The organism is Bacillus cereus group sp. BfR-BA-01492, assembly GCF_022662815.1.
In the GTDB taxonomy this organism is placed as follows: domain Bacteria; phylum Bacillota; class Bacilli; order Bacillales; family Bacillaceae_G; genus Bacillus_A; species Bacillus_A cereus_BD.
On sequence record NZ_JAKUEH010000005.1, the window covers coordinates 1 to 57,671 of the forward strand.

The window sequence follows — 57,671 nt, forward strand, 5'->3', positions numbered from 1 at the left end:
TGTAAGATTCATTAAAGACATAAAAACAGCCATCCTTTCATGGATATTCCATGAAAGGATGGCTGTTTTTGTTGAAAATTATACATACGTAACCTTAACTTGATGGCTATGATTTAAGAGGGTAGAAATATGGTAAAATAAAGGTATAACTGTATATGGTGCGAAGGTGGGTTTGTTATTATCCCTTCTTTCCATTCGGAAGGAAAGGGGGTGATATAACATGGAATTTTTGTTTGAACTTTTAAAAGAGATTGCCAGAGCGGTTGTTCGTGAAGCTTCAGCATACTTCTTGAAAAAACAACTGCAAAAAAAGGACAACAAAAAACCCACACTTCGCCGTCGCAAGCCTAAGCGTGGGTTTAGAAGAAACTAACTAATAATAACAACCACCTTAGCAGTAGCAGTTATTAAGACGGGATGTTGGTCGCATCCTGTCTTTTTAGTTTATGCAATTGAATTAAGTGCTATACTATATAGTATAATGTAAACATACCACATTTTTATTTTTTGGTCAATGCTTAGCAAAATCAGCGATTAAGTACTACTAGCAAAAAACACACTCCTCTAAATGGTAATTAATTTTAGTCGATCTTCTTCATGTAAACTGCTCCTATAGCTTAACATCTTTATTTTTGTAGTTATTTTTTTACTATAAACCTACTTGTACCACATGCCCCTCAAGATAAACTAATATGAATCGGACTTCACTTAGGATTTTCCCCTACAAGTATAAAATTTCTTTAATCATCAGCACAAGTGTTATGACAGTGATGAAGGATGTCCTTTTTATAAGAATCCAGTTCGAATCGATCGATTATCCCGTAAACGAGGACTTCATTTGACTTTAGATGGTATTCATTTAAATAGTGATGGTGCTTTGTGTGTAGCAGAGGAATATGCATTTATGATAGATCAGCTTTTATTCGATAAAAAATATTACAATCATAAAAATAGTGTTACATTTTTAAATGAAAAGGTGTAATTAATAATATTAAAAGACAAAATGTTGAAAGTTTAATTAAAAATCACTTTGAGTTGATTACCAAATATTATAATGATAGGGAAAAAGAACTAATTCATAGTTTACAATTTGAAAAACTGTGAATTAGTTTGGATTAATTTATTAGGGGGAAGGTATGTATGAAATCAACTGGAATTATCCGAAAAGTGGATGAACTTGGAAGAATTGTTATCCCAAAAGAATTAAGAGACATGTTAGATATTGGCATTAAATCACCGTTGGAAATATTTGTGGAAAATGAAAGAATCGTTTTAAAGAAATATGTGCCTTACAACACTTGTCAAATAACAGGGGAAGTATCGAATGATAATATTTCACTTGCAAATGGTAAAATTATTTTAAGTCCTGAAGGGGCGAAATATTTAATTCAAGAGTTAGAGAATTATTTAGTAAAATAATGCTTTGATTTCCATTGATTCATAGATAAGTATTGTATTTTTAGAAATAAAGTGAGATTATTTTATTATCTCTACATAATAATTAGTATTAAAAGCACCAAAAGTATATATAGATTTCATGATTATCATTTTACATTTTGGTATGCTGTAACTAAATTAGTTTACTGTTTTATACGCTAATAAAACATGGTTTCACTATTTTTAGGAGGTTTTTTCGAATGAAGTTACGTAAGGTGCAAAGTCTGCTACCAATATCTGCAGCAATGATTACATTAATCTCAAATCCAGTAGAAGCAGATGCTTCAACTTATACTGTCAAAAAAAATGATACTCTAAGTGATATAAGTATGCAATATGGAGTATCCGTTCAATCTCTGAAACAAGCTAACAATAAAACAACGTCCCAAATTCATATTGGGGAACGTTTAACGATTCCAGATTCATCAACACAATATCATGCAGCTGAGTCTCATTCAACATATCAAGTAATTTATCAAGTAAAAAGAGGCGATACATTGGCATCTATCGCGCAACAATACAATGTTTCCATCCAATTTCTCAAACAAAATAATCACATAAACGGTGATGAAATTTATGTAGGTCAGCACTTAAAAATTGATACAGGTCTTTCACTACAAGAAGTCGATTTAATGGCCCGTTTAGTAAATGCTGAAGCTGGGGGAGAAGCGCATAAAGGGAAAGTTGCGGTAGCCAAGGTCGTTTTAAATCGTGTTCATGCAAAGGATTTTCCAAACACAATTACAGATGTTATTTATCAACCTATTAAAAATGGTTATGCGTTTACACCAGTTACGGACGGAAGAATTAACCAACCTGCTACACATGAAGCAAAAATGGCAGTGGAAGAAGCACTCACTTCAAAAGGTGAAAATGCTGATTGGTTATATTTTTATAATCCACAAACAGCGACTGATAAATGGATAACAACACGTCAAATCGTTACGCAAATTGGAAATCATGTGTTTGCTAAGTAAAAAATTCATATTGATTTTACCTATATCATACACGATATAAAAGTAATGATACATAACAAAACGCCTACGAATGGTTCATTTCAATCGTAGGCGTTTTGTATGCCTAGTTATATAAAAGGAAGAATCTTGTAAGTAGGATTCATTTTTTATGTTACAATGTAGATAATCAAATAATTCAGAAAAACAGAAAAGTAAGGAGGGCTATTTATGGCTGATAATCAAAACACCGGGAATAAAAAAATTTTTAAAAAGCGTTTTTATAATGTGTTAACCTCTATACCTTTTGTAGTGATTGCTTTAATAACAATATACTCATTAGATTTTGGATTTACTAATTTTCTATTATTAACAGGCATTACAACTATTATTTTAATGATTCAATGTATTTACTATTATGTAGCATGGAAAAATTATAAAAGTGATTTTTAAATATGAAATAGATCTGACTGTGTTGATTTTTTCCAAAAGACATTTAAAGGAAAGCGATATTGTAGCACTACAGATTGATAAGTAATTAACCGCAAATATATGAAAAAAGTAAAGGTTATAGCTTTTACTTTTATACTCCTTCCAACAATTCAAGTTCATTTTCTACAAATAACATCAAATTTTTTATTGTGTCCTCAGAAAAATCAAAGCGGATTCCAGCTGCTTCATACACTTCTTTTAAAGACTTTGAACTACCTAAAGATAAAGCTTTTTTATAGTTTTGTAGTGCTTGCTTTGGATTTTCTTTATATTGTTTATACATGTTTAGTGCACCAAGTTGTGCAATCGCATATTCGATATAATAGAATGGCGATTCAAAAATATGTAGTATAGGCAGCCATTCAGTTGAGATCCAATGTTCGTAGCCATTTATATTTACTACACTTGACTGATGAGTTTTATATAATTTCAAGTACTTGTCATTTCTCTCTTGAATAGTGTGGTTGGGATTTTCATACATCCAGTGTTGAAATTGATCAACGATAACCATTGCTGGTAAATACTTAATAATACTTTCAAAGAAATCTATTTTTGCTTGCTTTAAATCATCTTCATTTGTATAAAGTATATCCCAATAGTTCAATGAAAATAATTCCATTGTCATACTAGCTAATTCAGCAGCTTCCATTGAAATCGTTTGATATTGATTTAACTCTAAATGTTTCATGCATTCATTATGAATACTATGGCCCATTTCATGCAGAAAAGTAAGTGCATCATATTGCGTGTAATTCAAATTCATAAAAATAAAAGATAATTGAGAAACAGGTAAATACTCGCAAAAGCCACCAGCTGCTTTTCCTTTTCGACTTTCCACATCTAATAAATTATTTTTATGCATTCGCTTTAACAAATTCGAAAATGCAGGGTCTAAATCATGCAAAATAAAAGAACTTTTTTCAATTAATTGCTCTTTATTTTTAATAGGTTTTAAAGGCTTTTTATTTGGTGCTACCGCTGCTATATCCCATGGACGAAGGGGATTTACTTCAAGGGCCGCTTTTTGTTTATGAAGTATTTTATCTAGAAGCGGTACAGCATATTTACGGATAGATTCTGCAAGTTTATAGCAATCCTCATGTGTATAATCAAAGCGTTCATATTTTTTAAACATATAATCACGATAATTATTTAATTGAACATTCTTTGCTTTTTGATGCCGAATTGTAATTAGTCCATTAAAAATATTTTGTAATTCCTTTTCGACAGATAAAAACTTTTCTGAAATGAGGTTTTTTGCTCTTTTACGCACAGTTCGATTTGGGTCTTGTAAATAAGACTGTAATTCCGTAATTGTTTTTTCTTTCCCGTTCCATATTTCAGTTAGGCTTCCTGTAATTTCATTGTATTGCGTTACTAATTTATCTTCCTTTACTTCTAGCTCAATGTTTTTTTCGCTAAATAAGGATTGTGCATTTTGAATCTTTTTATCTAGTAGTTCATAAGTATCGGGATTAAGTTGCATCCGAAAAGGTGATGCTAAATATTTCTGATCAAACAAGCTTTGATAACGTTTTAAAAGAGGGCGTACATGTTGCTGGTCATGTTCAAACACATTTTTAATTTCATGATTGTCAGTATTACACTGAAAATCGATATAATGAACTCTTAATTGTTCTTCCATTTCCCATATTAATTTTGACTGCTCTTTTAACCAATTTCTAAGATCTTTCTCTGAAGAAATGGGAGTATCTAATAAAGTAGACAACTCCTGTTCTAATTTTTTTATATTACTTATGTCCATCGTATGAGAATGTGGCATTTATATCCCTCGCTTTTATTTATTCATAGAGATATTCTTCTTTTTTATTTTAATCCCTTTTTTATCCAAACTTTTTTAGTCAAATGCACCGAGAATGATTCCAATTGTGATAGTATGTTAGAAAGAAAATTCCTACAACATAATTGTTAAAAATACTTAAATAGACAAGTCTTTATTGAACTAGCGATGTATTGCTATAACTAGCAGGGAATATCCTCTCGATGTAACATTCGAAAAAGGACAAGCATATACTGTTGATACCCATTAACTTTAGTAACCTTATCTTTCGTTAATAGGGCATCTCACAATCCCTGAAAAAGAGCACTTGCGGAAACAAGTGCTCTTTTCTAAATTTCATTAAAAATGAGGCAGTCAAGATATCCTTTTCGTTTAACATTGAATAACTAATTCACAAATAATTATATTTTGAATCATGAAGTAACAGATAAGCTATACCTGATAAAAAGAAGCATCTACTTCGTTTGTTTTTAAACGAATCAATGAGAAGGTTAATTTACATATGAAGTTGTTAAAAGAAGGATTGGGACAAATTAGCATTCGATAATAAAACGGAAATCTTTTACAATATAGGAGGAGTAGAAAATTTTTATTATATGATTATACATAGTGATGGGAGTGTTATTAGTTGCGAACAAGGAAAGTTTATCTTTATGTATTTAATACAATGTCAGACTGGGAATATGGATATTTAATTGCTGAACTAAACTCAGGAAGGTATTTTAAAAAAGGTTTAGCACCTTTAAAAGTAATCACAGTAGGAGTTAATAAAGAAATAATTACTACAATGGGAGGATTGAGCATAAAACCAGATATTCTTCTTGATAAATGTACTCTTGAGAGTAAAGATCTTTTCATTTTACCTGGGGGGAATACTTGGAGAGAAGAAATTCATCAACCTATCTTAAAAAAAGTTGGCGAAGCTTTAAAGCTTGGTACTATTGTTGCTGCGATTTGTGGTGCAACTGAGGCCCTTGCGAATATGGGATATTTAGATTCTAGAAAGCACACAAGTAATGACTTAGAGTATCTTAAAATGGTTTGTCCTAATTATAAAGGAGAACCATTTTATGAGAAGCGACCTGCGGTATCCGGTGAGAATTTGGTTACTGCATCAGGAGTAGTACCTCTGGAATTTACAATCGAAGTACTGAAAAAATTAGATGTATTTGCACCCGATACGTTACATGCATGGTATAATCTAAATAAGACTCATAACCTTGAATACTTTTTCCAATTAATGAATTCAATAAATAGATAAGTTAAAAAATAGCTAGATTTACATGTAGTGTTTTCAAAATAAACTATTATTAAATAAACATAGAGAATGTGAGAATACAGCGGAAGTTAGGAGTTTAAAAATGTAATTCGACAAATTGTCAATCATATGCTGTAGTCGCAAATAAATCTATTTATAGCACAAAAAGGATAGATCATACAGAACGATTCTCTGTGATCTATCCTTTTCTTTATATAATAAAAGAATTTTAATTCACTTTTTTATGAATCCTCTATAATGACGCTTTACAAGCTGGCTCTCTAATGTTTTCATTGTTTCTAATGCGACACCTACGATAATGAGCAAGCTTGTCCCACCGATTTGTGCAGAAGGTGGTAATGTCGCAATTTTTGAGAAAATGACTGGTAGAATCGAGATAGCACCTAAAAAGATTGCGCCAATGAAAGTTAAGCGGTATAAAATGTTTGTGACATATTGCTCGGTTGCCTTACCAGGACGAATGCCGGGAACATATCCATTTTGTTTTTTTAAGTTCTCTGCCATTTGCTCAGGATTGACTTGAACGAATGCATAGAAATATGTAAATGCAATAATGAGCCCTATGTAAAGAGACATCCCAATTGGATGGGCAGAGTTTAAATTTTCACCTAGCCATTTTGAAACACTTAAATTTGGAAACAACTGCGCGACTGTTTGGGGCATCATTAAAAAGGCAGAAGCAAAGATGACTGGGATGACGCCAGCACTATTTACTTTAAGCGGTAAATGCGTGTTTTTTGCTCCTTGATATTGATTATTGTTTGAAACTGCTTTTGCATATTGAATAGGTATTTTTCGAATTGCTTGCTGGATGTAAATAACGCCGACAACGATTACTAATACAACGAAAGCAATTAATGCTATTTTGACAATATGCATAAAGAGTTGATCGCCAGCATTTTGAAATTGCTGTAAATAAATTTGGTTTACAACGTTTGGAATTGCCGCAACAAGTCCTGCAAAAATCAGTATCGAAATCCCATTTCCAACGCCTTTTGCAGTAATTCGTTCCCCTAACCAAAGTAAAAAAGCGGTACCAGCAGTTAGCACGATTGCGATAAATAGATAAGTCGTCCAACTCGTATTTGTAATTAATTGTCCGCCTGCTATATTGTTAAAGCCAATTGACATGATAATAGCTTGAATAAATGCGAGAATGATTGTAAAGTATCGAGTAAATTGAGCTAGTTTTTTACGGCCCATTTCTCCTTGTTTTGCCCATTCTGTAAATTTAGGTATAATGTCCATCTGTAATAACTGAATGATGATGGATGCTGTAATATACGGTGTAATACCAACAGCGAAGATTGAAAAGTGCTGCAAAGCTCCTCCGCCAAATACATTCAGCATACCTAGTACATTAGCTTGATCTTGTATTTTTAAAACTTCTGCGTTTGTATGAGGAACTGGAATAAACGTACCAATTCGAAAAACAATTAGCATCGCAAGTGTAAAAAAGATTTTTCGCCTTATCTCAGCTACTCTCATGAAATTTGAAATTGTACGAAACATTATGTCGCCTCCTGTATTGTTATCAGCTTTATCAAACTGATTATGATATCCCGGTAAATAAAACCACAAACCTCCTTCCGTTTCATATTCAATTGACAAATGTTGTAGTTTTCCTGGATATAAAAATACAAGGTTTTATATGCGAAACATTTTATTTCGTAGCCATTCAATATTCATAATATACCTAATAAATAAAAAAATGTACATATATTTACAGTAAAAGAATGAAACTTTACATGATTTTAACTTTCCAACGAATCGTTCCATACGATAAGGTGTCTGTTTTATGTTAATATAAGCATGATAAATATCACTGCGAATAAAAAAAGGAGTTTACTATGTCAATTATCGATAAATTAAAGCTTAATAAATACAATAATATGGCGGTTATAAACCAACCAACTGATTATGATGTTTTTACACATCAATCGACTATTTTAAATAAAGCGCATGATGCGATCTTTATTTTCGTAGAAACACTTGATGAAATGGTGGAACAAACCAAGTTTATTATCCATAATGAAGATCTTTTACTTGAGAAGGGGTATTTATTTTTTGCCTATCCGAAAAAGGGGAATACTCGTTATCCGACATTCATTCATCGTGATGAGATGTTTCCTGCATTAAAAGTTGGAGAAGATGGCTATGTCGACAATAGTGATATGAAATTTTCACGTATGGTAAGCATGGATGATGTTTTTACAGTGGTCGGTTTAAAACGTGAAAAGAGAAAGGAAAAGAAAATAGCTGCTTCTAGTCAATGTGTAGATGATTATGTAACTCATATAAAGGATGTTGAAGCGTTATTAGCTGCGTATCCAGAGGAGCTTCGGTTTTATCAAAGTTTAACACCTGGCTATCAAAAAGATTGGGCGCGTTACATCTTTTCTGCTAAGCAACAAAAAACACGTGATAAACGTCAACAACAGATGATAGAAGTTCTTTCACAAGGATATAAAACAATGGATTTATATCGCAGAAAGAAAAAATAAGCTGCTTGTATATAAGAATCATCTCCCTTTAAATCCCCTGTATAATTAGGTTTTAAAAGGAATTTTCATTTCTAGCATATAAGGTTTTGTTAACATTTCAACTCTTTCCTACGAACAAGTTGTTTAGCTTGTACATATTATGAAGTAATTGTATTTAGGAAGGAGATGAAAAGTATGAGTTGGGATAGCTGTAGAGAGCTTTGTAAAGAGTTTGGACGGATTTTAGACGGAAGTACCACGTTTCAAAATGGTGTTTGCGTAGTTCAAAAACAACGGCAGCTCAGTTTCGAGATTTTAGGACGTGAAACTCTTTCCCCTTTAGTTACACCTCAATTTTTTTCTTTTGAGAATATTGATTCAAGAGGAAATGCATTAAATTTAGGTGAAACTGTTGTTTTAGAAAGAGAAATTAATCCTTTATTAACGGAGCTTCGCAAAAGAGATATTATTGTTACAGCGATTCATAACCACTGGTTATTTGACGAACCACGTGCAATGTATATGCATTTTGAGTCTATCGAACCACCATTAGACTTCGCTAGAAAAGTAAGAGCTGCGTTTAGAGTATTAAGAGATGAATGTTAATCTGTTATGAGCTTTAAATAGTATCTTTCATTACCAAAAAGGCAATCGATACAAAATCGGTTGCCTTTTTTATTTCTCGAGGAAAGAAACATAAAAGATTACAACGTAAAGCCGACGCTTTCATCATTTTTATCTGAATCATCTACATTGGTTACGCTAACACCATTAAAGATTGTACATGTATTTCCTACGCTTGAGGAACCAGAACCATGATAACCTTTATCCATTGCTATTGGTTGTATATTGTACTTATCACCTAAATTAAATGTTCCGTTACAATTTTCAATAATGACTCCATCAATCACGGAAGGCATATGATTCACTCCTTTGTATTTTGATATATAAACCACTTTCATGAAACAAATCAAAAGAGTTTTAGTGTATTAGTATGTAAGTAATGTTCATAAATTGCATGATTTTTTATTAGATCCGCCATAAGTTAAAGTATATTCAGTATGTTTTTTTTTGAAATGATGAACTGGACGCAAATAATGAATACCATTCAAGAATGATCAATAGTATACTAAATACAGTTCTAAAAAACGCAGAAATATATTTAGAACTTGTGTATAAACAATAGAACAGAAAAGGTGTTTGAAATGAAATCATATATTGTAGTTGGAGCTGGGATTCTAGGATCATCTACAGCTTATCATCTTGCTAAGGCAGGAGCCCGCGTTACATTAATTGATCGTCAAGATCTAGGACGAGCTACGGATGCGGGAGCGGGGATTGTATGTCCATGGCTTTCACAGCGCCGCAATAAGGCTTGGTATAAAATTGCTAAAGGCGGTGCAAAATACTACACTTCTTTAATTCAGCAATTAGAAGAGGACGGCGAAACAGATACAGGCTATAACCGAGTAGGAGCAATTAGTCTTCATACAGATGCTAAAAAGTTAGATCAAATGGAAGAGCGAGCATATAAACGTCGTGAAGATGCTCCTGAAATTGGAGAAATTACTCGTTTATCAAAAGAAGAAACAAAACAATTATTTCCACTATTATCAGAAGAATATAGCGCTGTACATATAAGCGGGGCTGCAAGAGTGAACGGAAGAGCATTGCGACAGGCCCTTATAAATGCTGGAAAGAAACATGGTGTCACTTTTATCCAAGGAGATGCCGCGTTAATTCATGAAGGGAGTAAAATAAAAGGTGTTACAGTAAATGGCGAGATAATGCTAGCAGATCAAGTCATTATCACTGCAGGTGCATGGGCAAATGAGATTTTAAAACCGTTAGGCGTGAATTTCTTAGTTACATTCCAAAAGGGGCAAATCGTTCATTTACATATGCCAAATACAGATACTGAAAATTGGCCTGTTGTTATGCCGCCAAATGATCAATATATCTTAACGTTTGAGGACGGTCGTATTGTCATTGGTGCAACACATGAAAACGATACAGGGTTTGACTGCCGAGTAACTGCAGGTGGTTTACACGAAGTATTTGATAAAGCTTTATCTGTTGCTCCGGGGTTAGAAAATAGTACAATGATTGAAACGCGCGTTGGATTTAGACCGTTTACACCAGGCTTCTTACCTGTTATTGGCCCGTTACCTAATTTTGAAGGAATTCTTGTTGCAAATGGTTTAGGTGCCTCAGGACTAACCGCTGGACCATATCTCGGTTCCGAACTGGCAAAACTTGCTTTAGGGAAAGAAATAGAATTAGATTTAAGTGATTATGATATAGCGGGAGCGATTGAATCATTATAAAGTAAAAAGATTAGGCATATACACCTAATCTTTTTACTTTTATATAGGAACTATTAAAACAAAATAGCTTTTCTTATATATTTATGCTATTATTTACCTTTATCATAAAAGAGGACGTGAACCAATTTGATTAAAATTGATATACCTGCAGTTGATGTTTCTATTACAGAAAGAAAACAGATTATAAAAGGCGATGAACCAAGAATTACTCCAATGCATGGATTTATTGATTTTCATCTATTCCCAAGGGATAAAGGTGGCATTTTTATGTTTTATAACATTAATGATGAACTTTTGTTTGTTGGGAAAGCAAGAAAAATTAGACAACGTATTAAAAAACATTTTGAAGACAACGTTTCTCCAATGAAAGCACATCGTGATGAAGTATACCGCATTGATGTATGCCTTGTTGAAGATCCAATGGAAAGAGAGATTTACGAAACGTATATCATTAACACACTTCAAGCGAAATATAATGTTGATAAAGTATTTTATAAATAAAATAGCAAACCAAAACATGACCTTAATAAGTACTAGGTCATGTTTTTTATATTGAAATGATTAATAACAAGTAAATCTGAACATATACTGGTACAAGCAAACGAGAAAGGAGACAATCATGAATTGATTAGAAGCTTTTTTTCAATATTTAAAAAAGCATTCTCTTAAATATGTTTTAGGTGGGAAAGGCTTTGGGAGAATAGGAGTGTAAAAATCGATATCGATAAGTTGGAAAAAGGGAATGGAACAGGAAATGAAGCAGGAATCTATTATTAAAAAAAGAATTTATTATATTTGAGTATTTTTGTACATATTCCAGTCGAAAAACATATTTAACACGATAAAGGGGAAATACATAGTGAAAGATTTACGTTATCCAATTGGAGAATTTCATTACGAAGAAACGATTACTAAGGAACAAGTGAAACAATGGATTCAAGAAATCGAAAATTTACCTGCACAGTTAGAAAAAGCAGTTGCAGGTTTACATGCAGATCAGCTAGATACACCATATCGTACAGAAGGATGGACAGTACGACAAGTTGTTCATCATGTTGCTGACAGTCATATGAATGGCTATATGCGATTTAAATTAGCGCTAACTGAACATAATCCAGCAATCAAAACGTATAAAGAAGAGAAATGGGCAGAACTCTCAGATTCAACATTATCAGTTGAGGTCTCTCTCACATTATTAAATGCATTGCACCAAAGATGGGTACATGTATTATATTCGTTATAAACTTCTGATTTAGAAAAAACTTTTCATCATCCAGAGTCTGGAGAGATAAAGCTTGCAGTTGCAATTGGATTATATGCTTGGCATGGCCGACATCATACTGCACACATTACTTCATTAAGAAATCGGTTAGAGTGGTAAGGAAATGATAGCAGTTGAATTTGTTATATCACTTATTTCATACAAAAAGGAGAGTTAAAAATAAGTTCTAACCATCCTTTTTGTATTTTTATAACATTTTGATGTATGTTGTTCCAAAAAATACGGGTTTATACTTTTTGTTTTGCATAAACATACAAATTATCGAGTTGTATATTCTGCTAAGGCCTTTTGAATACTTAAAACACTATCATCATTTTTAAATTCTTTTGTAATAGGTGATTCCATGCTAGATACCCAAATTTTTAGTTCAGCATCTAAATCAAAATGACCGGAAGTTTCAACACTGAATTGTGTAATGCTTTTATACAGGATAGAATGATATTCTGTTTTTTTACCCGTTATACCTTGTTTATCAATTAAAATCATTCGTCGATTTGTAAAGACGATTAAATCACGAATTAATTTATACGCGTGTTCAACGTGCTCATCATGTAGCATAATGTTTTGTAAATCACGCTCTACGTTTTCTATATTTGTATCAGATGCATTTCCTAAAATACCGCTAAATAAACCCATGTAGGATTCCTCCTTTATAATCTATATGTATATTGTACCATGTTATAGATTAGGAGAAACTTACAAAGAAGAACGAGGTCGAATCAAGTTTGCAAAGAAAAGTTAACACTTCATACTAAAACCTTATGTTAAAATAAAGACAAGAAATGAAAATAGAGGTAGGGAAAATGAAAAATATTGGTTTAGTATTAGAAGGCGGAGGAATGAAAGGTTTATATACTGCAGGTGTGCTTGAATATTTTATGGAGAATGCTTTATTTTTTCCCTATGTAGTAGGAGTTTCTGCAGGAGCGTGCATGGGGGCAACATATTTATCAAGGCAAAAAGGGAGAAATAAAAAAGTAAATACAGAATTAGTATGCGACCATCGTTATATATCATATCGAAATTTTATTAAAAAGCGGGAGTTATTTGGTATGGATTTTCTTTTTGATGAAGTACCAAATAAACTTGTACCATTTGATTTTCAAACCTTTATGAATGCAAATGAGCAGTTTGTAATTGGAACGACAGACTGTGAATCCGGACAAGCACTGTATTACAATAAACATGAGCATGGGAATGATATATTAAAAATCATTCGCGCTTCAAGTTCTGTGCCATTTATTGCACCTGCTGTAGATTATGACGGAAAAAAATTGTTAGATGGGGGAATGATCGATCCTATTCCTGTTCGCAAAGCGCAGGAGGATGGATTTCGAAAAAATGTTGTCATCATGACAAAACCAGCAGGATATCGAAAACATCCAAATCTGTTTTCGAAAATGGCGAAATTTTTATATAGAAGCTATCCAAAAGTCGCAAATCTTCTAGCAGAACATTATCAATTATATAATGATACAATTTCTTATATGAATTCTCCTCAACAGAACGTTAACTTTTTTATCATTCAACCAAGCCTTCATCTTCCTGTGAGCGGAATTGAAAGAAATAAAGAAAAGTTGATTCATTTATATAATCTTGGATATGAAGACGCAAAGAGTCATTATAAGCAGTTATTAAACTGGATAGAGAAATGATGATAGAATTGCTACGTATCGATTATTTGATAACAACTTTACCAAGTAAAACAAAAGCCACACAGACAACTCGTTTGCGTGGCTTTTGTTCATAAAATATACAATATTATTAACTTGTTTATATAGGAATTTGTCTATAAATACAAGAAATACCTAGTTAACCTTAAAAAAGAGGACTGCGTTCAATAATATGTCATATCCTTTTTTAAAGGGTGCTAGGAGTTTATTTAAGGTGTGTAAAGATAAAGGGGAACTCAAAACATTATGATGCACGGGATTTGTTTACAATTTGAAGGAGATGCCTAAAACGGATTGGGAATATGATTAAAAAGAAGGGAAGAGGGTAACGATGAGTCAAAAAGACATAGAAAAGGAGTTAAGAAAACAAGAAATTTTGGCAAAGGACGAAAAAGTTTCAGATTTTATTTATGAAGATCATATTAGTTCAATTGTGAAACGAGCGGAAAAGTCAGGAGTTTTTGATGATTTACCTGGAAAAGGAAAGCCGCTTCAAATTGATAAAAGTCTTTCGTATAATCCTGAAAAACAGCTTTATAAAACATTAAAAGACAATCATGTTTTACCTAGATGGATTGAACTTTCAAAGGAAATTGATCATTTAAAAGAAAAGCTAGAAACAATTATGGATTCCAAAGAAGCAGCTAAACTCGTCCGAAAGATTAATAAGAAAATTTTAGAGTATAATTTAATTTGTCCGCCGTCAGCTCAAAAAATGAGAGTGAAATTAGATTTCTAGTTATAACCATATCAATACGATCCATTATTTATTATTCGTTTTAAGAGAATTATTTTTCAAAAAATATAAATTGAATTAAAGGAAATGTATGTTGAGGAAAAATAATTCGTTACAAATGGATTTAAAGCAGAGGAGGAGTGTATAATGAATTTATAGATATAAAGAAAGGAAGTGAGACGAATGAATTTACAGTACGTTATCCAAAATATGAATCAGTATATCGAAAGTGAAGGATTAAAAAGAAGACGTTTGGCCAAGCGTTTAGGGATGTCTGAATCAAATTTTTCAGATTATCTAAACGGAAAAAGAATGAATGGAATTTATGATTTTGCTGCACACTTGGCTGAAGCATTAGGACATGAACATACATTTTTTATGGAAGAGGATTTTCATTATGTTGCTGAAGAGCAAGAAGAACATGCCTTTTTATTTTCAGCAGGAGAAATGCTATCAGAAAGTGGGGAAGAGGGGCTACATCAATTAACAAAGCTTTGTGATCTTATTGAAATTTACAGCAGAGGTGAATCACATGCCTGAGCTTCATTTCACAGATCTCCCTAAAATTATTGAAGAAAATAACATCACGTGAAAGAAATGCGGCTAATTGAGGATGTAGAGCAGCGATATATGAAATATTTACAGCATTTCAAAACGATTTTATATGTCGAAGAACAGCAATTATATGAGTTGCTTAAAGTTGATTTTGATGTTACAGGTGCAAAGCGAGAGTTTTTAGGAGCAAGTGAGCAAGCATTTACTTGTATACAGCCGCTGCGAGACACGGTACGAAAGGCTAGAAGATCATTCCAAAACGCTGAAAATATCATTTTAGATGACTACATTAATTTTTTTGTAAACAAGCATGATAAAAATCGCGGAGAAATCTCTTTACTATGGACCGCATGTGTACTAAATCGTTTACCTGGTACATTTTCGATTACATTTATCGGTATCGATCATGATTTATTCTCCTATGTAGAGCAATCTTGTTTTCAAGTTCAAATTGTGTATTAAAAACTTCCTAATAAGCGGAAGTTTTTTTATGTACCAAACAGGCATTATGTTAACTAGGATAAAATTCACAACAATTAACATATAGAAGACCGAATCAAACAGATTGAATAACAAATATAAATCGACTGAAATACATACAAGTTTCACGATCTTACACATCACTTATAAATAATGTTACGTGTCATTTCTGAAATGCTTTTTTGCAATTGATTCTACGCGGTTTATTTTTATGGACTCAGCCATTTGAAATTTGTACAGAAAATCTTTAAGTGTTTAAACGAAACGTTTCAATATATAAATCAGCATAAAAAGACAATCTCATCGAAAAATCTCTCTTTCGTCTCATTTTGTATAGTTTACTTGTATTTAGAGACATGGAAATACTTTATTTCTATAACTGCCTATAATATATATTATGTCTACTAGAAAAAAGTAATAAACTTATTTATAACAATTATCTTTTCCCCTCGTAATCTAAATTTTTTATTTTCAATCACCGTTAGTTTTGGATGCTTCAATTATTTTTTGAGTAAGCAGATATAATGTACAAATAAAAAATCAGTACGTACGCTAAATAATTAGTCGTGCATACGTACTGATCGAGTTTGTTTTAGTATAAGTTCACAAAAACTATTTTTTTAGTTGGAAAATTTCGTGTTTTCGTTGTAAAAATAATTCTTTGTCGGTATAAATCCATTCCGAGAATTTTTTAATGGTATTTTTACCACTTAAATATATACGATATTGTTTTTCTTTATTAATGAATTTTGGTTGATAATTGTATTCCATAAGAATTTGTTTTAAAGAATTCATAAAGTGATATGAACCACCAACAAAACTTACGAAATGTCTTTGCGGATTTACGTGGCCATCTCCATCAAAATATCCTCTAACGAAATGATGCAGATGCTGTTGTGGGACAAATGGGAATTGTACGTCGTATGATTTACAAGGCGTTATTCCATGTAAGTTCATTAGATCATTTTTCATTATTTTACTATTTAAATTTAACATGTAAACGCCAGTGTTTTTATTTTGGTACAACGGCTGATTTGAATTGAGTTCGATTTTTATATCCTCTAAAATTCTCGATTCTTTTTGAGAAATACTTACGGTTTGATTATCTTTTGTAATGACACCATCTGCAATGAAAAATCCTAATATATACGCCATATTATTAGACCAATTCTTAAAATAATCTTCATTTAAATGATATTTTCGTTTCCAGCTCCCTCTTGCTCTCTTTTCAACATTGTTATCTGTTAAAACCATCCGAACATATCTAGCTGAGACATTAGCTAATTTCGCTATATTTGACGTGCTCTCCCCTTCTAAATATAGCTTAATCATTTCGTCCTTTTCCAGTGTACATTTAGACTTCTTTTTGCTCCTGTCAACCACTTGATTCTCTCCTTTCAATAGATATAACTTAAGTGTGTATCTTCTTCTATATCATATAAAAGAACTGATGTTCTGTCTATTCCAACTATTTAAATTTGAGTGACATTTTTATTCCCTGTAGATCTTTATATCTTCCCTTTTTTCTGCTGCTATCTACTCTTCCTGTGCTGTACATCTGTTCTATTTTTACAGCAACTATGTAGCGTATTTCCTTGAGTTATCTTCTGAGAATTACTTTTAAACTGTTTCATTTATAGAATTTTTAAATTTAACAGAATTATCATCCTTTTCTTCTTGATTTGTATAAATTATATCCTTTAGTATAGATGTATAAATCTTATAAAAAATTAGGAGGGGTATGTGTGTTTTCAAAATAAAAAAGGATTAGTAACTACTTTATTTGCACTAACAATGTTTTCGACAGTAGCATCTGCGGAAGAATTACCTGAGGATCAACAAAAGTGGCAGAAATGGGTTGGTAAACATGCAGTCAAATTACAGGAACCGACTGCTAGTACCACTGAGAATTTGTCATTTTTAAAACAAACTTTACAAGACAAACGTATTGTCTTATTAGGTGAATCTACTCATGGTTCAACCAAAATGAATCAATCTAAGGTTCGGATAATTAAGTATTTGCATGAAGAAATGGGATATGATGTGATTGCGTTTGAATCAGGCTTTACAGAAGTAAATGCTGTGTATCAAAATATAGATGATTTAACAGCTGAGCAGGCGGCTATGAAAAAAGCCATTAATGGAGTATGGCATACAGAAGATCTAGAAGAATTATTTCAATACATAAAAGAACAAAAAGAAAAAGGGCCGCCTCTTATTTTAACGGGATTCGATATAAATATCCCGCGGAGTGCTGCTACTGCTACATTTGCAACTTCTGCAAAGTTATTTGCTTTAGTGCCTATGTATGGCTAAAATTACTCCTTTTCTTCCGCATTTATATTCCCGTTAGCAAATACTCCCCAAATTACTTCTTGCATTTTCTTTTCCCCTATCTTGCAATAGGTTTTATTTTAAGTATATACAAGAAGGATAGTAGTGTCCTATTCAAAAAGGACATCCCCCAAAATGCATCCGTGTATTTATTTAAATTCTCTTATGTTTTTTGTTTTAAATGTTTTTTACAACCTTTCAAAATGATTAATACTATAAAAAATAGTCATACAAGAGGTATGGATAATATAATCCCTATAGTTGCAGCTAAACCGATTTGCCATATTTCTAATTTCATTGGTATGGAATATAGAGATATACCTAGTATTAAAAAGAATATCGGAAATAATATACGTCTACCCTTTCGCTTAATCGGTCGATTCATGGTACCACCTGATATTGATAATAAACCTATAATTTTGCAAAACAAACAATTTGATCACTGGAATACTGTATGCCGCAATGTGTTATTTAGATGCATAACAAAACTATCTAATAAAATATGAGAAATTTCCGCTTTACGATTTTTTTAGAATATTAAAGTTGTTTAATTTCGGAAAGCGAATAGTTACACATTGCCGTCTTTTTTAATTATTTATTTTAGCCAATATAAATTTAACAAAGTTTGTTTTATCATCTGCATATTTATGTTTGTCATTGGGATTAGCCTGTGAAAGTTGAATCTTTAACTGTTCATACTCAATCCGAGAAGTTTTATTATTTTTTAAGTAATCTCTAAAACACAATTGTTCCATTAAATACTTATTACCCTCTTCATACATATGAATTTGATGTGTTCTCGGTTCTCCCTTATTAAAGTAATATCTTTCAGGTAATACATCTTTTCTATACTTATAATTTAACTGTTCTAACTTAGCAATACATTTCACGCTATTTTTACTCAAGTTCTCAAGCAGGAAAAAAAGTTTTTGAAAAGGAGGTATTAAAATGAAAAAATATTCTTTGGTTTAGTCGGTGTAATTACTGTTTTGACTTTAATGTTTGGTGCTCAATCCCCTGTGGAAACGCAAAAAGCTATTGATGCTGTTCAATACGCACATGGGAATCATGGTGGTTAAAATCTTATGTTGTTTAATCCAGAATAACTACTGTTTTATACAAAGAGAAGAAATTTTTCTTCTCTTTGTATCTTTAGAATAAAAAATGATAGACTACAAGTTTTCTGAAGGATCATTTTTTCAGATTATCCCCTCCTCCCTCAACTTTAAATAACCAATCCACGTTCCAACATGAGAATGTAAGAAGGAACTCATTTTGAAGTTTGATTTCAAAAAAACTCAGCGCTATATTGTAACACTGAGTTTTAACGTATGAATGTAGTTAAACTTTCACGAGTGATGTTCAATTCAAGTTATAATATTTTCTTTTTATATGTAATATCATAGTTGTTCTTTTTCTTTCTCCCCTTGTTCTGCATTCCCATAAGTGAAAACTTCAGCAACAAATTCGCATAAACCAATGACTACTTCTCCGATTACTTCATCCATATGTATCTCCCCTTTTTGTAAATTATAATTTCATTATATGAAGGATGATTTATTTATACGATCGAAGAAGATGACATAAACATGACAAATTTGTAAGGATATCATTTGCTTCTAAAGTGTATGGAATTTAGGTGGATAATTAAAATGAAAAAAAATCTATTTAAAATAGCCCTCGCTCAAAAGGGCTATTTTAAATAGAAAATTATGCTGGTTTTCGATAAAACTTTTGCACCTCTTTTTTCTTCTTTTGAGTGGGAGGGCGAATGAAAATAGCGATAATAAAAGAAAGAATAGAAAGAATCCCAATTGTAATAAAAGTTGGCTGAAACCCACCTAGTAAAGCGCCGATAAATGAACCAGCAAGTGCCCCGAACCCAAATCCTTGATAAACAATTCCGTAATTTGTACTATGGTGTTTCAAGCCAAAAAAATCTCCTACGATAGCTGGAAAGATAGTAATATTTCCTCCGAAACAAAAAGCTACACTTGCTACACATGCAAAATAAATTGGGTAATTTAAATGCATAAAACTTAGAACAAAAACAGATAATCCAATGATTACAAACGTAACTGAAACGATTTTTAATCTGCCGATTTTATCAGATAACGTTCCGAGAATAATTCTGCCCACTGTATTAAAAATAGCAATCATAGCAACGGCATTTGCGGCAGTTGCAGCGCTAAGTCCTACAAGCTGAACACCGATATCCTTTACCATCCCGATTAAATATAACCCACTCATACAGGACGTAAATAACATAAAAAATAAAAGATATCCTTGATTTGTACGTAACATTTCCTTAGGTGTGTAGTTATTGTTCGCAGTTTGAGTAATCGTCTCATTCGTAGGTGCTTCATGTAAAAAGAAAGATCCTGCTAAAATGAAAAGTAAAACAATCATGCCCCAGTATAAAAAAGCCTGTGATACACCAACTGTATCGATTAGCTTAACGTTTACATATTTAAAAATTAAACTTCCCATTCCGTAAGCTGAAACAGATATCCCTGAGATGAGACCTTTGCGATTTGGAAACCATTTTATTAAATTTGATAATGATGTAATGTATGCAGTCCCGTCTGCATAACCGACCACTACACCAGCTAATATATAGAGTAAAAATAAAGAAGAAATTTGGGAACTGAGTATCAATCCTAACCCAAGAATAATTCCTGAAATTGCAATTAATTTGCGAAGTCCTATTTTTTGTTGCAATTTACCTGCAAATAAGGTTGAAAATGATAATGAAAAGCTGGTAATAGAAAAAGTAACTGCTACAGCATGAAGTGGCCAACCGAATTCATCTACTAAAGGTTGATTAAATAAACTCCATGTATAAATTGTGCCGAGGCCAATTTGTACCACGATTGTACCTAGGACAATAAGCCATGGGTTAATCGTTGTTTGTTTCATGCTAACTGTCCCTTCTTTTAGTGATATGTTTTTCACGGTTTAGTTTTAATATATCCATGTTCAGTTGTGAGATACGAACAGAAAGATGGAAATTATATTGTGTAAAAACAGACAAAAAGACGCTCCATTGTAGGAAACGTCTTTTTGTAGATTATATACGGTTGTTGAAAAAAGTTTGTTAAGATAAGGCATCTTCAAATGCTTATGTATATATCGTATCAAACCATTTTGTAATTGTTATAGGGCTTAAGATGTATATTTCATTCCTGAAAAAGTCGGATATTTAGTATTCAATCTCCTCATAATCTTTCGGATGAGGAACAGTCTGCATATTTGCAGCATCTTTTGGATCACTATAAACTGCGTTTTGTTCCGTACTTATTTCTTTTGTAACAAGTTCTTTTTTCTTTTTATTTGGCTGTTTCTTCATGAAATTCAACTCCTTTATATCTCTTATATCTCTTTATAAGTAGCTATACCCTAATTTTGTTGAATTTACTAATGATAAATTTCATGATATATGTGTAAAATAAGGAAAGAAAAGTATTTTACATATGTTTCACTTTTCTTTCCTATGACTGAATCCATACAGATTAGAAATTAAATGAAAAACCACCAGTTCCAGCAATTAAAACAACCGAAACAACCAAAGCATCCGAAACAACGTCCGCCGCAGCGACCGCAACCTCCACAACGCCCACACCCGCCGCAGCGACGAGCATCCTCTTGCATATAATAATATGGATATTGATTTTGTTGATCCCAATACACTACATTACCAGGTTGATAATCGTTAAGACTTAACGATTGCAGTTCTTGTTGAAACTCATTCATATCGACGCCCTCCATTTATTCATTAAAAATTTAGCTATGCCGCTTTCTATTTTTTTTCGGCTCAATAGGACTGATTTATAAACTTTATTTCAATACGTACACCAACAAAATATGACCTATCAGTAGGTGATGTACCTTGTTTAGATGCCTATTTTTCATAGTTATTTTAATAAACTAATTTGAAATAAATGGAGTTACTATTCCTAAAGATATCTCGGATAATGTGTCATCGATATACTCCTAATCGTTTGTTTTTATATATCGTATCGTTTAAGATTTGTTTGATAAAATCTGTTTTCCCTTCACAATAACCATCTATGTTATAACAATAGATGCTAGACTGATACTTTAGTTTTTCATATTCTTTTCGCGCTCGTTCATTAGCAGATAAATAATCCCGCAGTGCAATGTGTTCTAAATATCCTTTCCCATCCTGTGGGCAAACGTAAAGGTGATACTTCATTCCACTCTCGTCATCTTTTCTTTGAAAAGCTTCACGCCCTTCCACCCCTAAATTCCCTTGATGTCTATACCCTTCTTTTTCTAATCGATCGATAATGTTTGGTAGTAGCTCGTTACTTTCAATAACAACATCAATATCAAGAATCGGTTTAGCAGCTAAGCCTTCTACTGAAGTACTCCCTACATGTTCAATTCTTAAAATGAGATTCCCAATATATCTTTCAAGCATCTTTTTTATTTTTTGAAACTCATCTTTCCATTTCGGTTATACGGGACAACTTCTATTTTTCTTTTTTCAGGTATCATTATCAGCTTCCTTCTCTCTCTTTTTCATAAACCTTCTTTCAATATCTCTATTTCGGCTCAATATACTCAAATATATTTCCATCTGGATGGCGTGCAATCATTTTTACTCCCGTTGGAACTGAAATAGGTTCTGTAAGAATGTTACCTCCGTGTTTTACAATAAATTGTTTAGCAAATTGAATGGTATCTGTCACGAGCGTTGCTGCAACATGACGTGTCGCTATGTGATTTTCATCTACAATCAATAATAAATTAGAGAATCTAACTACTTTTGTTTCATGTACTTGAAATTCATGAGGCTGTTCTTGTTTTAATAAAGATTTGTAGAAATCAAGATGCGGTTGCAAGTTAGAAATATATATACGGGGTATAGCAGTTAATATATTCATATCGTTCCCTCTTTTCATAAGTATATATAGAAAAAAGTATTCTATTTGCTAGAATATACAGAAAATACTTTTTGTAAATTTTAACAAATACATCTCATGATAGCAACGCTTTGTGTAATTTTAAAAAGATATGAAAATTTCCTTGTTTCTAAAAAGTGTTTTCTTTTCCCCGTATACTTCCATTAGAATACCGCTTCATTTTTTCAAAACTAATGAAATTAATTTGTAAATACGATAAGATTGTCGAAATGAAAAAAGTGGTATATAATAAGCAGTAACATTACTAGTAATTATTTTAGGTATTCCTAGAATAAAGGAGCGATACATATGAAAATTACTATTTATTTCGGAAGTCATGAAGATCAAGATGTACGTACAATGGATTGTCATTTAGATGTAGACGATGCAGAAGAACTTGTCTCTGTTTCATAATATAAATTGAACATAAATAAGGAAGGAGCCTCTTCCCTATTGCATGTAGACACCTTTTTATAGGTGTCTTTTTTGTTGTTTTTCGGCGGAAAATCCTTTACTTTAGCGCAATAAAATAGTAAAATATAAATATACGAACAAACGTTCTTATTATTTTATTTGTACTTGAAGGGATGATTTTTGCAATGGCTCAAAAAAAGCGCAGAGGAAGAAAAAAGCATACACCCACTATCTCAAATACAGGCTTTATTGGCTCTGTCTTTATTGATACATTGGAATTACAAAAAAAATCTTATTACTTCGCCCGAAAAAAGTTGCAAATTGTCCATCACGTATTAGATGGTCTTGCTGAAGCAACAAGTTCTCTATTTCATGAGCATGAAGTTGCAGCATATATGTCTTGCGTATATTTACATAAACAAAAGAAAATCGGTTTCGTTCTTTCTACAAAGCCGTTTGAACAAACCGATGGTATTGCTTATTTTAAAAATTATTTAATCGAAAAGAATTTTTATGGCAAAACGGATCAAGAAGTGGAATACCAAGAAGTATTTAATACAGGTTTTATCGGTGTTGTATTTGCAGATTTATCTAGTATTGATCGCCTCAACTTTGAATTTGAAATGAATATGCTATTTAAACTTATGAAAGATATGATTATTCCGGTTAAAGAACTTTTCTTACGCCATAACATTCCGGCTTATATTTCGACATCTCATTTAGAGGATCAAAACAAGGTAGGATTTGTTTTATCTATCAAACCTTATGATGAACGAGCAGAAGCGGATTTATATTTTGAAACATACTTAAAAGAACGCGGTTTATTTACCGGGGATGAAGAAGATGAAATAGATAAGATTGTGATTCGAAAGAAAGTCGAACTCCTATAACAAAAGCACGGGATGAATAGAAATCCTGTGCTTTTTCAAATGTATTAATACGGATCTGCTTCATGCCTTTTTTCTATTACAATTTTAGCTACTTGCTATCCCCCCTCTATTTCCAAGTAGCTTTTAACTGGCTCTATCTTTTATGGCATTTGTTATCCCCTCTCTTAAGTATCGTCCCTATTCTTCAGCAAAAGCAATCATTCTATTTTGAATTCTTTTATCGTATTTTGCAAGATCTGATACAAGGTTAGAAATCCATTCTTCAAATTTATGATATGTTTCCCCTGCCTGTTTTGTATTACTTTGCCAATCAATCGATTCATGTACTGAATTCCCTTAAACAAGAGATTTATCCGAAATTTTCATTTTCTAAAATAACAACAGAATCATTTGTCATGTTTCCGGCTTCTTTCGTATAAGCAACGAGCCTTTGTATATTATCACAACAAAGTTTTGCTCCCCATACAAGTAATGGGACGCCTATAAAATCAATATGTAACCTTCTTGAAAATAAGCCCCCGAATGTCATTGGTAAAGGTACAGTTGGTGATGTATTCGAAAAGATAATTTTTTCGTTATTTTGGTATTGTTGTTGAAGAATCTCCGCCAAATGCTTCATTGCGGGTACGACTACTTTGGATGCTCCGTGACCAACTGTATAAACAGGATTTCCTAGCTCGTCTCTCCCGCGAAAAATAATCTTCCCCATATCTGAAGTTTTTAGTTTGTTGAAATACGCTACATTTAAAATTTCTTCTTTTGTTAGTTTTCGATCAGTTGGTAGTTGCTTTAAGTGATACGCTGCAGCAAGCGAAGTTGTATGTGTCCCACCAAAATCTGTATAAATAAAAATCATTTGCATCATCCTTTATTGTAATTGTTCACTGTATATTAGTATCACCGAATTTAACATTTACTAATCAGAAGATTTTCATATTTGAAGAACATGGAAAGTGTACGCAGCATATTCATTCTGTTATTCTTTCTAGTTTGCAGAGGGAATTTAAAGATGATATGAAAAAATAATGGATTTCTATATAAGTGCTTAATACCCAATTGTAACTTTTATAAAAAGGCTGCATATAGTTAAAAAGACACTTTTCTAAAAAGGAGCTGATTCAATTGTTACAGGCCCTTCTTGTTTTTTCTGCCCTTTCTTTTTTATTTATTCTAGGAGGATTTATTCTCTTGTTACAACAGCAAAAAGAAATCCAAAATATAAAAAATATGTTAAATGAACAACAAAATACTACGAACAACGCATCGGGAAATGGGACACCTGTTAAGCTAGATATGAATGTTTTAAATAGCCTTCTCAGCGCTAGTTTATCTAAAGATTTGAACGTAACAAGCAATCATAAGGAAGAATCTAGAGAATAACCTCTATGTCCTCGTTATAAAAGGAGAATTCCTATGTCAGAAAAATCTATTTCTATTATAATCACTGTCTATGATCATTCGAATTCGTTAATAAGCATATTACCATCTTGTCACCAGTTAAATCCGCTAGAAATCATTTGTGTCGTAAATAACAATGCTACTCTCCCACTTCATATTACGGAAAATAAAGTTGTTAAAATAATAGAGGTGGATGAAACTCTTCATCACAACAACCGTCAAGTAATAGGCGCAGAAGAAGCAAACGGAGATGTCTTATTATTTTTAGATTCGCAATCTATCATTTCTTCTTCTGAATTCTATATATTTCTTGAGCCATTATTGAAAGATGACGCAGATGTAGTATTGAATAATGTAAACAAGATTTTTTACAAGAAAGAACGCCCCAATACAATCAGTATATGGCAACAAGTAGCAAATCATATTTTTCATCGCCCTGATTTAAATATCGATTCTTTTTTATCATTGCCTTATGGAATAACGAGAGCTGCTATCGAGACAATCGGCCTTGAATCATTATTAAATCCCGTTCTAGCAGGGCAAAAAATAATCTATCATAATTTTCGTATTGCTCATCATATAGAAGTGGATTCTCATTCTCCTTTCCATACGAAATTTCATGATAACGAACTCTCTCTTGATGAAAAAAGAATGATCCATCATTATATAGAAGCAATCGCAAATCATCTTCATAGCTCACAATGCTCTAGAGCTAAATATACTGACGGAAATCGTCGGCGAGATCTTGCTGCGGATTTCATCTCCCAACAGTTAAAATATCCCCCAAAAATCATGATTGGTAAGCAAACATTCTCTAAGCTTTATGGTGGAAAGCAGCTTTCTATTATCATTCCTGTTCAAAATGAAGAAAAGACAATAGAAGCTGTTATTCAAGAATTAAAGAAATTAGAACCGTTAGAAATCATTGTTGTAATGAATGGAACAACAGATCATACGGAAGAAATTGCGAAAAAATGCGGTGCCACTGTTATCGTTTATGAAGAAGCACTCGGAAATGATACAGGGCGTGCGATTGGTGCCTATGTTTCAAAAGGAGATATCGTATTATTTGTCGATGGAGATTTCGTCATTCCGAAGTACGATTTATTACCATTTGTGCAAGCTGTACAAAATGGCGTCGATTTAGCTTTAAACAACTTAGATTCCTACCACATGTATCGCTTCCCTTATTCCATTGTTACAGCTTGTAAATACGCTGTGAATGCAGCATGTGGCCGCAAAGATTTAGGTATGGGATCTACGATTGCAGTTCCACATGCTTTTAGCCGTAATTGTCTTGAAAAAATCGGTTATCTTTCACTTGTTTGTCCGGTCTATAGTCAAGTGAAAGCAATACTAGAAGGTTTCCATATAAAAAATGTTCATTCTGTTTCTGTTGATACAATGAATCGCGTTCGTCCAGAAAAGCATTTTTCTAAAAATAAGGGGATCTCTTTAGCGACGCAACAAATTATTGGAGATCATGTAGAAGGGATTTCTTATCTTATTACTCAGAAAGGAATGGAGAATTCAAAGTAATCCATAATGTGATTCAGTGTGTTATCAATGCTAAAAAGGATTGGTAACACACTGAAAAATTATTCATATGAAAGATTTTGTTTTTTTATTAAATAGGACAGTGCCTCGATATGGTCTCCCATTATTCTTAATACCGCAGGAGGATGCCCGCCTTTACTAAAGTGCTCTTTCAAACGAAATCGGTTTGGTTTAATAACGTCTACATAATGAACACATTCCACTTTGTAACCTTCTAAAATCGCTTTTACTTGCGCGAAGCTAGGACATACTAGACTTTCCCAACCAATCCCTTCTATACATTCTCTACTTATTGCATGTGGAATCGCTACTAATGAACCATTACTTAAATCAGGCCGACTATAAGACAGATTTAACATATACTTTAAAATATCAACAATATGAAATGGCGGCTTTAAACTAGATGTTAAATGATTTAAAGCGATACCTGTCCCTTTTGCCACTGCTAGCACATATGGAGATAGATCATTGGCAGGAATACTGAAATCCGCATCTACAAATAAAAGAATGTCTCCTGTGGATGCAAATGCACCGATCGCTCGCCCAACATTGTGCCCGAGTGATTCCTTATATTCAATCACTGTTGTCCCCAGCCTCGAAGCAATGGTCGCTGTTTGATCACTAGAACCATTTACAACAACAATCACTTCTAACGGTTCTATTTTTCTTACTTCATGAATTACGCGTTCTATCGTCTTTTCTTCATTTTGTGCTGGAATGATAACAGAAAGTTGTTTCTTATTATAAAGGGCGGATCGTACTCCAGAGCCTTGTTGATAAAAAGGAAACGACTGATCATACTGCAATTGTTCAATGATATCTCTTCGCTTCCCTCCATCTGTAAATCCTCCTCGAACATTACGCCCTCTTAACCAGTTTGAAATTGCTAGTAGATACCGTTCTACTTCAAGACTTTCCTCTTTTGATAAACGCTCCTTATATAGACCGCTTTCTTCTAGCAGTTCGTCAGCACATAATGTATGAAGAGCACAATGATGACGAATACGCCAGCCTTGTTCTAATAATTGGATATGTGATAGAAGTAGGTTTTTAAAAGTGTCGTAGCCAATACTTGTCACCACTTCTTTTGTAAGAGCAAATGGAAGAGAAAGTAATGAATTACTCTTCAAGTCTGGGCGACCTAAAAATTCATTTAATACTTTTCGCCATACGATGTGTAAGTTTTGATATTTTCCTATAGGAAGAATCCCATCTAGTTTATTTAAAACAGCGTCCGTATCATCATGAAGAATAGGTACCAAAAAGTCTTTCATTTGTTCTGATGATAAAAGAAAGCTGCCATGTAAAACGAAACATACATCACCCTTGGCGATTTTTAAAGCAGAGGAATAATCATTATATTTCGTCTCAGATGTATTTTCAAAGACAGTTAAACAATGATATTTCTTAGAAATTTCAATGACTTCACGCTGTGAATGAGAACATAATACGATAATTTCGATAGGATTTAGTTGCTTCACATTTTTAATTACTTCCTCCAATGTAAAAAGTTGATTGCTGCATACAATAATTGCCGTTAATGACTTTTTCATTCCCTTCCACCGTCCTCTCTGCGCATTTTGTTTTATAAAATACTATATACAAATGGAATTGATAGCGTATAAAATAAACGTCTATTTTTTATAAGAAATATTTATTATGTATACAAAAGTAAAAGAGGTATTGGGCTAATCTTTTATTTTTATTTTTTGCCGTTCCATCAAGCATTTTCATGCATATCGTACTCATAGATGCTATTAGAAAGGAGGAATAATCTATGGCATGTACAACGAATAATATTTGTTTTGATGTCTGTCTTGTTATCACAATTACCCCTGGAAATGGTATATCTAGCTCAGTAAATTGTGACGGAACATGCGGGAATAGCCCTTCTATTGAAATTAGTCCAACTGGATCAATTATCATCACACTACCGTTAATCGCATGCTTCTCTATTACTTTAAATGATGATTTAAGCGTTGCCTCTCAGCTGACAAGCCTTTCATTTCAAACTTCTTAATTGTAAAACGATATGTAAATGTACAAAAGCGAAAAAGAGATGGTATTTCACCGTCTCTTTTTCGCTTTTGCTATATATAAAGAAATATAATAAACATTTTCATTTAAAATATCATTCATCAAGTGCCAGTTACACAGTACTTCTATTCACATGAAATTGCGTTGCTAGTTGGCGTTGTGTTGGAAGCTTTGTGCCAACAGTCCAATCCCCTCGTTCAATATGAGCTTTTATCTAATCTACGTTTTCTTTTAGTTGTATCATAGTAAGATAGTAATTGAAAGGGAGTTGATTTTATGGAAGCCATTATTCATGGAATGATTTTAGCATTCGGACTTATTCTACCTTTAGGAGTACAGAATGTATTTGTATTTTCACAAGGAGCCACACAGCCAAGATTCATTCGAGCACTTCCAGCTACTATTACGGCTGCACTATGTGACACATTTTTAATTCTTTTAGCTGTCTTTGGACTATCCGTTATCGTTTTGCAATTTCAATGGTTACGTCTTAGTCTAATGATCATAGGGATTTTATTTTTACTCTACATGGGGTATGTTATTTGGAAGTCTAAACCAATAACTAATGAATCAAACAAAGCATTATCGATTCGTCAACAAGTCATCTTTTCCTTATCAGTTTCTCTATTAAACCCTCATGCCATTTTAGATACAGTTGGTGTGATTGGAACAAGTGCATTAAAATATGCCGGAACAGAACAAATTTTTTTCGCAATTGCATGTATTACAGTATCTTGGATTTGGTTCTTTGGATTGACGCTCGCTGGTACAGTTATAAAGAATCTAGATAGTACAGGTAGTTTAATGAATATATTCAATAAATGCTCCGCCTTGTTTATTTGGGGAACTGCCGTTTATCTTTTTATTGGATTGATATAACACCTTTATATTCAAAAGCCAGGCGAAAATTTAAAGAGAGTGGAATTTGAATCGAAAAAAAGCACTCAGTACAAGTGCTTTTTTCTCATGATTTTGTCTTCCATACGGTTATCCCAAGTATCGGCATAACCGACATAACTGTATCCTAATGTGCTCATTCTTAGCTCGGTGTTATGTTTAGTCTGCTCCCCTCTCTTTGACGAACAACCATAATCCAATTGCAAAGAAAAACAAAATATAAGCGATATCTATCGCTAACGACATAGGTAAGCCAACTAATTCCGATTTATATTGTGACGTGCTCCAATAGACACTTAAATCATCATGATGAATGAATAGAATGTGTGTCCATGATGTAGATAAGAGACTACCTCCAAATATCATTTGTAAAAAGTATAGCACTAAGCTACTGCCTACTGCGATAGCAGCTGATCTTGTCCACACGCCAATCAAGGATGCTAGACTTGCATATAGGCAACATTGCAATACGATTGCTCCGATAAAGCATATAACATCCGTCATGTCGCCCCATTGTATGTTTTTTGGAGCCATCAGAAGATTCACTAACAAAGAAACAATGAATATATTCACAACACCCGTAATGATGAGCAAAATCATCGCAGCAATTTTTGCAACATACAACCTTGAGCGCGAGGACGTATGCAGGAACAGTTGTTTCAGAGTACCATATTGATACTCATCCGTCCAAATAAGAGGTGACAAAACAATCGCCCAAGGTAGAATAACAAGCATTCCCGATAGGCCAAGCAAAGCATTTACCATTTGAGCCACCGTATCATCAGTCTTGAGATTACTGGTGTATGCCCAAGAGAACAGTACCGTCATCACAATAAAACCAATGTGTGAAAGAATAAAGATTCTTTTATTCACTATCTTCAAACATTCATTCCATAACAACTTAACTCACCTCACCGCGCGCAGTTGTCCATTTTAAAAACTTATCCTCTAAACTCGTATGTGTCGACAACACCCGATGAACTTCCACCCCGGCATCACACAATGCTCGAATCAGCTTTGGAACTTGACCTTCATCAATAGCTACTGTCATAGTATGTAAACCGTTAGATAATTTCTCTGTCTGCATATAATCCCATGCATGATGATCGTCCCCAAAGAAGTTAACCACAACTTCGCTTGTAAGCTCAACATTATCAATGTGAAGAGTGATACAGAATTTCCCATCATTTAACCCATCATCAATCCACTGCTCTGTCACTAAGCAGCCATTCTGCATAATAACCACTCGGCGTGCCATCTGCTCAATCTCAGACAGTTGATGACTGGAAATCACAATTGCTACGCCCAAATCTGCCGCAATTCTATTTAAATAGTTCCTGGTTTCACGAACACCAGCAGGGTCAAGTGCATTCATCGGCTCATCTAACACAAGCAATTTTGGCTTTCGCAGTAGTGCTTGCGCAATGCCCAAGCGTTGTTTCATTCCCATGGAGTACGTGCCTACTCGCTGCTTAAGCGCATGTTCTATGCCGGTTAGACTGGCTACCTCCAGCAACCAATCCTTACTCGCACTTTTGTGCAAACGCTGATATTGACGTAAATTTTCGAATCCACTCAAATAAGGATAGAATGCAGGTGCTTCAATCACTGCCCCTACATTGAAGAGTGCTTTAGAAAACTGACTCTTCATACTGTAACCTGCAATATGCACGTCCCCGGCACTTATTGTGCTTAGACCAACTATCATCTTCATCGTGGTTGTCTTGCCCGCTCCGTTCGCACCAAGTAGTCCAATAATCTCTCCCTCTACCACATCGAACGATATGTCTTGCACAATCAACTTGCCCTTGATCTCTTTCGTTAGCTGTTGCACCGATAGTACCGTTTTCAATTGTCCCACTCCTTACAATTAGTCTCCAATGTAACCTCAAGTTGATCCATATATTGTTAGTTTAGCTATTATGTTTTAAAGAAGACATGTATTATTCTTACATTTGCCTTACAATGTTGTAAGATGTAATGAGTATGATGTTTTCAAACTGAATAATTACAGAAATGAGATGATATTGTATGAAAATGGCGAGAGGTAGAGAATTGCCTACACCGGAACAGCGACAAGCCTTTATGCAAATTCCTGAAGATGAATGGGTGCTAGGAACCTACTACACTTTTTCCAAACGAGATTTAGACATTATAAATAAGCGAAGGAGAGAAGAAAACCGTTTAGGGTTCGTCGTTCCATTAGCCATTCTTCGGGATTCCGGTTGGCCATACACTCATATCAAAAGCATCCCATATATAGCGAAACAAATCGGTTCTACTCCATCTTCGCTTAGTCTTTATCCTCAAAAAGAAAATACACTACGACTATGTAACTTTTACTCTAAAAGCATATCGAATGACATTTAAGCACCTCCATCAATTAGCTTTGGAAAATGGTGATGCCATTCATCTACTATATGAATGCATAGATTTTCTAAGAAAAAACAAAATCATCCCCCCTGCTATCACTACACTTGAAATATTCACCTTCTGATAAAGAAAGTATCCTAATTGGAAAAGCAGCTTCCAATGAATCTGTAGCTGTCATCATGACTGCCATCACACGAAATAAAAGATAGATTATCATGACATATATAAACTTACGGCTACATCCAATAACAAGCTTTCAATTTTGTTGTATCTGATGTTTTTTCTAACTGTGCAGAGGATTCAACATTAGGCATTTCTACTGTAATGAATGCAGTTAAAAATAACCCGTTAACATAAATGATTCTCATCTAACAACTAAAAAAATACTTCAGAGTAAAAATCATTTGCGACTTTAATACTAAGTAGTGCTACCCCATGCCCATCAAGCTAACATTTTTAATTACCCCTATAACAAGAATTCGGCTCATTTTTTTGGCTTGGGGTGTTTTTTCTTAGCTTTCTATCAAAATTAACTCCCCCTATAACAAGTAAATCTTGCTTTAATTCCACTCCAAACCCAAGATTTAATGACATTACGTATGGAATTAAGGAAAAAGCATGAAAAAGAGACCAAAAATGGTCTCTTTACTAAAGTTAATATCGGATTTAGTATATAGGTTTCTTGCCGTTGATTGAAAGCCTCTCATTCACTCCCTCTCCTCCATATTCTAATTAAAAGTCTTCTTCAATTAACTTTTCTAACTTCTCTTGTCTAATGTTAGGTTACTGTTATAGTTTTTTATTGAATACTTATTATGTGACTGAACACATAAACTCCAATACTCTATTACATTGCATGAGGTTATCAAATTTATAAACCATCTTTTATATTTTTTGTAGAAAAAAGAATCCCATATCTTGATTTATTAAGACATACTAAAGAAAAATAAGAATTAGCCAACTAAAACCAGTATAATTTAAAGCGATACTTTCGCTTCAAATATAAGGAGGATAAACACATTGGGTAATCTCACTCGTTTCCGTACACAAACTTTAATAAGAGATACGTTTTTGGATTTATTAAAAGAAAAAACATTCTTAGATATCACAATTAATCATATTTGTGAAAAAGCAATGATACATAGAAGTACATTTTATCGTTATTATGATGACAAGTATGAGCTTTTTATTGATACAATCAATTCTATCGCCATAACATTATTTGAACAAACTAATCAAGGGTTAGATATAGAACATACATTATTTGAAGAGGTAATTGAATATATAGATGCTAATCGATTATTGTTTTTTAATGTTACCTGTAAAAATAGTAACCTTGAGTTATACGACAAGTTAATTCAATTTGGCGCAAACATTTTATATGAGAATTCAGGGAAATATAACGATTCGCTTTCCATAAAAATCCGGAACTCTGCTTATCCAAAAGTTTTATGTGATTTTTACAGTAGTGGTTTTTTTGAGATTATAAAAAAATGGGTAAGCAATGAATATCCATATTCAAAAGAAGAATTGATTCAGATTTCTAAGAATTTATAGATAAATGAATCATTTTGGAACATATGTCTTATTTTAAGACATATGTTATTTTTTGCTCATCGATTTCCTCCAAAGCCTATGCTAGATTAAAGGACATAACAAAGGAGGAACTGAAACATGAATAAGATTTTTGACAAAATCGGTCATTTTATTATCAAGTACGCAAAGACTAATATTGCATTAATTTTATGTCTAACAATCTTTTTTACATTTGGTATTACAAAACTTGAAATGAAAATGGGAAACGACGTATTCTTAAGTAATACATCAGATGTTTATAAAGATACGGCTATGTACCAAAAACATTTTGGTGGAGACGGTATTTATGTATTACTTAGTGGAGATAGCGATAAGTTGCTTTCGCAAGAAACAAATAAGGCAATTGTAGAATTCACTAAAAAAGCAGAAGACATTAAAGATATTACAGGTTCAACGCATTATGTAAGATTATTAAATGAAATGTTCGACTCCCCTTCCCCGTCATTTTCAGCATTTGATAAAGGGGCACCAAACAAAAAATTAGAAATAGCATTGAAAAATTCTATTTCAAGCGAAAAAATGAGCGAAATTAATAATAACGTAAAAAATAGTTTAACTGATGAGCAACGTGAAAAAATGGGTACATTTATTCAACAGCAACTTACAACCGAACAAATGCAAGAAGTGCAAAAACAATTGGTTGCTCTAGGTCATATGCCAACAGCTGACGAACAAGAACAAATCATGCAAGCTGTTTTAACAGACACACAGAATGACGAAGTAACGGATTATACACAAAGCATCTTAACCCAAGAACAAAAGGATAATATGCAAAGAGAGATTATCAAATCTTTACCCAATGTTCAAAATATGAATAATGATTTACTTCATGAAATCATTTTTTCTGATCAAGGAAAAGTACCAGCACAATTCAAACAGCTTATCCCTGAAAATGGGAAACATGTTATCATTCAGCTTCATACATCCGATAATACAGAAATGACGACTTATGTACGTATAAATAAAGAGTTAAATCAACTTATTAAAAATACAAATTTCAATTCGGGTGTAACAGTCAAAGTAGCTGGAATGCCAGCAATCCTGGGTGATATACAAGAAGAAGTTATCACAACTTTAAGGATTATGCTTGGTCTAGCAATTATATTAATGATCGTTGTGTTATTCTTTGTATTCCCTGTTAGACGACGTATTATTTCATTAGGCTTCGTATTAATTGGTCTAATATGGACATTTGGATTTATGGGTTGGACTGGAATCCCAATTACACTCGCAACTATGGCAACATTACCAATCATTATTGGTCTTGGCACTGACTTTGGCGTTCAATTTCATAACAGATACGAAGAAGAATTTAAAAATAGTCAATTTGACGCAGAACTTGCAATACGAAATGCAGTACGTCATATTGGGCCGGGCGTAGGAATTGCAGTTGTTATCATGTCCTTGAGCTTCCTAACAATGTATTTATCTAAAGCACCAATGATGCAACAATTTGGTTTAACTTTAGCGATGGGTGTTTTATTCTGTTATGTGGTTGAATTAGTACTAATGTTCTCAACATTCTACTTATTGGATCATAAAAAAACAGTAACTACTAATAAAGTCAACAAAAATGAACATACGTTATTAGCACGCTTTTTAAATAAATATGCTAATATCGCTATGAAATTTGCTATTCCTATCTTAATTGTTTCCGTTATCTTATCTGGCCTTGGATTTATGGCAGAAAAGTCTATACCGACTGAAACAGATTTAACTAAAATGATTCCACAGAACATGGAAACATTAAAAAATACAAAACATTTACAAAAGATAGTTGGATCTACAACGTATATTACGTATTTAGTAGAAGCGAAAGATGTCACAGAACCAAAAGTAATGTCTTGGATGCAAGAAGAAAGTAAAAAGGTTGACAATAAATATAAAGATGTGAGTGATGTTATCTCACTTCCTAGTGTTATTTTACAAATCAATGGAAAAGATACACTGCCAGACTCTGTATCACAAATAACAAATGAACTTGAAAACGTGCCAAGTTCATTAAAAGACACTGTTATGAGCACAAATAAAAAATATGCAACGATTCAATTTCAAGTAAATCCAGATCTTTCTTCTGCTGATCAACTAAAATTGATGCATAAAATATCGAAAGATATGAAAGCGATAGATGGTGTGAAAATTAAGCCTGCAGGCGCACAAGTTATGATGTTATACGGTATCGACAATATTGGTGCGAACAGTGAACTCATGATTGGTGCAGGACTTTTAATTATTTTCCTATCGTTATTCCTTGTGTATCGCCGTGTAAAACATGCTTTATATCCGTTGATACCAATTGCTTTAGTATTAGGATTCTCACCTGGTGCTTTAAAATTACTCGATATTTCATATAATCCACTTACAACTGCTCTTAGCTGTCTTGTCCTTGGAATTGGGACAGAGTTTACCATTCTTATTATGGAAAGATTTCGTGAGGAAGAGGAAAAAGGATTGTCTGCTCAAGAAGCAATTCGTGTGTCTCTTTCAAAAGTTGGACAAGCAATTACCGTTTCTGGGTTAACAGTAATTGTTGGATTTTCAGCATTAATCTTTGTAAACTTCCCGATTTTACGTGAATTTGGTATTACAACTGTTATAGACACCACACTTTCTTTACTCTGTTCTTTAACGATATTACCAGCTTTAATTGTTTTATTTAGAAAACGTAAATAGATACCATTTATAACTTTAAAAAGAAAAGTGATATCATTCTTGCAATATAACAAGAGATATTACTTTTCTTTTTTGTACAAAATCAGAATTTACCCGATTTAAATATAGAATATAACAACCAAAGAAACATCAAGATTGCTACTCCAAACCCAATTTCAACGGCTGGTAGGTTCCAAAGAAGAGTAGATTTCCTACTCAATGCTGAACCAATGATAAGACCCACCATGATGATGCTAAAAGAAAGTAAATACTAAAGGAAAGTCGATTACTGATACGATCTAATTTAGTTAAAAATAGGTTCAATTCTGGGATTGTTATGGCTATACGCATTTTCCCCTTTTGCATAACAGAGGTTAATTCTTTGAGTTGTTTTGGTAATTGAATCAAAATTTCTCCATTTTCTATTTCTATTTCAATTTTTAATTAATGAAACTACTTCCATGATTTTTCGTTCTGCCTCTTGTTCTCCAGCATCTATACATTCTTTAATCTTTGTAATATCAAATGCTTGAAACTGTCCTACTCTTGGCCGAAAAATTGCATCTGCAAACTGAAGATTTTTTCTTCTCATTTCAACCATCATAAGAGATAAGGAACGATTTAATACGTCAATTATACTTCTTGGCTCTCTTTCCTCATGCTCCCTCTCAACATCTACAGCAAGTACAATTTCTACTCCTGCTTTTCGTGGGATATCCGTTGGCAAATTATTAAGTATCCCTCCGTCCACTAATACTTTATCTTCATGCTTTATAGGTATAAAAAGTCCAGGGACGGATGTAGTTGCTCGAATAGCTAAGCTTAAATTTCCTTGTTCGAAAATGAAAACTTTTCCCTTTTTTAAATCTACAGAGACTACACGAAATGGAATTGGAAGTTGCTCAATTTGAATATTGGATAATCCCTTTTGCTCTAAAAATTGAAGTAACATTCCATACAATTTATTTCCTGCAACAAGTCCCCTTTTTCCAATCCCCAGATCAACCATGCGATACGATGGTCTAGTAGTAAGAACAAAATCCTCAATTTCTTCGACATCAATGCCGGCAGCAATTAATCCACCAATGGCTCCTCCCATACTGGTTCCTGCAATAAAATCAATGGGAATGTTATGCTTTTTTAATACTTTTAGTACACCAATATGTGCTAATCCCCGTACAGCACCGCCACCTAAAGCTAAACCTAATTTCATTATGTTTTTCCTTTCTTAACTCTACTATTCTTATCGATTAAAATAGTCAAAAAGTAAATGATTATTTTTACAATATCAGTATGAGATTGTCCCTTATTTCATGGTATATATTCTTGTTTATTGGTTTCCCTTTATTTATTTTCTCCCTAAAAAAATATAAAATACACAATAGTTTAAATAAATGAAACAAAAGAGGAATTACAAGAAAAAAACGAAAAATGAAAATCCAAAAACGAAAAGCAAAACACTGAGGAAGATAAAAGATCATCCGCTAAAATTAGCGGGTGATCTTTTATCTTGAGGATTTATTCATATCTTGTCATTTTTTACTGAAAAAGAAATTGTATTTATAAAGCGAAAAAAACGCTATTCTTTTTGTAGAAAGAATCAACGTTTTAATCCAACAGCTGTCGCATTTCTTCGAGAAGTCTTTTCCTCTCTTCTCATATAAAAACTCTGTTCAAATCACTCACTTTCTGCACATATAATCTCTACTTTCAATCGTATCCGTATTCTGGATGTAACAGTGTTTCAACTGCCTGATTAATTCGCCACATCCACCGCTTAACTGATGATCAAACGCAAACACGTCTGAAAAATCAAGTGATACGTGAAAAGAAGAAAGGCATTGTCATGAAGGATAAAAGTAAACGTTTAATGGACATGAATGTGTATATCACGAATACGTCGCTAGAAGAAGTACCGACAAACTACGTACATTCATTATATTCACTGCGTTGGCAGATTGAAATTTTATTTAAAACACGGAAGTCATTCTTTGAAATTGATGAATGCAAAAATATAAAAAGAGAACGCCTAGAGTGCCATTTATATGGACAACTCATCAGCATGCTAGTTTTGAAACAAGGATAATTTCGTACCTAGTAATTTACTTGGTTAGCTTGATGGGCATGTAGTGCTACCCTAAAACGAAAAATATTGTTTTAGTTTAAACTTATTTTTCATGCAAATAAAATTTCTTTTAAATATTAAGGATTATATTTTTCTAACTGTTTAATTACATAATACTAAATAATTCGGGAAAGAATTTCTTCCTGTTGTTTGAGTCGATTGAGATTCAGTTTATATAGTAACTAAATCAATATATCCTTAAGTAATGTTTTATGGAATATTTTCCTGTACAAATAGAAGACCCCCATACGAGTGTCTTCTATTTGTATGAACGATCATACTTAGAACGAAAGACTTGTAAGTTGGGAATCGACACTTAAGTCATCACTTAATGTGATTGTGAAACATGCAACAAGTGGTAATGTAATCACAACAGATCCACAAGGTGTTATTATAATAGTTGGACTTGTCCCACATAAGTTCCCACAATTTACAACGGATTCTACACCGTTACCAGGTGTAATGGTAATAACAAGACAGACATTAAAACAGATATTGTTTGTCGTACATGCCATAGCCTCTCCTCCTTTCTAATAGCATCTATGAACACAATATGCCTTAGAAAAATTAGGGGAACGGCACAATAATCATTTTTAACAAATTAATAGAGACGGAATCTATCTCTTAATTAAAGCAACTAGCTCCGTTGAATACGTGAAATCATTATTTAAAGTTGTATCAAAACAAGCTTGAAAAGGTAGAACATTAAAATCAGATGAACACTCATCATTACATTTCACAACAAGCTCCACTCCGCCATTTGGATTTGTTTTTGTTTCCAAACAAATATCAAAACAATTTTTATTTATACAAGCCAATTGATAGTCTCCTTTCTATTATTTTTCTATATACAGATATATTATGTATTTTTATTTAAATCGTTCATTTTCTTTTTTACTGTGTATCTTACTCATTCCATTCATACATAAATCTCATAAACTACTTTATAAAGGAGGCCGTCACAATGATTACTTATGCAAAACTAATCAATTGGAGAGAATATGGAGAGGTAATCATTTTAGAATGTTTAGCTGGCGAAGAATATATCGAAATATCCACTTATAAAAATCATATATATAACGCTCACCTTTTAAAAGATCAAGTATACATTCGTTTAGATTCTACTGGAAGGATACTTGGAATTAATATATTGTCGTCTTGATGCTTACTTATTATTGCTAGATTATTTGTTTGTAGCTATTAATACGGTAAGTGAAATTAATTATTTTTTCTGAATAATACTTGTATATAAGATTGTTCAAGCTTGTATTGCTTCATATTGTACATTCTTTTCTAATTATGAATGTGCTACTTTTCTTCTGATTTCTTTACTCAATAAAAAGGAAAAATGCCTCTCACTTGTTTATCACCTAACAAGTGAGAGGCATTTCGAAATCGTTTGCCTTATCTGTAACTGTTAAACTAAAAACATTATTTTTAGTGCCCCTTATCTAATGTTTTTTGTCTTGATTGTAAGCCAGCAGAAAAATATTGGCTTGCTGGTGATATGTGGTAACCCGGTTTAGTAAAATAAACTTATCTCGCGTCTCTCATTTAAATGTATGATTAACTAGTTCCTCCCAATCCACAAAGGACAACTTATCTGTAATATGTTTTAATTCATTAGGAACTTCAACATGACATATTAATTCTAAACTGTTACCATCTGGGTCTTTGAAGTATACTGAACCATTACCTTGGTGTGGGCGGATAAATGGCTCAATAGATTCTCTATTACCAAATGGGACAGCTGCAACTTGAATAGAATCTAGCCACTTTAAAGATTCTTTTAAATCTTCATATGAAACTCGAAAAGCAATATGTCGTAAAGAAGGGTGGTATCGAGTTTCATACTCATTTCCTTCCCATAAACCCAACCAATTCTTACCTTGTTCAATCCAAAAGAAAGCAGTGTCTTCATCACGCCAAGCAAGTTTCAATCCTAATTTTTGATAAAATTCAATTGAATTTTTTAAATTACTAACTGGTAAGTGTGCTTCATATAATCCTTTAATCATATGGTTTTCCTCCTTACTTTCTGTTCTTTAATATTAAATATACCAAATGTTGGTTTGTAATTCGATTTCTCTATTCGAAGTCTTTGTTTAAAAAACCTCTTTATGATGCGATAGGATCTTATTGAATATCTTGTATCTAAAAAAATAATCAAATCTGCACTATGAAAACAATTGCTTACCCAATCTTCGTTGTAAACTCCTTCGATTATCCAACTTTCAGATTGTATTATACTATTTAGATACTTTTCTCTTTCTTGTTCAGTTCTTCTTATATCCCCAAACTTATGCCTTCTCCAAACCACATTATCTAATTCATAATATGGTATATCTAACTTTAAATATATTTCTTTTGCTAAAGTTGTCTTCCCACTTCCGACAGATCCAATAATATGTATTCTTTTTGGCATTGTCTTTTTCAAAAAAACACCTACTCCATAATCATTTGTTTCTAAAGCATATTCTATTTTTAATTATGAATTTCCTCTTATTTCATATGGTAATAATCCAATGAAGAAGAAGAGGGTAACCTTGTTCTCTCTTATAACTTTTTATAAACCTCTGCATAAGCTACTTTCAGTTGATCCCTTAATTGCTTTTATAACTGTTTGTATGTAAAATTACTTTCTCAATAATTAATTTTTTGAGGTTCATCTATAGGGGCCAGCATAATAGTATAGTTTATTATAGTATCCTCTTTAATAAATACCTCTACGTTATCTTCCGTGTCTAGCTTAGATACTCCTTTATCGCCTGCGCCAATCGGAGGCTTTATTATAATACTATCTTTTTTGTTCAAAATTTCCTGTGCTTTACATTTTCTTGCACGTTGAATCATTCCTGTTTCTCGTGCAAGTGATTCTAAAAAAGAAAGTGAACATTTACTTTTTAGTTCCTGTTCTAATAATAGAAGTTCTTCTGTAAGATTCATTGAAGACATAAAAACAGCTATCCTTTCATGGAATATCCATGAAAGGATAGCTGTTTTTGTTGAAAATTATATATACGTGATGGCTATGGCTATCTCAGCCCTTTTTGTTTTATAAATCCTCTATATCATATTCAGTATATCCCTCATAATGGTAACTAATATCAATTCCTTTCATGAATACTTTACGACTATTTATTTCATCTACTAGTGCATTTTGGAGTAAATGCTTAATTTCAATATCTTTAATTGGGCTGCGTTCCATTGCCAGTAAATAATCTTCTTTAGCAATTTTATTCCAATCGACCACCTGCTGAAGTTCATTTTTAAAGATTAAATCTAGCCATATTCTAGTCGCTCTACCGTTTCCTTCTCTAAAGGGGTGGGCAATATTCATTTCAACATACTTTTCAACTATTTCATCAAAGGTTGTTTGTGGCATAGTGCTTATATGCTCTAATGAATGGCTTAGATACATAACAGGGGCAAATCGAAAATTCCCCTTCGCCATGTTAACCTCTCGAATCTTTCCAGCAAAGAAATAAATATCTTCAAATATGTATTTATGAATGTCAGAAAGACCCTTGAATGTGCCAACTTCTATGCGGTTTATCTCTCCTGAATCATATAAATTTTTGACTTTCATTTTTGATAGTCGTTCTTCCACTCGATTCAATTCTAACTGATTTTTGATACCTAATTTATTTTCTAACACAATCATTCTCCTCTTTTTCTGCAATTAATTCTTTTAGCATATTCAAATCTTCTTTTGTGGCTAGATTCTTAATGAAGCTTCTAGCCATCGTTTTATAATTGAGGTATTTCGCTTGTTCTGGATTGCGTTTTTTATAGTTCTTTGTGGCTTCATTTTGCGCTTTGCTGTATGCCATTCTATCCACTCGCTTTCAAGTCTATAAACACCTTGTATATTACTTAGTAATATATTCAAACAAAAAATAAGATAGAGTTGAAGCCCTAGTTTATAGCCTTGTCAAATATAAAATATTAGAATAAGATTTTCGTTATTACTTAAATCATAAAAGGTATTTTAGTTAACGCATTCTTATTTTTATTTTGCAAACAAATGATTGCCAATTTGCGCAACGGTTTGATATGTTGCAATCCATTTGTCAGTAGCTGTTTTAGGATTATAAAAATAAAGCCAATCTGATTTTTTCCTTTTGAGGTAAGTGCTTCTTCTACTGCCATTTTCGCTTCGTGTGTAGCAAGTTGATTCATTCTCTCATCTGTAACTGGTGTAAATGCATAACCATTTTCTTCAGCTTTTTATAATCATAAGTCTAGATTTTACTAATGGAGTGATTTCCTTTTCGAGAAGGAAATCACTCGTTACGAGAATACTATCATTCTCGTTTATAAAGACCTTTTAAAAGAAAATATGATTTTTCATCATAATATAATAAACAAGAGTTAAAAGAGCTAAAATTGAAAAGTTATAAATACTAAACCTTATAAGGTACATTTTACTTTTTTGTGGATTTCTCTTAATAAAAAATTTAAATGAAATCACACTTGCGAGGGACGCAACAATTGTACCGAGTCCCCCTAAATTCACCCCTACTAATAAAGGTTGCCAATTTACGGAGAATTTCGACAAAAAGATTGCAGCTGGTACATTGCTTACCAGTTGGCTTAAAATGATCGAACTGAAAAAGATAGATGTGGGACTTTTGAGAGTCTCACTTGCAAATGTTTGAACCACCTTTAATTCCGATACGTTTCCTATAAATATAAAAAAACATATAAAAGTAAAAAGCAGTAAATAATCAATTTTCTTCAATAATGTTATATCAAATATACATGCGGTTCCCAATGCGATAATAAACGCAAGTTTGTAGCTTAAAAAGCCTAATATGGATGCAGATATGATACAAAATAGGATTCCCCATACTGTTGCCTCTTTTTTATTTTCTATCGAAATAGACGGAAGTTCCATTTCCAATGGTTGGCTTTTCAATCTTTGATTAAGAAATAATAACAGAACAATTCCAAGAACCACTAATAGAAGGATTGTTGTAAAAAATTGTATAGGTCTGATTCCGTAGTTAGTAAATATAAAAAGATTTTGAGGATTTCCCATAGGAGTTAAGCTACTCCCGATGTTAGCCGCAATTGTCTCTAGTATAATCGTATCCAACATAGAAGTTTGTATCATCTTACTGATTATAAGTGTTAATGGTACAAATGTTATTAATGCCACATCATTCGTTACAAGCATGGAACTAAAAAAGCATAATAAAATTAGGATTGTTGAAACACTTTTACTATTATGACATTTACTCAATATAGCAATGGCGAACTTATCTAATAGTTTCAAATTGTCCAGAGCCTTAACTACGAGCATAAGATTAAATAAACTGACTAATACTTTAAAATTAATATATTCTAGTTTTGGTGCATGGAATAAACAGCTTCCGATTGCTAATAAGAATGATATCGTAAATACAATATCCTTTTTAAAAATTCCAAATTTCAAGTTCACTTTTTTTTCGTTTTTCACACAAATATATCCTTTCATCAACCCTTACTTCAGTACTACCTATTTTACCACACACCTATGTTTCTCGCATTTGACACCTCCATGTACTTAAAAGCACCATCATACGCCATTCATGCAATACTTATAACGATCAAACTGAATAAAGAATCTAAAAATAATGTTAAAAACTGTCTTATAAGTCATCCTTCATATATAGAATTCTAATTATTACTTAAAAACATTCATTGTAACCTTTGCTTTTACTTGCAATGGTTCACCTATAAGGAGTTTTTCACTTGCAAGACTTAAACTTACTATTCCAACACACCTCCCTATTTTTAGTAGCTTTGTACTTTTCAAAATGATCAGTCCTTTCATATTTTTAATGAAGTGTAGTGCTTTAAAAAGAAGATGTATTCTTCATATGAAAAATGTATGTCATGTTATTATTTTTGCTTTCGCATAAATTTCTCTAATTCAACAGATTTATACTTAATTGATTCCGAAACAAGATTTTTGGTGCCATGAGGCTGGAACTCTATACCGTCACCATTTGTAGACGTGTTTTATTGTATGTGACGTACTATCATATACCTATCCACTTAATATTTTGAACGAATCTCTTATTTTATTGTTTGTTGATCTACCAAAAATATAAACAGGAAATCTATTATACTTATCGAATATTTTAATTTGATTATATAAAATAAGAGGTGAACAATGAAAGAACTTCCAGTTACAATTCATTTAGATCATGTTACGTTTCAATTAAAAGAGCATCAAGATTTTAAGTGGCTGACAAAACTCGGAAAAGTGTTTGCTGTATTTGATGAGCAAGACTCCGGAAATCTATCTTTTGGTATAGAACAAGATGGCATTCAATCATTTGTTAAATTTGCTGGCGCGAAACCAATGAATTATGAAGGGAAACCTAGTGATGCGGCTCGATGTTTAAAACAAGCTGTTCCTCTCTATCAAGAACTCAAACATCACCATCTCATTTCATTAAAGGATCATTTTGAAGTAAACAATGGGTATGTCGCTATTTTTGAATGGTTTCATGGAGAATCACTAAGACCTAAATTACAAAATCAGCTTACTCTCGCTTCTTCTTTTGAACGTTATAAGCAGTTACCGATTGAAAAACGTCTTACTTCTATAGATTGTATTTTCAATTTTCATGTACATGTTGAACAACGAAACTATGTCGCTATTGATTTCTATGATGGAAGTATTTTATATGATTTTAAAACCAATACAACTAAAATTTGTGATATTGACCTTTATGCGCAAAAACCTTATGTAAATTTCATGGGAAGAATGTGGGGCTCTTCACGATTTATGTCACCTGAAGAATTTGAATTAGGCGCACAAATTGATGAGAAAACAAATGTATTTAACATGGGGGCAATGGCCTTCTCTCTTTTAGGTGGTGGCTTGAATCGATCGTTTGCAAAATGGGAGGCTGGAAAACCTTTATATGATGTAGCCTGCTATGCTGTAGAGAGCGATAGAAATAAACGCTATACATCGGTAAAAGCGTTTTATGAAGCATGGTGTTCTGTATGATAATCTTCCTATTTCGTCATGATCTTTCATAAAATGTAACAAAAAAGGAGCTACTGGGCTCCTTTTTTGTTTGTACTCATACGAATACATTACATAGTTTTTTCTTTTACACATATTTGTGAAGGTGTATTAAAAATTAATATCCTCCGCCCCAGCAGCTGCATCCAACAATAATCAATAAAATAAATAATACAACTAATAAAGCGAATCCTCCACCAAAACCACAAGAACCACCGTAACTCATATTTTTTTCCTCCTTTTGGTTTCAAAACTAATAGGTAGTTGATTATTTTAACAGGTTCGTATTATACAGTATGTTTTTATCCACTTTTTGAGCGTGTCTTATTGAAATAAACGAAAACTTTCTTCTAAATTAGGCGATGGTGAGCTCCTCTTTTCCTTTAAAAGGGTAGAAAAACTTTAGACCGGCTATCACAAAATAGGAACTATCATGCTTGCTGTATGTTCCGTTTTTAACATTAAATTTCGTGCGTTTTTGCACAAGTCTTATCAAAAAAACAATAATCTAACTCACCAATTACAATTCATGTGGAAAAGAATCATTTTAAATCATTGTATTCTTATCGGAATTATGAAATAATAAATAAAAAACTACTGTAACGGAGGAATAGAGTATGAAAACAATTGGGTTAATCGGTGGGTTAAGTTGGGAGTCAACATCTTTATATTATAAACATATCAATACGCTTGCACTTACCCAATATAATCAAAATGCAAAACTCGTTTTATACAGCATGGACTTTGGGGAAATCACAACATTATTGCAAAATCATCAATATGAGGAAGTAAAACATGAATTAATTGACGTAGCAAAGAAAGTAGAAAGCTCCGGCGCTGACTGTATACTCATGTGTTCAAATACTGTTCATCAATTTGCAGATGAAGTAGAAAAAGCAGTATCTATCCCTCTCCTCCATATAGGTGATGTAAGTGCAGAAAAAATTATGAAACAGCAGATTAAGCGGATCGGTCTTCTCGGAACAAAACAAACAATGGAAGAAAATTTTTATAAAGCAAGGTTAGCGAATTATGGGATTGAAACAATGATTCCTCATGAAGATGAACGAAACTTGATCCATCATATTATTTTAAATGAGTTAAGTAAAGGTATCCTTTCACCGCAATCAAAAGAAACATTGTTACAAATCGCAACGAAACTAATTGAAAACGGCGCTGAAGGTATTTTATTAGGATGTACAGAAATTCCTTTACTGCTCTCGCAAAAAGATTTCTCTATTCCCGTGTTTGATACAGCTTATTTACATGCAGAAACTGCTGTGCAATTTGCGGGGTAACATCTTTCATGCGTATATAGAACATGTCAATCATTCGCAATATACTATCTTCTCATCTCATTTCATATGAAAGAATCATTTTTTGTTTTTAAAATAAGTACATGAAGAATAAAAATGTTATTCTTCATGTACTTAACGATTTACCCATTTGCTACTTGTTTTTGTTCCATTTGTTTCTTATCAGAACGCATCAAAATAGGCACGACAGCACTTGTTATAACAAATAGTGCACCTGTAAACTGAATAAAAGATGGAATGCTATCATTAAATAATACGTCTAAAAATAAAGAAAATAAGATATTCAAATACAAAAGTGTAGATAACTTTGATATTCGTGGCGTTAATTTATATGCTATTCCTCTAAACCATTGATTTCCGAGACTACCAGCTGCCATTAAAACTAAAAATAATAGTACAATTGGGCTCGACATAAATACTTCTTCGTAACTCGTCTTCGTAAAACAAATTGATAAGAATGCAGAGAGAATACTACCATATAAATAGGTGTAAGTCATGATAGAAAGATTATCATCAGTTTGTGCACTTCTATGTAAAAATATCTGTGAAAAAGCTAGCGAAATTCCAGAAAGTACACCTATTCCTAAATAAAATAGAGATTTAAAATCAATCCCCCCTGTTTTCAATATAAGAAACACTCCTAAAAATCCAAAAAGAGAAGCTATCATTTCCATTCTTGTCGCACGTTTTGTTTTGGAGAAGAGTGTAAAGAGACAGATAAAAATAGGTCCTGTATTATATAAAACCATAGCTATAAACAAGGAACTATTAGCTGCACATAGAAAAAATAACGCTTGAGAAAGAGTAATGGAAAACGCTCGTGGTAATTGCTTATAACTATTCAGCCAAAACTCTTTTCTTTGTACCCGATTCACAATAAAAGGAATTAAGAAAATAAACGGAATGAAAAATCTTGCTGTTAAAGTTAAAAAGAAATCTCCAGAAAAAATAGCATGTTCTGCGAAAAAACCAGATAGCGAAAAACTGAAACCTGAAAGAATCATATAAAATGATGCTTTCTTCATATTGTCCACTAATAAAGAACCTCCAATCTAGTAAATAGATAGACCGAGAAATATTCTTTTTGATTTCTCGGTCTTGTCTAGGCATAATCAATGACACTGTCTAAAGCATTAGAATAGATGCATAAGATGAACTTTCATAACCTTTCTTCTTTTCATAAATCAGCCTTCCGCTTGTTGACTTCTTTCCATCACTACATTTTTAAGTGAAACTTTCATGTTCCAAAAATTTTTTGTAGCATTATCATTTATGATAATATTAATTCTCCTTTAAAAATTAACCGCGCAGTACGAGTAATGCTAGATTGTTTAATAGAATACTTTCCATTTGATTCCACTACAATTGATTCTGTTTGAATTTGACCTGCTGGATGTTCAATAATTATTGGATTCGATTCTTCCTCTTTATATGAACCACTCTTCTTTACAATATGATTAGCAGTCGTTCCATTAATCTTTATTGCCGCAGAAAGTGCCAGCGACCCTGTTACAGCATGTGTACTATGACATTGATGTGGAATAAAATATCGTGATGTTATCGTACCGGACTTTCTAGGTCTTGAGACAATTGCTATTTTAGGAATTACTTTATTAGACACATTCCCTAAATTGGCAAGTGCAGCTACTTCTTTTCTAATCATATCAATTTTATTTAAAAACATCGTATTAGAATTCAATAGTTCAGGGCTTTCATCTCCCTCAATACCAAGTTCATTCGCTTGAATAATAATTAAAGGGACTGAAACATCTATACAAGACACATTGATGCCTTCAATCACATCTATCTTTGATCCTGTAGGAAAAAGCTTTCCTGTAACAGATCCAACTGAATTCATAAAGTTCAGTCGAATCGGAGCGCCGGTTCCTGGAACACCATCAATTTTAACATTTCCACTATACAGTACGTTTCCGTTTTCAGTCAGAACCTTTGACTCCACGATAGCATTTGTATTTACATTTCTAATTGTAACTGTCATTTCACCAGATTCAGCCTTTATTATGCCACTTTCAATCGCATATGGTGCCACAGCTGAAATAATATTACCGCAGTTTACACTATCATCTAGTACCATTTTCTTTAAATCTGCCTGCAAGAATAAATAGTCAATATCGATTCCTGGATCAGTTGATTTACGAATAATAGCAATTTTATTGGATAAAGGATCTAGTGTCCCCATTCCATCAACACCGCGAGCATTTCCAGCTCCTAGTACTTTTAAAATTACCTCATCCCTCAATCGTTTATTTGAAGGTAAGTGTTTATCTAAAAAAAATAATCCTTTTGATGTTCCTCCACGCATTACAAAACAAGGTATTTTCATTATAAGCATCTCCTTTTTTATAAAAATAACTTTAGTACTTTACATAAAAATAAATAGATATAATAGAACAACTATTTATTTTGTGATGATATATTACCTAGTCAAAGAAAAAAATATGATTCTCCAAATATATAAACCTCCTATTTCGTTTATCATTTTTAAAGAATAGAAAAAAATAACTTTTATGTAAAACACCCCCTAACTTTATTATGTATTCTAGCAAGAAAGATAATAATAATTAATATCATTTCCTGTATAAAAACATGTTCTAAAATTCGGAACATTGATGATAAAAAAGCACATCGTCCTCTCATATAGATGACAATGTGCTTTTTCTTTCTATTTATTCTAGAAATTAGATTTGAAATAAAAATCGATTAGGGTGATTATATATTTTAAAAGTTACTTAATATTGTTGCATTTGCTAATTACGAATTCGCTATAGTAAAGGGATGTTCATTGTCAGAAAGAGATTTTTCGTGTTGGAACATTGGTAAATAAATCGTAACAGATGTTCCAACGCCAACTTTACTCATAATACTAATTCTTCCTTGATGTCGTTCAATAATTTTATAGCTTAACATTAAACCAATTCCAGTGCCTTTCTCTTTTGTACTATAGAATGGTTCTCCTAACCTTTTAATACGTTCTTCTGGTATACCGATTCCCTCGTCTACTAAATCAATTATCACTTCATTTATTCTATTCGTTTTCATATGAATAAAGATTTTACCACCATCTGGCATCGCCTCGATTGAATTCTGTAAAATGTTAATAAATACTTGTTTTAATTGATTTTCACAGCACTCAATTACTAATTCTTTTGATTCAGATATAATTTCAATTTGAATATTTGTCATAATTGCTTTTGTATTAATTAATGAAACAACATTTTTCATAATAGAATAAAGATTTTTCTTTTCTGTAGGAATTACATCTGTTTTAGCGATTGATAAAAATTCGTGAAGAATAGACTCAATTCGTTCAATCTCTGAAAGCATAAGATCAAAGTATTTCTCTTGATCCTCTTTATTCATTTGAAAGAGCTGAATAAATCCTTTAATTACTGTTAATGGATTTCGAACTTCATGTGCTACTCCTGCAGCTAATTGTCCAATTGCTGCAAGTGTATCAGATTTATTTAATAACTCTTCTGTCTTTTTTCTTTCAGTAATATCACGAACAATTATCATAACTCTATCTTTCGATAATGGAAAACATCTAGCTTCAAAAAAACTTATGCTTCCTTTCAAAGAAAGAGAATATTCGACAATAGCGATTGTTTCTTCTTTCTGTACTTGATCAATAGCTTCTTGGAACTGCTGTGCTACAGGAGATGGCAAAACTTCATCAAACTTTTTCCCCATAAACTCGTCTGCTGGTACATAAAATTTCGCAGGTGAACCGGCTTTATAATCTATAATCGTTCCATCAGCTTCTGTTAAAAAGCATAAATCTGGTAGCGCTTGAAAAATGAGTTCCAATTCGGATGTCTGTTCTTTTAACTGGGCTTCTATCTCTTTTAAATGGGTAATATCGACCCCAACAGCCCAGTAACTAAACCCAGAAACCGGAAAGCGATTGGATATATTAGACCACATAATTGTTTTTTGCTCACCATTTTTACAAGTTAAGTTCATTTCCCAATCTCGAAAATCTCTTCCGTAAGCAGCAAACTTTTCTTGGATTTGTCGGCGATAGTTTACATCTGGATATAATAATTCAAGAGCCTTTGGATTTCCAATCATTTCTTCTGCTGTGTAACCCGTTACACTCTCACATTCACGATTCCATAAAATAAATTCACCATCAAGATCAAGAGCATCAACCATAACGGGCATATTTTGTAAAATGGTATATAATTGCTCTTTCTCCTTTGAAAGCAACTGTAAATTTTGATTTTGGTTTTGAAGTTGAGTTCTCGCATGATTTACAATAAAACTGGAAAGTGTTTCGAAGTATTTTTGACAATAAACCATATCATTTTTTATAGGACAAGCAATAAAAGACCCTAAATATTGCTCGTCTAAAAAAATGGGAATTTCAACCTTAGTCAATCTATGATTTATTTCTTGATCCATACCGAATGAAAAAATACATTCTCTTTCAGCATCAAGAAGTTGGTGTGACATATTTGTTAGTTTATAAAACTGTTCCGCCATTATTTTTATTGTGTTCACATCAATGAGTTCCATTAGCCGAGCACTCATTCCCTTTTCACCTCTATATGTAAATTTAATACCAATTTTTAACGCATGCTTCTTCATTATACGGATAATGGTCGTTTAGGTATATAGTAGAAGTGTAATTATTCAAATAAATTTTTATTTTTTAATAAGAACTTCTAAAACCACTAATGAAGTAAATATGAAATTCACAAAATTTTCACAAATAAAAACCGAAATATATACTTCAATTCCAAAATATTCCATATAATATTTGTCATAAGGATTCTATAAGTCTCATAGAATACCTTACCCCTAATAAAAAAACAAAAAAGAATCCAAATTCGGATTCTTTTTTGTTTCAATCATGATCTTATGCCATTACATAATGATATAGAGCATGAGCAACACCGTGCTTTTCATTTGTTAATGTTTCATAGTGACACATTTCTTTTAACTCGTTAACAGCATTCCCCATCGCAATGGACATATTGGCTTTTTGCATCATGGAAACATCATTTAGTCCATCACCAATGGCTACTGTGTTTTCAAATGGAATATTAAGATATTCCGCTAATGTATATAATCCATTTCCCTTTTGAGCATCACAGTGATTAATCTCTAAATTATGCCAATAAGAAGCAGAAATAATTAACTTACTGTTATGCTGGAACTTTTCTTTTAACCTTTTTAATTTCGACTTATCATAAGAGAAAGGTAAAAATTTGTGCACATATAACTCTTTGTTTATAATCGCTTTACAACTGTCTGTACTATGAAAAGCTGTATGTTCAAGGTAAAGCGCTGCAATGTTTTCAACCTCTTCTTCACTAAGGTTTATACCTAGATTTCGAATCGCTTCCATTTCTTTACGTACATTTTCTTCACCATACTTTGGTACGTATACACCTTTATCCGTATATAATTGATAATACATACCTTGCTCCTCCAAATATTCTATAATTTCAAGTGCGTGCTCATTTTGTATAGCGTATCTTTTCAACATTGTTTTATCTTTATAAATAACTGCACCATTTTCTGCAATGATTGGGCATTGTAAGTTTACTTCTTGTAACAGACGTTCAATGTCAACGATAGAACGTCCGGTACAAATGGCTACAACATGCCCCTCTTCTTGACATTTTCGAATCGCTTCTGCATTTTCTTTACTAATCATTTTATTTTTCGAAAGAAGCGTTCCATCTAAATCAATCGCAATAAGTTTCATTATTTCTTCACCACTTTCTAGGAATCCACGAAAAGATAGGAAGATATCGTTTCCATATCTAACGCAGTAACTACCTCTCAGTTATAATTTATGAAAAGCGTTTCAGGTCAAGAAATATTTCCATATCAATTCAAAATAAAAACGCCATCCTTTCTCTGAAATAAGATAGCGCTTTCATTTTGGATTATAACTGTTATGAGCTATATTGAATATATTTCATCTTACACCTATATATCTCTTTTCTTTCGGTTGGAATAAATACTTTAAATTTCTCCAGTTTCTTTCCATAAATATGAATGGTAACAACTTGTTCATTCGGTTCAATTTCAAGGATATGACAATCAGCTGGAGGAATGACTTTATCCGTTTCTCCTTCCCCTAAATATAACTGACCTAAATATTTCAATTGAAAAATTGATTCTTCTAATTGCTTGATTTGTAAAAAGTTTTTCACCTTAATTCGGCCAGAAAAAACGCCTTCTACTCCCCAAGTACCATCATGATCATGTAATGGTGTTGCTTGTCCGTCCTTCCATACAAGCGCAAGTACTTCAAAACGATCTAATGGGTCTTTATATAATAAATGACGAGCATATTGATTCCTATTTGTTTTCTGTTTTTCTAATGGGAGCCATGCTTTCGTCTCTAAAAGTTTTTCTAAAAGTTTCTCAATTGTACAAACTATCGTTTCTTCATTTTTATTATTTTCAATACTAGCTGTTACATTACGAATAAACTGTTGAAAGATCTCGCTTTTTCGACACGTTAACATCAGCATCATCCTCCACTCTATTTGATTTAGCCATACTTTCATCGTACGAGAGAAACCATTTCTTTACAATTGAGAAACATAAAAACAAAGTGAACTTCTGCCTCACCTCATTTTTTGGATTCTTAGTTTAGCCCTGCTGGAGGATGATTTCATGAATAAAAACGCAACATGAACGACAAGAAAAATAAGAAAAAATGAATGAAAATGAGATTTATTATCAATAATATAATTAAGAAAAGGGTAACCGCCATATGGTTACCCGAAAAAATTAAACTTCTGGTATGAAAGTTTTACAATCTGTTTCTTCTGTTTTCGACGCTTGCTTTCCTTTATGACTTACTACATAAATTGCATCGGCATTACATTTGTTACCGTTGCCCCAATATTTACAGTTGTTTACTTCACATAAAACATCTTGCGCCATCAGTATCACACCTCCTTATGCTTTTATCATTCACAAATTCATGAGGTCTGATACTTCTACTTTTTATTAGAATTACGATTCTTGTTGAATAGCACTCCCGTCTTTCGCTGGTTGATTTTCAGCCCTTACGGCAGGTTTTAAATGATAAATTGGCAAAATCACAAATAACCCAATGATAAATAATACCGCTGTTCCTTCATAAAGTATACTAAGTGAAAATACTTCTTTTAATGAACCAGCTATACTCATCGTGAGTACCATTGATCCTGTAAATAGTGGACTTAAGATGCCATTTACACGTCCGATAAAGTCTGTATCAGAGTTTTGAATGATAAGTGTATTAATGCCAATTTGAATACAAGGAAGAGCAAGACCGCTAAACAGTTGTGCCGTAAGTGTAATCCATAAGTTTGTAGAGAAACCAATGATCCCAATGCCAATTGCTTGTGCAAGTAACCCAATCATTAACATCTTTTGCGGTGCAACATTTTTCGCAAATACCATCGCGAATGCACCGCCAATGATCATACCGGCTCCGTTTACAGTCAATAACCATTGCAAACCTTCCTTAGATAAACCAAGTTGCTCTGTTACGATAAAAATTCCTAACGGCTGAATAAGACCAATTCCTAATCCTGCAGCCATAAAACAAATACCGAGTAACGTTAATGTTTTTTTAGCTAACACATACTTAATGCCATCTGCCATTTCTTGCAGTAAACTCACTTGCTTCTTTTCCGCCTTCATCTCCACATCTTTTGGCAAAAACAATAAAACAATAGCCGCAAGTAAAAAAGCAACTCCTGTTACGACAATTGAAATATAAATACCGAAGCTTTGAAAAACAAAAGTGCCAAGTATAGGACCGAGTATCATAAATATCGCAAAAATCGTTTGATATAACGACATGGCTAATTGTATCTCTTCTGCTGATAAATGTTGCTTAAATAACTTCATACCAGAAGGCTGGGAAAATTGCGAAAGAATCGCTGAGATTAAAGTAACGAAGAAAACGATTTTCCATGTGCCAAACATGAGTGTGAGAAGGACTGCAAATACAGATAAAGAGCTTAAAGCTTCGCACCAAATCATCGTTTTTCGTGGTTTCCACCGATCTGCAAATGTTCCTCCAATAAATGAAAAAATAAAAATAGGTGCAAACTCCGCAACTGAAATCATAGAAATCGCAAACGCATTTCCTTTTGTCATTTCCATGACATACAATAATACCGCAAAATTCCGAACCCATATCCCGATTTGTAAACATAGTGCCGAGGTAAGAATCCCTTGCACAAATCGATTTTTTAATACTTGCGACATGCCAACTTGTTGATTTATTTCTGCACTTACTGACATAAAAAAGCCCCCTATTTTCGTTCTGAATAAGAGGCAGTACAAATCATATGAAAAAGATCGTATATTCGCAGTGCGAATCACATCCCTTTTATACAAAAATGTACATACTAATCCTATTCAGAAGAAGATTTCGTTTTTCACGAAGATTTCTTAACAAATAGAATTAGTTGATCATTGGGATGTCTTCACCCTTCCGTTTTAATTTTGATTTACACATACATACTCTATGTAAGTGAAATATGATGTATGCGTGTCTCACATACCTATATTCTAGAAAATTAATGGTAATTCCTTTAAAGAACGCATTAAATAATTACCTTCCCATTTTATATCTTCTCTCTTTCCTTTTATTTGTAATCGAGGCATCCGTTTTAACAATGTAGCAATTGCGATTTTTGCTTCTAATCTAGCCAATGGTGCTCCTAAACAAAAATGGCCTCCATGCCCAAAAGCAATATGACGATTATTTTCTCTTGTAATATTAAATACATCTGGATTTGCAAAAATGGTTTCATCCCGATTTGCAGAGGCTAAAGAAATTGTCACCATATCCCCCTTTTGAATTACTTGATTATGTATGTGAAAAGGTTCAGCTGCCCAGCGTGCCGTTGTAACCTCAACTGGAGAATAGTAACGTAAGCCTTCTTCAATTGCTGAATCAATAAGCTCTGGTCTTTCTTTTAATAACTGCAGTTGATCTGGATTCTCTAATAATGCTAACACTGTATTCGTCATTAAATTTACCGTTGTTTCATGCCCAGCTACAATAAGCAGCATAATCATGGAATAAAGCTCTGGTGCACTTAATTGACTACCTTCACTTTCAGCTTGTATTAACCTGCTAATTAAGTCTTCTTTTGGCCCTTTTCGTTTCAAATCAACTAAATATTGTAAATACGTAATAAACTCAGAAAGTTTTTTCGCATTGTCTTGTTTTTCTTCTGGTGTTTCAGGTGAAGCAATGACCGCATGAGACCATATGCGGAATTTTGCTTGATCTTCTTTTGGAATACCGAGCATTTCGCTAATGACTATGATTGGTAATGGGAATGAAAAATCACGAACAAGATAAAAGGATCGCTTCTGTTCCACATGATCTAATAAAGTGTCCGCAATATGCTGAATGCGACTATGTAATTGCGAAACCATTTTAGGAGTAAACGCTTTTTGAACAAGTGATCGCAAACGGTTATGATCAGGTGGATCTGCATTTAACATATGTTTTGTTAAATGATCGCTATTTTCAATCGAAAATAATGATTTTAATTTTTCTTGAGAAAAAATATTTTCTGGATTTTTCTTTAAGCGCGAATCTTTTAACAGAGACAATGCATCTTCATATCTTGTAATCAACCACTCTGTTCCTAATTCCCCTTTATATACAAACAAAATCGGTTGTAATTTACGTGATTCCTTATAAATTTCATACGCATCTTCTTTAAATTCAGGAGAAGCCAGCTTAATCCCATCCTTAATGTTTCGACCAACTTTGTTTTTTACAGACATCGCATTCCCTCACTCTCATGTTTTATAAAAATCACTCCAACATATGAATTATAACCCATCAAAAGAATGAAAATTATGTTTTTTTTGTTAATATATTACTTTGGAACTTGAAAAATAAAAATCAAAGAGAAGAATATTCTCCTCTTTGATTCTTTTCTAAGCAAAGCACATAAAATTACTAATTTGTTGATAACGATAACTCACTTTCCGGCGACGTCCAGCTTGCCACGTATAACCGGATACCCCGCCTCTTCTTACTTCAGTTGGGAAAAACCATAAATCTCTTCCAAAAGGGCCAGGGCGATGCAATCGTAAGTATCCCCATCTTCCTAAACAATTACACATCCATGATTTAATATTGCCACTTTGTACAGGTGCTGCAAATGTTGAAGGTACGGAAGGTGCTTGCGATGGGGGCGGTGACGTCGGCGCATCTTCCGCATCATCAGGGCGATACTCTTCATAATCAACCTCTCTCGGTTCCATAGTTTCTTCATCATATCCTTGATACTGTGAATACATAGTTTGATCATAACCTACACCTGGATAATTCGGGTAGTTATACATATGAAATGGTACCTCCTTTATCTATATTTCTTTCAACATTCATATGTCATAGGTCACCTAAAGGTAGCTTATATATCGCCCAAATTCATTTTATGAACTAAAAAAAGCCTTACTTTTGAAAAAATCTCCTTCAAAAGTAAGGCTTTAATCCTCTTATCTATTTAATTTCACACTATAATAGCGCATTGCTTTTAAGGAACCTTTGGCTTGAAAAATATTTTGTTTTATTAATGTTTGTAAGCGATATTCAAGAAAAACATCCCC

Annotated in this window: 58 protein-coding genes and 11 pseudogenes (1 of these 69 running past the window's edge); 28 read left to right on the forward strand and 41 right to left on the reverse strand. The window is 32.8% G+C overall.

All coding sequences use genetic code 11. The features are described 5' to 3' along the window. Window positions 1–220 precede the first annotated feature (220 nt). The 5 genes from MR063_RS08305 to MR063_RS08325 all read left to right on the forward strand — a co-directional run bounded on the left by MR063_RS08305 (window position 221) and on the right by MR063_RS08325 (window position 2,843). The gene (locus MR063_RS08305) at window positions 221–373 is read left to right on the forward strand and encodes a hypothetical protein (RefSeq protein ID WP_242196305.1); all 153 of its coding nucleotides are present in this window, start codon (window positions 221–223) and stop codon (window positions 371–373) included. Window positions 374–838: 465 nt separating this feature from the next. After that, on the forward strand, window positions 839–982 hold the full coding sequence (locus MR063_RS08310) for a hypothetical protein (protein ID WP_242196308.1): 144 nt from the start codon (window positions 839–841) through the stop codon (window positions 980–982). Between the two features lie 158 nt (window positions 983–1,140). Beyond that, window positions 1,141–1,419 (forward strand): AbrB/MazE/SpoVT family DNA-binding domain-containing protein, encoded by a 279-nt coding sequence (locus tag MR063_RS08315; RefSeq protein ID WP_012094321.1) that lies wholly within the window; start codon window positions 1,141–1,143, stop codon window positions 1,417–1,419. A gap of 218 nt (window positions 1,420–1,637) precedes the next feature. Next, window positions 1,638–2,414: a cell wall hydrolase gene (locus MR063_RS08320; protein ID WP_242196311.1), complete on the forward strand. Its 777-nt coding sequence runs from the start codon at window positions 1,638–1,640 to the stop codon at window positions 2,412–2,414. A 207-nt stretch (window positions 2,415–2,621) separates the two neighbouring features. After that, a complete protein-coding gene (locus tag MR063_RS08325) occupies window positions 2,622–2,843 on the forward strand; it encodes a hypothetical protein (RefSeq protein WP_242196314.1) in 222 nt (73 codons plus the stop codon). Between the two features lie 130 nt (window positions 2,844–2,973). Here the strand turns inward: MR063_RS08325 and MR063_RS08330 are convergent, their stop codons facing one another. After that, complete coding sequence (locus MR063_RS08330; protein ID WP_242196317.1) at window positions 2,974–4,665, reverse strand: M3 family oligoendopeptidase; 1,692 nt, start codon at window positions 4,663–4,665, stop codon at window positions 2,974–2,976. Window positions 4,666–5,311: 646 nt separating this feature from the next. Here MR063_RS08330 and MR063_RS08335 point away from each other — a divergent pair. Further along, window positions 5,312–5,944, forward strand: a complete 633-nt coding sequence (locus MR063_RS08335; RefSeq protein ID WP_242196320.1) for a type 1 glutamine amidotransferase family protein — start codon at window positions 5,312–5,314, stop codon at window positions 5,942–5,944. Between the two features lie 231 nt (window positions 5,945–6,175). Here the strand turns inward: MR063_RS08335 and secY are convergent, their stop codons facing one another. Then, window positions 6,176–7,474 carry a preprotein translocase subunit SecY gene (gene secY / locus MR063_RS08340; protein WP_242196323.1) on the reverse strand — a complete coding sequence of 433 codons (1,299 nt, stop codon included), beginning with the start codon at window positions 7,472–7,474 and terminating at the stop codon, window positions 6,176–6,178. Window positions 7,475–7,812: 338 nt separating this feature from the next. Here secY and MR063_RS08345 point away from each other — a divergent pair, with 338 nt between their 5' ends. Together MR063_RS08345 and MR063_RS08350 are read left to right on the forward strand one after the other, a co-directional pair. Continuing rightward, window positions 7,813–8,466: a YdeI/OmpD-associated family protein gene (locus tag MR063_RS08345; protein ID WP_242196326.1), complete on the forward strand. Its 654-nt coding sequence runs from the start codon at window positions 7,813–7,815 to the stop codon at window positions 8,464–8,466. 174 nt (window positions 8,467–8,640) lie between these two features. Continuing rightward, a complete protein-coding gene (locus MR063_RS08350) occupies window positions 8,641–9,051 on the forward strand; it encodes a DUF1259 domain-containing protein (protein WP_242196329.1) in 411 nt (136 codons plus the stop codon). Window positions 9,052–9,149: 98 nt separating this feature from the next. Here MR063_RS08350 and MR063_RS08355 read toward each other — a convergent pair whose 3' ends face one another. Beyond that, window positions 9,150–9,365: a spore germination protein gene (locus MR063_RS08355; protein ID WP_242196332.1), complete on the reverse strand. Its 216-nt coding sequence runs from the start codon at window positions 9,363–9,365 to the stop codon at window positions 9,150–9,152. A gap of 285 nt (window positions 9,366–9,650) precedes the next feature. Here MR063_RS08355 and MR063_RS08360 point away from each other — a divergent pair, with 285 nt between their 5' ends. The 3 genes and pseudogenes from MR063_RS08360 (at window position 9,651) to MR063_RS08370 (ending at window position 12,153) form a co-directional block, all read left to right on the forward strand. Continuing rightward, window positions 9,651–10,772 (forward strand): NAD(P)/FAD-dependent oxidoreductase, encoded by a 1,122-nt coding sequence (locus MR063_RS08360; protein WP_242196337.1) that lies wholly within the window; start codon window positions 9,651–9,653, stop codon window positions 10,770–10,772. A 126-nt stretch (window positions 10,773–10,898) separates the two neighbouring features. After that, window positions 10,899–11,273 carry a nucleotide excision repair endonuclease gene (locus MR063_RS08365; RefSeq protein ID WP_242196341.1) on the forward strand — a complete coding sequence of 125 codons (375 nt, stop codon included), beginning with the start codon at window positions 10,899–10,901 and terminating at the stop codon, window positions 11,271–11,273. A gap of 358 nt (window positions 11,274–11,631) precedes the next feature. Then, window positions 11,632–12,153, forward strand: a pseudogene (locus tag MR063_RS08370) (YfiT family bacillithiol transferase). 159 nt (window positions 12,154–12,312) lie between these two features. On the opposite strand, the gene MR063_RS08375 reads toward MR063_RS08370, so the two are convergent. Further along, window positions 12,313–12,690 (reverse strand): PH domain-containing protein, encoded by a 378-nt coding sequence (locus MR063_RS08375; protein WP_242196344.1) that lies wholly within the window; start codon window positions 12,688–12,690, stop codon window positions 12,313–12,315. A 167-nt stretch (window positions 12,691–12,857) separates the two neighbouring features. Here MR063_RS08375 and MR063_RS08380 point away from each other — a divergent pair, with 167 nt between their 5' ends. The 4 genes from MR063_RS08380 to MR063_RS08395 all read left to right on the forward strand — a co-directional run bounded on the left by MR063_RS08380 (window position 12,858) and on the right by MR063_RS08395 (window position 15,480). Then, window positions 12,858–13,709 (forward strand): patatin-like phospholipase family protein, encoded by an 852-nt coding sequence (locus tag MR063_RS08380; RefSeq protein WP_242196347.1) that lies wholly within the window; start codon window positions 12,858–12,860, stop codon window positions 13,707–13,709. A gap of 349 nt (window positions 13,710–14,058) precedes the next feature. Continuing rightward, window positions 14,059–14,466, forward strand: coding sequence for a DnaJ family domain-containing protein (locus MR063_RS08385; protein WP_242196352.1), 408 nt, complete (start codon window positions 14,059–14,061; stop codon window positions 14,464–14,466). A 180-nt stretch (window positions 14,467–14,646) separates the two neighbouring features. Continuing rightward, the gene (locus MR063_RS08390; protein WP_242196356.1) at window positions 14,647–15,003 is read left to right on the forward strand and encodes a transcriptional regulator; all 357 of its coding nucleotides are present in this window, start codon (window positions 14,647–14,649) and stop codon (window positions 15,001–15,003) included. Between the two features lie 57 nt (window positions 15,004–15,060). Then, window positions 15,061–15,480 (forward strand): hypothetical protein, encoded by a 420-nt coding sequence (locus MR063_RS08395; protein WP_242196359.1) that lies wholly within the window; start codon window positions 15,061–15,063, stop codon window positions 15,478–15,480. A 630-nt stretch (window positions 15,481–16,110) separates the two neighbouring features. Here MR063_RS08395 and MR063_RS08400 read toward each other — a convergent pair. Then, on the reverse strand, window positions 16,111–16,830 hold the full coding sequence (locus tag MR063_RS08400; protein ID WP_242196362.1) for an LAGLIDADG family homing endonuclease: 720 nt from the start codon (window positions 16,828–16,830) through the stop codon (window positions 16,111–16,113). Between the two features lie 462 nt (window positions 16,831–17,292). Here MR063_RS08400 and MR063_RS21960 point away from each other — a divergent pair. Further along, window positions 17,293–17,772: pseudogene (locus MR063_RS21960) on the forward strand (erythromycin esterase family protein); the annotation flags it as partial. A 286-nt stretch (window positions 17,773–18,058) separates the two neighbouring features. On the opposite strand, the gene MR063_RS08410 reads toward MR063_RS21960, so the two are convergent. The 7 genes and pseudogenes from MR063_RS08410 to MR063_RS08440 all read right to left on the reverse strand — a co-directional run bounded on the left by MR063_RS08410 (window position 18,059) and on the right by MR063_RS08440 (window position 22,742). Beyond that, window positions 18,059–18,217: a CcdC protein domain-containing protein gene (locus tag MR063_RS08410; RefSeq protein WP_242196368.1), complete on the reverse strand. Its 159-nt coding sequence runs from the start codon at window positions 18,215–18,217 to the stop codon at window positions 18,059–18,061. 202 nt (window positions 18,218–18,419) lie between these two features. Beyond that, window positions 18,420–18,734 (reverse strand): annotated as a pseudogene (locus MR063_RS08415) (GrpB family protein); the annotation flags it as partial. Between the two features lie 808 nt (window positions 18,735–19,542). Further along, entirely contained in the window at window positions 19,543–20,751 is a 1,209-nt protein-coding gene (locus tag MR063_RS08420) for an L-lactate MFS transporter (protein WP_242196371.1), read from the reverse strand. A gap of 283 nt (window positions 20,752–21,034) precedes the next feature. Continuing rightward, entirely contained in the window at window positions 21,035–21,181 is a 147-nt protein-coding gene (locus tag MR063_RS08425) for a hypothetical protein (RefSeq protein ID WP_012094341.1), read from the reverse strand. Between the two features lie 170 nt (window positions 21,182–21,351). Next, window positions 21,352–21,600 (reverse strand): heterocycloanthracin/sonorensin family bacteriocin, encoded by a 249-nt coding sequence (locus MR063_RS08430; protein ID WP_242143042.1) that lies wholly within the window; start codon window positions 21,598–21,600, stop codon window positions 21,352–21,354. 211 nt (window positions 21,601–21,811) lie between these two features. Beyond that, complete coding sequence (locus MR063_RS08435) at window positions 21,812–22,276, reverse strand: GrpB family protein (RefSeq protein ID WP_242196374.1); 465 nt, start codon at window positions 22,274–22,276, stop codon at window positions 21,812–21,814. Between the two features lie 124 nt (window positions 22,277–22,400). Next, window positions 22,401–22,742: a VOC family protein gene (locus MR063_RS08440; protein ID WP_242196377.1), complete on the reverse strand. Its 342-nt coding sequence runs from the start codon at window positions 22,740–22,742 to the stop codon at window positions 22,401–22,403. Window positions 22,743–23,359: 617 nt separating this feature from the next. Between MR063_RS08440 and MR063_RS08445 the strand changes: the two genes are divergently transcribed. Continuing rightward, window positions 23,360–24,064 carry a hypothetical protein gene (locus MR063_RS08445; RefSeq protein WP_242196381.1) on the forward strand — a complete coding sequence of 235 codons (705 nt, stop codon included), beginning with the start codon at window positions 23,360–23,362 and terminating at the stop codon, window positions 24,062–24,064. A 349-nt stretch (window positions 24,065–24,413) separates the two neighbouring features. Here the strand turns inward: MR063_RS08445 and MR063_RS08450 are convergent, their stop codons facing one another. After that, on the reverse strand, window positions 24,414–24,920 hold the full coding sequence (locus MR063_RS08450; RefSeq protein WP_242196385.1) for a DUF3189 family protein: 507 nt from the start codon (window positions 24,918–24,920) through the stop codon (window positions 24,414–24,416). 332 nt (window positions 24,921–25,252) lie between these two features. On the opposite strand from MR063_RS08450, the gene MR063_RS08455 reads away from it, so the two are divergent. Beyond that, on the forward strand, window positions 25,253–25,444 hold the full coding sequence (locus MR063_RS08455) for a hypothetical protein (RefSeq protein ID WP_242196388.1): 192 nt from the start codon (window positions 25,253–25,255) through the stop codon (window positions 25,442–25,444). Between the two features lie 33 nt (window positions 25,445–25,477). Beyond that, window positions 25,478–27,001: a glycosyltransferase gene (locus MR063_RS08460; RefSeq protein ID WP_242196392.1), complete on the forward strand. Its 1,524-nt coding sequence runs from the start codon at window positions 25,478–25,480 to the stop codon at window positions 26,999–27,001. A gap of 59 nt (window positions 27,002–27,060) precedes the next feature. Here MR063_RS08460 and MR063_RS08465 read toward each other — a convergent pair whose 3' ends face one another. Next, complete coding sequence (locus MR063_RS08465) at window positions 27,061–28,572, reverse strand: glycosyltransferase family 2 protein (protein ID WP_242196396.1); 1,512 nt, start codon at window positions 28,570–28,572, stop codon at window positions 27,061–27,063. A gap of 224 nt (window positions 28,573–28,796) precedes the next feature. Here MR063_RS08465 and MR063_RS08470 point away from each other — a divergent pair, with 224 nt between their 5' ends. Beyond that, window positions 28,797–29,039, forward strand: coding sequence for a hypothetical protein (locus MR063_RS08470; RefSeq protein WP_242143051.1), 243 nt, complete (start codon window positions 28,797–28,799; stop codon window positions 29,037–29,039). Window positions 29,040–29,171: 132 nt separating this feature from the next. On the opposite strand, the pseudogene MR063_RS08475 reads toward MR063_RS08470, so the two are convergent. Then, window positions 29,172–29,270: pseudogene (locus MR063_RS08475) on the reverse strand (GntR family transcriptional regulator); the annotation flags it as partial. Between the two features lie 62 nt (window positions 29,271–29,332). On the opposite strand from MR063_RS08475, the gene MR063_RS08480 reads away from it, so the two are divergent. Continuing rightward, window positions 29,333–29,935, forward strand: a complete 603-nt coding sequence (locus tag MR063_RS08480) for a LysE/ArgO family amino acid transporter (protein ID WP_242196400.1) — start codon at window positions 29,333–29,335, stop codon at window positions 29,933–29,935. A 177-nt stretch (window positions 29,936–30,112) separates the two neighbouring features. Here MR063_RS08480 and MR063_RS08485 read toward each other — a convergent pair whose 3' ends face one another. Together MR063_RS08485 and MR063_RS08490 are read right to left on the reverse strand one after the other, a co-directional pair. Next, on the reverse strand, window positions 30,113–30,853 hold the full coding sequence (locus tag MR063_RS08485) for an ABC transporter permease (RefSeq protein WP_242196403.1): 741 nt from the start codon (window positions 30,851–30,853) through the stop codon (window positions 30,113–30,115). A gap of 1 nt (window position 30,854) precedes the next feature. Next, window positions 30,855–31,805, reverse strand: a complete 951-nt coding sequence (locus MR063_RS08490; protein ID WP_242196406.1) for an ABC transporter ATP-binding protein — start codon at window positions 31,803–31,805, stop codon at window positions 30,855–30,857. Window positions 31,806–31,984: 179 nt separating this feature from the next. Here MR063_RS08490 and MR063_RS08495 point away from each other — a divergent pair. Beyond that, window positions 31,985–32,435, forward strand: a pseudogene (locus MR063_RS08495) (DUF4158 domain-containing protein); the annotation flags it as partial. Window positions 32,436–32,562: 127 nt separating this feature from the next. On the opposite strand, the gene MR063_RS21775 reads toward MR063_RS08495, so the two are convergent. Continuing rightward, window positions 32,563–32,694, reverse strand: coding sequence for a hypothetical protein (locus MR063_RS21775; RefSeq protein ID WP_277927812.1), 132 nt, complete (start codon window positions 32,692–32,694; stop codon window positions 32,563–32,565). 652 nt (window positions 32,695–33,346) lie between these two features. On the opposite strand from MR063_RS21775, the gene MR063_RS08500 reads away from it, so the two are divergent. Next, window positions 33,347–33,883, forward strand: coding sequence for a TetR/AcrR family transcriptional regulator (locus MR063_RS08500; protein ID WP_242196411.1), 537 nt, complete (start codon window positions 33,347–33,349; stop codon window positions 33,881–33,883). A gap of 117 nt (window positions 33,884–34,000) precedes the next feature. Continuing rightward, a complete protein-coding gene (locus tag MR063_RS08505; protein WP_242196414.1) occupies window positions 34,001–36,595 on the forward strand; it encodes an efflux RND transporter permease subunit in 2,595 nt (864 codons plus the stop codon). 82 nt (window positions 36,596–36,677) lie between these two features. On the opposite strand, the pseudogene MR063_RS08510 reads toward MR063_RS08505, so the two are convergent. Together MR063_RS08510 and MR063_RS08515 are read right to left on the reverse strand one after the other, a co-directional pair. Next, window positions 36,678–36,991: pseudogene (locus MR063_RS08510) on the reverse strand (ABC transporter); the annotation flags it as partial. Window positions 36,992–37,007: 16 nt separating this feature from the next. Then, window positions 37,008–37,787 (reverse strand): patatin-like phospholipase family protein, encoded by a 780-nt coding sequence (locus MR063_RS08515; RefSeq protein ID WP_242196417.1) that lies wholly within the window; start codon window positions 37,785–37,787, stop codon window positions 37,008–37,010. 555 nt (window positions 37,788–38,342) lie between these two features. On the opposite strand from MR063_RS08515, the pseudogene MR063_RS22290 reads away from it, so the two are divergent. Then, window positions 38,343–38,645: pseudogene (locus tag MR063_RS22290) on the forward strand (transposase); the annotation flags it as partial. Between the two features lie 335 nt (window positions 38,646–38,980). Here MR063_RS22290 and MR063_RS08525 read toward each other — a convergent pair. After that, window positions 38,981–39,214 carry a hypothetical protein gene (locus tag MR063_RS08525; RefSeq protein ID WP_242196419.1) on the reverse strand — a complete coding sequence of 78 codons (234 nt, stop codon included), beginning with the start codon at window positions 39,212–39,214 and terminating at the stop codon, window positions 38,981–38,983. 102 nt (window positions 39,215–39,316) lie between these two features. Next, window positions 39,317–39,517 carry a hypothetical protein gene (locus MR063_RS08530; RefSeq protein WP_242196421.1) on the reverse strand — a complete coding sequence of 67 codons (201 nt, stop codon included), beginning with the start codon at window positions 39,515–39,517 and terminating at the stop codon, window positions 39,317–39,319. Between the two features lie 146 nt (window positions 39,518–39,663). Between MR063_RS08530 and MR063_RS08535 the strand changes: the two genes are divergently transcribed. Further along, complete coding sequence (locus MR063_RS08535) at window positions 39,664–39,861, forward strand: hypothetical protein (RefSeq protein ID WP_242196423.1); 198 nt, start codon at window positions 39,664–39,666, stop codon at window positions 39,859–39,861. A gap of 388 nt (window positions 39,862–40,249) precedes the next feature. Here MR063_RS08535 and MR063_RS08540 read toward each other — a convergent pair whose 3' ends face one another. The 7 genes and pseudogenes from MR063_RS08540 to MR063_RS08575 all read right to left on the reverse strand — a co-directional run bounded on the left by MR063_RS08540 (window position 40,250) and on the right by MR063_RS08575 (window position 44,181). Beyond that, the gene (locus MR063_RS08540) at window positions 40,250–40,717 is read right to left on the reverse strand and encodes a VOC family protein (protein WP_242196425.1); all 468 of its coding nucleotides are present in this window, start codon (window positions 40,715–40,717) and stop codon (window positions 40,250–40,252) included. A gap of 35 nt (window positions 40,718–40,752) precedes the next feature. Further along, window positions 40,753–41,136: pseudogene (locus MR063_RS08545) on the reverse strand (P-loop NTPase family protein); the annotation flags it as partial. Between the two features lie 371 nt (window positions 41,137–41,507). Further along, window positions 41,508–41,654, reverse strand: a pseudogene (locus MR063_RS08555) (IS4 family transposase); the annotation flags it as partial. Window positions 41,655–41,754: 100 nt separating this feature from the next. Beyond that, window positions 41,755–42,363 carry a protein adenylyltransferase Fic gene (gene fic, locus MR063_RS08560; protein ID WP_277927813.1) on the reverse strand — a complete coding sequence of 203 codons (609 nt, stop codon included), beginning with the start codon at window positions 42,361–42,363 and terminating at the stop codon, window positions 41,755–41,757. Then, window positions 42,344–42,532 carry a hypothetical protein gene (locus MR063_RS08565; protein ID WP_242196429.1) on the reverse strand — a complete coding sequence of 63 codons (189 nt, stop codon included), beginning with the start codon at window positions 42,530–42,532 and terminating at the stop codon, window positions 42,344–42,346. Before MR063_RS08565 ends, fic begins: the two co-directional genes overlap by 20 nt. Before the next feature lie 179 nt (window positions 42,533–42,711). After that, window positions 42,712–42,914: pseudogene (locus tag MR063_RS08570) on the reverse strand (cell wall hydrolase); the annotation flags it as partial. A gap of 115 nt (window positions 42,915–43,029) precedes the next feature. Then, window positions 43,030–44,181, reverse strand: a complete 1,152-nt coding sequence (locus tag MR063_RS08575; RefSeq protein ID WP_242196431.1) for an SLC13 family permease — start codon at window positions 44,179–44,181, stop codon at window positions 43,030–43,032. A 681-nt stretch (window positions 44,182–44,862) separates the two neighbouring features. Here MR063_RS08575 and MR063_RS08580 point away from each other — a divergent pair. Beyond that, the gene (locus MR063_RS08580; RefSeq protein WP_242196433.1) at window positions 44,863–45,711 is read left to right on the forward strand and encodes a protein kinase domain-containing protein; all 849 of its coding nucleotides are present in this window, start codon (window positions 44,863–44,865) and stop codon (window positions 45,709–45,711) included. 136 nt (window positions 45,712–45,847) lie between these two features. Here the strand turns inward: MR063_RS08580 and MR063_RS08585 are convergent, their stop codons facing one another. Together MR063_RS08585 and MR063_RS22085 are read right to left on the reverse strand one after the other, a co-directional pair. Continuing rightward, entirely contained in the window at window positions 45,848–45,955 is a 108-nt protein-coding gene (locus tag MR063_RS08585) for a YjcZ family sporulation protein (RefSeq protein WP_000120182.1), read from the reverse strand. Window positions 45,956–46,132: 177 nt separating this feature from the next. Further along, window positions 46,133–46,237: pseudogene (locus MR063_RS22085) on the reverse strand (ECF-type riboflavin transporter substrate-binding protein); the annotation flags it as partial. A gap of 109 nt (window positions 46,238–46,346) precedes the next feature. Here MR063_RS22085 and MR063_RS08590 point away from each other — a divergent pair. Next, on the forward strand, window positions 46,347–47,027 hold the full coding sequence (locus tag MR063_RS08590) for an aspartate/glutamate racemase family protein (RefSeq protein WP_242196435.1): 681 nt from the start codon (window positions 46,347–46,349) through the stop codon (window positions 47,025–47,027). A gap of 140 nt (window positions 47,028–47,167) precedes the next feature. Here the strand turns inward: MR063_RS08590 and MR063_RS08595 are convergent, their stop codons facing one another. The 10 genes from MR063_RS08595 to MR063_RS08640 form a co-directional block, all read right to left on the reverse strand. After that, window positions 47,168–48,070: a DMT family transporter gene (locus MR063_RS08595; protein WP_242196883.1), complete on the reverse strand. Its 903-nt coding sequence runs from the start codon at window positions 48,068–48,070 to the stop codon at window positions 47,168–47,170. Window positions 48,071–48,315: 245 nt separating this feature from the next. After that, entirely contained in the window at window positions 48,316–49,389 is a 1,074-nt protein-coding gene (locus MR063_RS08600) for a 2-methylaconitate cis-trans isomerase PrpF family protein (protein WP_242196437.1), read from the reverse strand. 428 nt (window positions 49,390–49,817) lie between these two features. Beyond that, the gene (locus MR063_RS08605) at window positions 49,818–51,599 is read right to left on the reverse strand and encodes a PAS domain-containing sensor histidine kinase (RefSeq protein ID WP_242196438.1); all 1,782 of its coding nucleotides are present in this window, start codon (window positions 51,597–51,599) and stop codon (window positions 49,818–49,820) included. A 328-nt stretch (window positions 51,600–51,927) separates the two neighbouring features. Beyond that, window positions 51,928–52,782 carry an HAD family hydrolase gene (locus MR063_RS08610; protein WP_242196440.1) on the reverse strand — a complete coding sequence of 285 codons (855 nt, stop codon included), beginning with the start codon at window positions 52,780–52,782 and terminating at the stop codon, window positions 51,928–51,930. 193 nt (window positions 52,783–52,975) lie between these two features. Beyond that, window positions 52,976–53,554 (reverse strand): cysteine dioxygenase family protein, encoded by a 579-nt coding sequence (locus tag MR063_RS08615; RefSeq protein ID WP_242196886.1) that lies wholly within the window; start codon window positions 53,552–53,554, stop codon window positions 52,976–52,978. A gap of 268 nt (window positions 53,555–53,822) precedes the next feature. Beyond that, entirely contained in the window at window positions 53,823–53,978 is a 156-nt protein-coding gene (locus MR063_RS08620; protein ID WP_242196442.1) for a DUF1540 domain-containing protein, read from the reverse strand. A gap of 72 nt (window positions 53,979–54,050) precedes the next feature. After that, entirely contained in the window at window positions 54,051–55,334 is a 1,284-nt protein-coding gene (locus MR063_RS08625) for an MFS transporter (protein ID WP_242196445.1), read from the reverse strand. A gap of 270 nt (window positions 55,335–55,604) precedes the next feature. Beyond that, complete coding sequence (locus MR063_RS08630) at window positions 55,605–56,840, reverse strand: cytochrome P450 family protein (RefSeq protein ID WP_242196447.1); 1,236 nt, start codon at window positions 56,838–56,840, stop codon at window positions 55,605–55,607. Window positions 56,841–56,996: 156 nt separating this feature from the next. Beyond that, window positions 56,997–57,407, reverse strand: a complete 411-nt coding sequence (locus MR063_RS08635; RefSeq protein WP_242196450.1) for a hypothetical protein — start codon at window positions 57,405–57,407, stop codon at window positions 56,997–56,999. Window positions 57,408–57,560: 153 nt separating this feature from the next. Next, on the reverse strand, window positions 57,561–57,671 hold the end of the coding sequence (locus MR063_RS08640; RefSeq protein ID WP_242196453.1) for a DUF1835 domain-containing protein. Its footprint extends 894 nt past the window's final position; only the last 111 of its 1,005 coding nucleotides appear in the window; its start codon lies beyond the right edge, outside the window; the stop codon is at window positions 57,561–57,563.

Coding starts and splice junctions, on each gene's coding strand:
- MR063_RS08315 (WP_012094321.1), top strand. CDS start 1,141: ATGAAATCAACTGGAATTATCCGAAAAGTGGATGAACTTGGAAGAATT.
- MR063_RS08390 (WP_242196356.1), top strand. CDS start 14,647: ATGAATTTACAGTACGTTATCCAAAATATGAATCAGTATATCGAAAGT.
- MR063_RS08470 (WP_242143051.1), top strand. CDS start 28,797: ATGGCATGTACAACGAATAATATTTGTTTTGATGTCTGTCTTGTTATC.
- MR063_RS08345 (WP_242196326.1), top strand. CDS start 7,813: ATGTCAATTATCGATAAATTAAAGCTTAATAAATACAATAATATGGCG.
- MR063_RS08330 (WP_242196317.1), bottom strand. CDS start 4,665: ATGCCACATTCTCATACGATGGACATAAGTAATATAAAAAAATTAGAA.
- MR063_RS21775 (WP_277927812.1), bottom strand. CDS start 32,694: ATGAGAATCATTTATGTTAACGGGTTATTTTTAACTGCATTCATTACA.
- MR063_RS08410 (WP_242196368.1), bottom strand. CDS start 18,217: ATGAATCGACCGATTAAGCGAAAGGGTAGACGTATATTATTTCCGATA.
- MR063_RS08575 (WP_242196431.1), bottom strand. CDS start 44,181: ATGAAAGGATATATTTGTGTGAAAAACGAAAAAAAAGTGAACTTGAAA.
- MR063_RS08380 (WP_242196347.1), top strand. CDS start 12,858: ATGAAAAATATTGGTTTAGTATTAGAAGGCGGAGGAATGAAAGGTTTA.
- MR063_RS08585 (WP_000120182.1), bottom strand. CDS start 45,955: ATGAGTTACGGTGGTTCTTGTGGTTTTGGTGGAGGATTCGCTTTATTA.
- MR063_RS08590 (WP_242196435.1), top strand. CDS start 46,347: ATGAAAACAATTGGGTTAATCGGTGGGTTAAGTTGGGAGTCAACATCT.
- MR063_RS08460 (WP_242196392.1), top strand. CDS start 25,478: ATGTCAGAAAAATCTATTTCTATTATAATCACTGTCTATGATCATTCG.
- MR063_RS08430 (WP_242143042.1), bottom strand. CDS start 21,600: ATGGAGGGCGTCGATATGAATGAGTTTCAACAAGAACTGCAATCGTTA.
- MR063_RS08630 (WP_242196447.1), bottom strand. CDS start 56,840: ATGTCTGTAAAAAACAAAGTTGGTCGAAACATTAAGGATGGGATTAAG.
- MR063_RS08625 (WP_242196445.1), bottom strand. CDS start 55,334: ATGTCAGTAAGTGCAGAAATAAATCAACAAGTTGGCATGTCGCAAGTA.
- MR063_RS08445 (WP_242196381.1), top strand. CDS start 23,360: ATGGCTCAAAAAAAGCGCAGAGGAAGAAAAAAGCATACACCCACTATC.
- MR063_RS08635 (WP_242196450.1), bottom strand. CDS start 57,407: ATGTATAACTACCCGAATTATCCAGGTGTAGGTTATGATCAAACTATG.
- MR063_RS08505 (WP_242196414.1), top strand. CDS start 34,001: ATGAATAAGATTTTTGACAAAATCGGTCATTTTATTATCAAGTACGCA.
- MR063_RS08600 (WP_242196437.1), bottom strand. CDS start 49,389: ATGAAAATACCTTGTTTTGTAATGCGTGGAGGAACATCAAAAGGATTA.
- MR063_RS08450 (WP_242196385.1), bottom strand. CDS start 24,920: ATGATTTTTATTTATACAGATTTTGGTGGGACACATACAACTTCGCTT.
- MR063_RS08465 (WP_242196396.1), bottom strand. CDS start 28,572: ATGAAAAAGTCATTAACGGCAATTATTGTATGCAGCAATCAACTTTTT.
- MR063_RS08605 (WP_242196438.1), bottom strand. CDS start 51,599: ATGAGTGCTCGGCTAATGGAACTCATTGATGTGAACACAATAAAAATA.
- MR063_RS08535 (WP_242196423.1), top strand. CDS start 39,664: ATGATTACTTATGCAAAACTAATCAATTGGAGAGAATATGGAGAGGTA.
- MR063_RS08425 (WP_012094341.1), bottom strand. CDS start 21,181: ATGAAGAAACAGCCAAATAAAAAGAAAAAAGAACTTGTTACAAAAGAA.
- MR063_RS08525 (WP_242196419.1), bottom strand. CDS start 39,214: ATGGCATGTACGACAAACAATATCTGTTTTAATGTCTGTCTTGTTATT.
- MR063_RS08360 (WP_242196337.1), top strand. CDS start 9,651: ATGAAATCATATATTGTAGTTGGAGCTGGGATTCTAGGATCATCTACA.
- MR063_RS08540 (WP_242196425.1), bottom strand. CDS start 40,717: ATGATTAAAGGATTATATGAAGCACACTTACCAGTTAGTAATTTAAAA.
- MR063_RS08395 (WP_242196359.1), top strand. CDS start 15,061: ATGCGGCTAATTGAGGATGTAGAGCAGCGATATATGAAATATTTACAG.
- MR063_RS08440 (WP_242196377.1), bottom strand. CDS start 22,742: ATGAATATATTAACTGCTATACCCCGTATATATATTTCTAACTTGCAA.
- MR063_RS08480 (WP_242196400.1), top strand. CDS start 29,333: ATGGAAGCCATTATTCATGGAATGATTTTAGCATTCGGACTTATTCTA.
- MR063_RS08375 (WP_242196344.1), bottom strand. CDS start 12,690: ATGGGTTTATTTAGCGGTATTTTAGGAAATGCATCTGATACAAATATA.
- MR063_RS08615 (WP_242196886.1), bottom strand. CDS start 53,554: ATGTTAACGTGTCGAAAAAGCGAGATCTTTCAACAGTTTATTCGTAAT.
- MR063_RS08420 (WP_242196371.1), bottom strand. CDS start 20,751: ATGAAACAAACAACGATTAACCCATGGCTTATTGTCCTAGGTACAATC.
- MR063_RS08515 (WP_242196417.1), bottom strand. CDS start 37,787: ATGAAATTAGGTTTAGCTTTAGGTGGCGGTGCTGTACGGGGATTAGCA.
- fic (WP_277927813.1), bottom strand. CDS start 42,363: ATGATTGTGTTAGAAAATAAATTAGGTATCAAAAATCAGTTAGAATTG.
- MR063_RS08620 (WP_242196442.1), bottom strand. CDS start 53,978: ATGGCGCAAGATGTTTTATGTGAAGTAAACAACTGTAAATATTGGGGC.
- MR063_RS08350 (WP_242196329.1), top strand. CDS start 8,641: ATGAGTTGGGATAGCTGTAGAGAGCTTTGTAAAGAGTTTGGACGGATT.
- MR063_RS08320 (WP_242196311.1), top strand. CDS start 1,638: ATGAAGTTACGTAAGGTGCAAAGTCTGCTACCAATATCTGCAGCAATG.
- MR063_RS08435 (WP_242196374.1), bottom strand. CDS start 22,276: ATGCTTGAAAGATATATTGGGAATCTCATTTTAAGAATTGAACATGTA.
- MR063_RS08305 (WP_242196305.1), top strand. CDS start 221: ATGGAATTTTTGTTTGAACTTTTAAAAGAGATTGCCAGAGCGGTTGTT.
- MR063_RS08385 (WP_242196352.1), top strand. CDS start 14,059: ATGAGTCAAAAAGACATAGAAAAGGAGTTAAGAAAACAAGAAATTTTG.
- secY (WP_242196323.1), bottom strand. CDS start 7,474: ATGTTTCGTACAATTTCAAATTTCATGAGAGTAGCTGAGATAAGGCGA.
- MR063_RS08325 (WP_242196314.1), top strand. CDS start 2,622: ATGGCTGATAATCAAAACACCGGGAATAAAAAAATTTTTAAAAAGCGT.
- MR063_RS08595 (WP_242196883.1), bottom strand. CDS start 48,070: ATGAAGAAAGCATCATTTTATATGATTCTTTCAGGTTTCAGTTTTTCG.
- MR063_RS08355 (WP_242196332.1), bottom strand. CDS start 9,365: ATGCCTTCCGTGATTGATGGAGTCATTATTGAAAATTGTAACGGAACA.
- MR063_RS08400 (WP_242196362.1), bottom strand. CDS start 16,830: ATGATTAAGCTATATTTAGAAGGGGAGAGCACGTCAAATATAGCGAAA.
- MR063_RS08580 (WP_242196433.1), top strand. CDS start 44,863: ATGAAAGAACTTCCAGTTACAATTCATTTAGATCATGTTACGTTTCAA.
- MR063_RS08565 (WP_242196429.1), bottom strand. CDS start 42,532: ATGGCATACAGCAAAGCGCAAAATGAAGCCACAAAGAACTATAAAAAA.
- MR063_RS08610 (WP_242196440.1), bottom strand. CDS start 52,782: ATGAAACTTATTGCGATTGATTTAGATGGAACGCTTCTTTCGAAAAAT.